Source organism: Acidovorax sp. NO-1, from assembly GCF_000238595.1.
Lineage (GTDB): Bacteria > Pseudomonadota > Gammaproteobacteria > Burkholderiales > Burkholderiaceae_C > Acidovorax.
This window is the reverse complement of sequence record NZ_AGTS01000029.1, coordinates 1-57,671: the sequence shown is the minus strand read 5'-3', so window position 1 is coordinate 57,671 and position 57,671 is coordinate 1. Positions and strand designations below refer to the sequence as shown.

Sequence of the window (57,671 nt, the reverse complement as noted above, 5' to 3'; positions counted from 1 at the left end):
CCTTGGCCCCCGCCTTGCTGCCCAGCGCGCGGATGGCGGCAGGGGGCGGGCCGATCCAGGTCAGGCCGGCATCGACGACGGCCTGGGCGAAGTCGGCGTTCTCGCTGAGGAAGCCGTAGCCGGGGTGTACGGCATCGGCGCCGGTGGCGCGCGCCGCGGCCAGGAGCTTGTCGGTGCGCAGGTAGGTGTCGGCACTGGCGGCGCCGCCCAGCGCCACGGCCTGCGTGGCTTCGCGCACATGCAGGGCGTTGGCATCGGGGTCGGAATAGACCGCGACCGTTGCGATGCCCATGCGGTGGGCGGTGTGGATGATGCGGCGGGCGATCTCTGATCGGTTTGCGATGAGTATCTTTTTCATACGCAGTGGCCCCGCGGCTCCATTGCCCGCCTGCATGCGCCACCTACCCGGCGCCCTTGATCTTGGGAAACCCGTTCGGGCTGAGCTTGTCGAAGCCTTGCGCGGTGCTTCGACAAGCTCAACGTGAACGGTTTCGAATGGGCTGTTACCCATCCCGCAACGACGATGAATCTTTTCATGTCTTCGCACTCCACGGCGGTGGTTTGCGCGCAGCAAACGCAGCCAGCCCTTGCGGCGCCTCCGACCCGCGCAGCGCCTGCGCAAAGGCGATGGCCGCGTCGTCGAGCAGCGCGGGCAGCGGCGTCTCCGCCTGGGCCAGCAACAAACGTTTGGTAGCGGCCACGGCCTGCGACGCTGTGGCGGCATGGCGTGCGATGGCTGCTTGCACAGCAGCCTCCATGTCGCCAGTCACCACCTCATCCACCAGCCCCGCGCGTTGCGCCGTCGCAGCATCCCAGCGCTCACCCGTCAGCAAACAACGCCGCGCAGCAGCGGGGCCGAGGTGTCGCACCACAAACGGCGCGATCTGCGCGGGCACGATGCCCAGCGTGACCTCGGGCGTGGCGAACTGCGCGCTGGTGTGGGCCAGCACACGGTCGGCGCAGCACACCAGGCCAAAGCCACCGCCCATCGCCGCGCCCTCCACCACCACGATGAGCCACTGAGGCAGCGCGCACAGGGCCTGCAGCAGCGTGCCGAATCGGCGGTTCAGGGGCACTAGGGGGTCGGCTTCGCCCGCATCCAGAGGCTGGCCGATGGTCTTGGCAAAGCCGCCCAGGCTGCCGCCTGCGCAGAAGTGCCCACCCGCCCCGCGCAGCACCACGCCGCGCAGGTTGGTATCCGCAGCTGCCCGCTCGCAAGCAGCAAGCAGGGCGTCCACCATCGCCACCGACAGCGCATTGCGGCTGACGGGGTCGTTCAGTGTCCAGGTCTCCACAAAGCCTCTGGCCAGCGGCGCGTGGTGAATCAACAGCGCCTCACTCATGGCGTCAGTGCACAGGCTGCTTGGCGATGCCCATCAGCTTGGACAGGATGCCGAGCATGACTTCATCGGCACCCCCACCAATCGACGCCAGCCGCCCGTCGCGGTACATGCGCGAGACCTTGTTCTCCAGCGTGAAGCCCATGCCGCCCCAGAACTGCAGGCACATGTCCGGCACCTCGCGGTTCAGCCGGCCGGCCTTGAGCTTGGCCATGCTGGCCAGCTCCAGCACGTCCTGCCCGTTCACATACAGGTCGCAGGCGCGGTAGGTGAGTGCGCGCAGCGCTTCCACCTCGGTCTTGAGTTCGGCCAGCTTGAACTGCACCCACTGCTGGTCGGCCAGCGTAGCGCCAAACAACTTGCGCTCCTGCGCGTAGTCGATGGTCCACTGGATGCAGTGGTTCAGCGATTCGAGCGTGCTGGCGGCGCACCACAGGCGCTCCTCCTGGAACTGCTGCATCTGGTAGATAAAGCCCTGCCCTTCGGCACCGATGCGGTAGCGCTGCGGCACGCGCACCTCGTCAAAGTAGATCAGGCCCGTGTCGCTGCTGTGCATGCCGATCTTGCGGATCTTTTGCGCCACCTCGATGCCCTTGGTGAGCTTGCCGCCCGGGCCATCCCGCATGGGCACCATCACCAGGCTCTTGTTCTTGTGCACAGGCCCTTCGCCCGTGTTCACCAGCATGCACATCCAGTCGGCCTGTAGGCTGTTGGTGATCCACATCTTCTGGCCGGTGATCACATAGTCGTCGCCGTCCTTGCGCGCCACGCTTTTGATGCCCGACACATCGCTGCCCGCCGCAGGCTCGCTCACACCAATGCAGCCCACCATGTCGCCCGCAATGGCGGGGGCGAGAAAGTTGCGCTTGAGTTCGTCACTGCCGTAGCGCGCCAGCGCCGGGGTGCACATATCGGTCTGCACGCCAATGGCCATGGGCACGCCGCCGCAGTGGATGTGGCCCAGCGCCTCGGCCATGGCCAGGCTGTACGAATAGTCCAGCCCCTGCCCGCCGTATTCCTCGGGCTTGCACAGGCCCAGCAGGCCCAGGTTGCCCATCTTCTTGAAGACCTCGTGCGCGGGGAAGATCTCGGCCGCCTCCCACTCGTCCACATGGGGGTTGATCTCTTCGTCGATGAAGCGTTTGAGGGTTTTCTGGATCTCGCGGTGCTCGTGTGTGAACTGCATGGTGCTTGTCTCCTGCTGTTGCGTTTGTATGTTTGTGTGCCTGCAAACCTCGATCACGAAAGCTGAAATTGCCCCAGCGGCTGTGGCCGCCCGTTGAGCACCAGCTCCACCTGGTGCGCGCCGGGGTAGTGGGTGCGTGTGGTCATCTGCTGCAGCGACAGCGTCTTGCCCACGGCCACGGTGGCGCCGGGCGGTATGTCCAGCGTTTGCAGCTTGAACACCTTGGGCGCCGCGCCGCCGTGGGCCTTGACGTAGTGCACCTTCAGGTCCGCCAACACGCGCTGGGGCTGGGGTGTGGGGTTGTGCAGTTCGACCTCGATGCGCACCTTGTCGCCGATGCGTGCGCGGGCGGGCAGCACGCGCGCGGCCCGCACGTCCAGCGCCACGGTATGGCCCACGCCCAGGGCATCGAGCGCGCCAGCGTCGCCGCGTTTGATGAGAAAACGCAGGCCGTGGCGCACCAGGGCTTCGCGCGGGGCGGGCGCGCCCTGCAGCCAGGTGCGCGCGGTGCCCACGGCGAGGTCGGGGTGGTCCTTGGCGATATCGCCCAGGTGGTTGGCGACGGAGCGACGCACGTAAGACGATGGGTCGTCCTTGAGCGCATCGAGCAACGGCAGGGCCAGCTGCGGGTTGGCCTGGAATGCAGGCAGGCGCGGCGCCCAAGGCAGGCGGGGCCGCATGCCTTCGCTCACCAGGCGGCGCACATGGGCGTTGTCATCCTGCGCCCAGTCACGCAGCCGCGCGAGCGTGGCCTGTTGGTGGTGCAGCAGATAGGGGCGTATGCAGAACTCGGCGGTAAACCGCTGGGTCAGCGCATGCTGCGCGGCCATGGCCGCCTCGAAATGCTGCAGGCCGTGTGTGCCGATATAGATGCTGTGCGGCAGGTACAAAAAGGCGCTGTAGGGGCGGTCACCCGCATCGGGCTCACCGGCGGCATCGAGGCCCATGGGTGGGTCCATCGAATCGACCAGCACGCCCAGCGCACGCGGCACGTCTTGCGGCAGGTGGGCCTGCAGGGCGTGCGCAATGCGCTGGCCGCGCGCCATCAGCTCCAGCGATTCGTAGCCGGGCTGTACTTGCTGCAGAAACGCGGTGGTATCGAACTTGCGCCACGCACGGCGCACCATGGCCGCAATGCGCGGCGGCACGGTGTCGTTGAGCAGGTATTTGAGAGGCTCGGCCATCGTAGGGATTGCGTGCGAAGCGCTTACATCCGCGCCACGCCAAAGCTCAGGGGCCGCAGCGTGCGGGCCTGGGCCTCGGCGCAGGTGTCCAGGCAAAACGCCAGCACGGCGCGCGTGTCGCGCGGGTCGATCACGCCGTCGTCCAGCAGCAGGCCGCTGGTGTAGAACGCATCGGCCTGGGCCTCGAACATGGCGACGATCTTGTCGAATTGGGCCTGCGATTCGGCCGGGTCGGGCGTGATGCCTTTGCGCGCCAGCGCCGCCTCGGTCACGATCTGCATGGTGCGTGCGGCCTGCTCGCCGCCCATCACCGCCGTCTTGGCACCGGGCCAGCTGAATAGGAAGCGCGGCGCATAGCCGCGCCCACACATGCCGTAGTTGCCCGCACCAAAACTGGCGCCGCACTGGATGGTGATCTGCGGCACGGTGGCGTTGGTCACGGCCTGGATCATCTTGCTGCCGTGCTTGATCATGCCGCCCTGCTCGCTGTCCTTGCCCACCATGTAGCCCGTGGTGTTCTGCAGGTAGATGATGGGGTGGCCCAGCTGGCACATCCACTGGATGAAGTGCGTGGCCTTGTTGGCGCCCGCCACGTCGATGGGGCCGTTGTTGCTGATGAAGCCCACGGCATGGCCCTGGATGTGGCCCTGGGCGCAGACGGTGGCCATGCCGTAGCGGGCCTTGAATTCGAGCAGTTCCGAGCCGTCCACCAGCCGCGCCATCACCTCGCGCATGTCCACGGGTTGGCGCAGGTCGGCAGACATCAGGGAGAGCAGATCGTCTGCGGGCAAGGTGGGCCCAGGTGCGCTGGGTCGCCGGGGCATGTTCCACCCCAGCTGCGCGACCACATCGCGTGCCAGGCCAATCGCTTCACGGTCGTCCTGCGCCAGGTATTCGCCTAGGCCCGAGACGGCGGTATGCATCTCGGCACCGCCCAGTTCTTCTTCCGTCGCAATCTCGCCCGTCGCAGCCATGAGCAGCGGCGGCCCGGCCAGGAAGGCGCGCGAGCGGCCCTGCACCATGATGACCACGTCCGACAGCCCCGGCATGTAGGCGCCGCCTGCGGTGCCCGAGCCGTGCTGCACAGTGATGACCGGAATGCCCGCCGCCGACAGCCGCGCGAGGTTGCGGAACAGCGTGCCGCCGTGCACGAAGCCCTCCACCCGGTAGCGCATGAGGTTGGCACCCGCGCTCTCCACCAGGTGGATGAACGGCAAGCGGTTTTGCAGCGCGATTTCCTGCACGCGCAAGATCTTTTCCAGGCCCATGGGCTGGATGGCGCCGGCTTCGATGCCTGAATCGCTGGCCACCACCATGCAGCGCACGCCGCTGACAAAGCCGATGCCCGCAACCATGCCGCCACCGGGCACGGACTTCTCGGGGTCTTTCACGTCCTGCAGGTAGCCCGCCAGCGTGCACAGCGGCAGCCAGGGCGCACCGGCATCCAGCAGCAGCGCCACGCGCTGGCGCGGCAGCAGCTGGCCGCGCTTTTCAAACTGGGGCAGCGACCGGGCCGAGGCGGCGGCGGCACGCTCTTCCAACGCGCGCAGGGCGTGAAGGCGGGCCTGCAGCGCCGCGCGGCGTTGGGTGGCCTCGGCGCTGCCTGGGTTGAATCGGGAAGTGAAGACGGCGGTCATGCGGCCTCGGTCTTGGGGGGTGTGGGAAGGGGCAAACACCTGCGGCACCTGCGCGCGGTGAAAGCCGCCAAATGGCCGCACGGCCGGGTGTGCAGCAGCGGTGGCACCGGGCGGGCGCTGCGGCCAACCCATGCGCACCTGGGGCCGTGCGCCGTCCACCCGCAACGTGGTGCCACTGATGAAGTTGGCTGCCGGGCTGAGCAAAAAGGTGATGGCTGCCGACACCTCGGCCTCGTTGCCAAAGCGGCCGAGCGGCACCGTGCCCGGCATGGCGCGCAGCATGTCGCCCGCCTCGGGCGGGTAGTTGTCCATGCCGCTTGAGGCGACGTAACCCGGCGCCACGGCGTTCACGCGCACACCGCTGTGCGCCCATTCCAGCGCCGCCGTTTCCGTCAAGCTGACCATGCCCGCGCGGGCAGCGCCACTGTGCCCCATGCCCGGCATGGAGCCCCACATGTCGGCCACGATGTTGACTACTGAGCCGCCGTGCTGCGCCATCCACTGTCGATAACACTCACGCGCCATCAGAAAGCCGCCGGTGAGGTTGGTGTTCAGCACCGCCTCCCAGCCCTTGGCACTGATGGATTCAAGCCGCGACATGAACTGCCCGCCCGCGTTGTTGACCAGCGCATCGATGCGCCCCTGCGCAGCGACGATCTGCTGCACCAACGCGACCACGCCTTCTTCGGAGCGGATGTCGCACACCTGGCAAGACACGCGGCCGCCATCGGCAGTGATCTCTTCGGCCACGGCGAGCAGCTTTTCAGGCTTGCGCCCCACCAGCACCACATGCGCGCCGAGGTGCGCCAGCTCGTGTGCCGTGCAACGGCCTATACCCGAGCCGCCGCCGGTGACCACCACCACCTGCCCCTGGAACAGGCCCGGAGCAAACACAGACTGGTAGGCGTTGCGCGCGGTGGGGTCCATGGTGACTCTGCCTTGATGGGGTGGTTTGTTATGAACGGGTGAACAAGGCCAGCGCCTCGTCGGTGAGCGCGTCAAGCGACTTGCCCTTCTTGGGCGAGAACCACTGCACCGCCCAGTTGAGCGCCCCGAAGATGAACAGCCGCGCCACACCGGGCTCGGCCTGCAGCGCGCCCTGCTGTGCCAGCGCTTCCAGCACGGGCATCCAGGTGGCCTCGTAGCTGTCCTTGATGCGGGCAATGCCCTTGCGCTGCGCAGGCGTGAGCGAACGCCACTCGTAAAGCATCACTGGGATGAAGCTACTGCGCGGCCCGAGCAGGATCTCAAAGTGGTGGCGAATGAGCGTGTGCAACTGCTCGCGCGGTGTGGCCGTGGTGGGCAACGCATCGAGTGCCTGCTGCTGGCTTTGCGTGGCCATGGTCATGCCCTCGCTCATCACGGCGTAGAGCAGCGCGCTTTTGCTTTCGAAGTGGTAGAACGGCGAGCCACTGTGCATGCCTGCGGCCGCAGCAATGTCGCGCGTGCTGGTGGCGGCGAAGCCCTGGGTGCGAAAGAGCTTGGCCGCGCCGTCCATGAGCTTGCGGCGGCGGTTGCCGTCGTCGAGTTCTTCGGCGGTTTTGCGCGGGCGGCCGCGGGGGCGTCGGGTGGGTTCTTCAATGGGGGATTGTGTTGTGGTTGCCGAGTTGGCGCTGAGGGGCGCTACGGCCTTGCTGCGAGGGCGGGCCGGGGGTTTCTTGGGAGCGGAGGCTCTGGCGTTGGGGCGCGGCACGGGTGAATCCATGCAGGCACGATAGCAAAACTGCTTATTTTTAGCAAGCAAGTGCTTTGTAAAAATAGATAGCTTGTTCGATCGTGATTGCTACGGGTGCTTTTTGAGGTTAAGCGCCAGTATTGACTACCTGATTTGCTATGTGTTTGTAATCAAGCGGCGTGATTGTGCGAAGGGCGGAGGCCGGGAGTCGCCCGGCGTGCGAGTAACTTTCTTTCGCGTCGCCGAAAGAAAGTCACCAAAGAAAGGGCGACCCTGCTGTCTGCGACCCCTTCGCTGCGCTGCGGGGCAACCTGGGGTGCTCGGTCACGGGGTGCACCGCAGAACTCGCTGCGCGCCTTTGGCGCTCCGCTCGGACAACTGCGGTGAGTCAGATCACGAAGCATGCGCGCTCCGACGCGCATGCCACCCCGCGCCCTGCGCGCCCCAGGCGCATCCAGAAGGGAACCCGCGAATCGGACATCCACACGGGCCTTTGCTTCGCTCGGCCCAGCTCTCGCAGCGCGTGGCGCGTGCGCCCGCGAGATGGGGCCGAGCGCAGCAAAGGCCCGTGCGGCTGCTTGGCTGTTCGGCTGTTGGATGTTTGACTGCCCAACCCCCTGCTGGCTGCGCCTGCGGCGGGGCGGTTGTGGGGTGAGCATGGGCGTCGGAGCGCCCATGCCTTGTGAACTGACTCGCCGTGGTTGTCCGAGCGGCGCGCCGCAGGCGCAAAGCGAGTTCCACGGCGCACCCCGCAACCGCCCCGCCGCAGGTTTGCCCCTTCGCAACGCGAAGGGGTCGCAGACTGGGGGTCGCCTTTTCTTTGGTGACTTTCTTTTGGCGAAGCAAAAGAAAGTTACTCGCACGCCGGGCGACTCCCGGCTCCCGCACTCCACACGGGCATGCAGTAGCCACCGCCAAAACAAGCTTCGGTAGGCTCAACCCGAAAGGATGGGGCGAGAACGAGCTATAAAAACAATAGCTGCCAGCGCTTTATATACAAGCGCCAGCAGCCCAAAATGCCTCAGAACTAGCGAATCAAACCGCGCTGAAATCAGGCTTTCTCTTCTCCATAAAAGCCGAGAACGCCTCCCGCGCCGCAGGCTCACGCAGCATGCGCCCAAAGCTCTCGCCCTCTTCGGCCATCACTTCCAGCACTTTCGACTGCTGCCCACCCTTCATCAACCGCTTGGTCTCGATGAGCGACGACAACGGCTTGGCCGCCAGCTTCTTGGCCTGCGCCTGTGCGACGCCATTGCACTCGGTGGGTGGCACCACGCGGTTGACCAGGCCGACTTCCAACGCGGCCTCTGCCATGAAAGGCTCGCCCAACAGCAAGGCTTCCGCAGCGCGGTGATACCCCAGCATCTGCGGCACCAGCAGGCTCGATGCGGCCTCGGGGCACAGGCCCAGATTGACGAACGGCATGGAGAACGCCGCGTTGTCGCCCGCGTAAACGAGGTCGCAGTGGAACAGCATCGTTGTGCCAATACCCACGGCCGGGCCGCAGACGGACGCAATCACGGGCTTGGGGAAGGCGGCGATGCCTCGCAGGAAGCGGAACACAGGCGAGTCCTGCGTGGCGGGCGGCTGCTGCAAAAAGTCGCCAATGTCATTGCCTGCGCTGAAGATGGCCACGTCGCCCTGGAATACGACCACACGCACGCTGGCATCGGCCTTGGCGGCATCGAGCGCATCCGCCATGGCGGCATACATGTCGCGCGTGATGGAGTTCTTCTTGTCCACACGGTTGAAGGTGATGGTGGTCACGCCTGCTTCGGAGTGAACGAGGATATCTTGGGTGGTTTCTGTCATGGTGGTGAGTGTTTGGTGTTTGGGGTCTGGGGATGGATGGACGGATAAATGCAGGAAAAAGACGCGCAGCAACGCCAGGCTCCCGCCTGCCGCGCTGAGGCTGGCTATTCCTTGTAGTACACGATCTGGTGGCTGGTGGCGAGCATGGTGCCCGCCTCGTTCCACAACTGCGCGGTCTGGTCGAAGAAACCATTGCGGAACTCCTGCCCGCGCGCCTGCCCGAGCAGGAAACCGGTGCCAGTGGCCCGCAACTGCTCCGCCGTGGCGTGAAAGTACACCGTGATCGACACCGTGCCCGCTGGCACATGGCGCGCGCGCCGCAGCCACACGCGGGGGAAGAACACATCGGCCAGTGCCGTCAGCGCAGCAAAGTCGAGCGGGCGCGGTGGTGTGTCGCGCATCCAGAGCTGCGTCAGGCTGTGGTCGCCGCTATCGTCCCAGGTGCGGGGAATCAGGCCGGCCACGGGGCGCATCTCGTAGCGGTTGACCCACTCCACCGCACCCGATGGGGCGACAAGGGGCTGTTGTTCTTCCGCGGCGGGCACCTTCGGCATGGGTACGTCGCCCACGCTCCAGGTCTCACGGCGCACGGCCGTGACCGCAGTGGCCGTGGTGGCAACCACCTGCGCGCCGTCGGCGCCGGCCTGCAGGATGGACAGTGTCCAGTGCTGGGTGGATCGGTTGGTGCGCACCGGTGTGGCCTGCACGGTGAACGCACCCGCCGTCAAAGCGCCCGCGTAGTTGACGGTGAGCGACAGCGGGTCGCCGAGCCGGTCGGGGTGCTTCAGAACGGCCTGCAGCAACGTGGCGGCGGTGATGCCGCCAAACGGGCCGACCATGTTCCAGTAGCTGGGGTGGGTGTGCCCTTCGTACTGGCCGGTCGCGATGGACGAAGCCGTCAGTTGCAGCGCCTCGTCCAGCGGATGCAGAGATGAAGACGAAGAAGTGGATGCAGAGGAAGTCATGCTGCGAGTGTGCCGCGAAACGACCGCTCAGACCGTCGTACCGGAGACTTCACCGCGGGGCATTCCGCCCCCGCCCAGGGCGGCCAGCGCAGCCGCAGCACGCGGCCACAGGCTCTGGCGGAACTGGTCGCGAAAGAACCCGAAATGGCCGATGCGCCGCACCTGCAGGTCAGCCGGGGTGATGCTCTCCACGCGGCGCTCGGTGTTGGCGTACAGGTTCACGAGGTTGTGTGTGCCGCGCAAGGTCATCAGCTCGTCGTCAGCCATCGACAGCGCCAGCACCGGGAACCGCACCGCACCGTAGCTCTGCGCCACCGCAGGCCCCTCGGCACCGACGCTGTAAGCGGGGTCCAGACACCAGCGCCGCCACTGCAGGATCACCCCCGCAGGCAGGTCGCCCACCTTCTTGAGCGTGCGCCCCGGAAAGTACCCGCACAGCCGCGTGGCCAGCGGCACCAGCACCCACCAGAAGTACGGAACGATGCGCTTGAGCTGCGGCGCGTTGTCACGCCAGTAGCCGCTGCCTGCGGCCACGCTGAGCAGGCCCGCCACCTGCTCGGGCTTTTTCAGCAAACCCGGTAACTGCGCGCCCAGGCTGTGGCCCAGCAAATACAGCGGCTGCGACGGGAGCGCGGCCTTGGCGGCAGAAATCACCGCCTCGTAGTCCTGCGCCCAATCAAACAGGTCCGCCTTCACATCGCGCATGGCGCCCTGCAGCGAATCGCCGTGGCCCCGATAGTCGAACGTGGTGACCCGAAACCCCTGCTGCGCCATCCACAGCGCAAAGGCCTCGTAATACGACTGCCGCACCCCCATCGCGCCGCCGATCACGACGCTGGCGCGCGGAGCGCCCTGGGGTTCGTAGACACGCAGTGCCAGCGACACCGCCCCATCCACCTGCAAGGTTTGCTTGTTCATGTCTGTCTCCTTGGTTCGAAACCGATCTTCGCCGGCTTGAAGAGAAAGAAACTATCGCTGAGGAACAGGCCCCGGCTTCGACAAGCTCAGCCCGAACGGTTGGGGGCATACGCCCCGGCTTCGACAGGCTCAGCCCGAACGGGCGGGGTCGGGTAAAGGTCGGGACAAGACCATCCAAATACCTGCCCCGGTTCCCCTGCCTTCACACCCCACCCTCCAGGGCGTACCGAGCGGGATCAGCTGCTAGGCGGACGGAGCACAGGAACCGGAACGTACTTGAAGTACGTGAGGATTCCGACGGCAAGGGGGTGGGGCCCCTTGCCTCCCCACTCGGCCCAACGACGCAGATGGCCCGCGCAGTAGCCAGCTAACTCACAAAGCTTCGATGATGCCGGCGGCGCCTTGGCCTGTTCCTACACACATCGTGACCATCCCGTACTTCAGCTTGTGCCGACGCAACGCATGCACCACCGTCGCCGCCCGAATCGCACCCGTAGCCCCCAGCGGGTGCCCCAGCGCAATCGCACCACCCATCGGGTTCACGTTCGCAGGGTTCAGCCCCAGCGTATTGATGACGGCCAGCGACTGCGCCGCAAACGCTTCGTTCAGCTCGTACCAGCCAATGTCATCGCTCTTGAGACCCGCATAACGCAGGGCCGCAGGAATGGCCTCGATGGGGCCAATGCCCATGATCTCCGGTGGCACGCCGCGCGCTGCATAGCTCACAAAACGCGCCAGGGGCGTCAGTCCAAACTGCTTCACGGCCTTTTCGCTGGCCACGATCAGTGCACCCGCGCCGTCGCTGGTCTGCGAGCTGTTGCCCGCCGTGACGCTGCCGCGTGCCGCAAACACGGGCTTGAGCTTGGCCAGGCCTTCCAGGGACGTGTCGGGGCGCGGGCCTTCGTCCAGGCTCACGGTGCGGCGCTTTTCCACCACTTCGCCGGTAGCGAGGTTGGGCGACCGCTCCACGATTTCGAAAGGTGTGATTTCGTCGGTGAACTCACCCGCCTTTTGTGCCTTGATGGCACGCAGGTGGGATTCGAGGGCGAAGGCATCCTGCGCCTCGCGGCTCACCTTCCACTGCTGGGCCACCTTCTCGGCCGTGAGGCCCATGCCGTAGGCAATGCCCACGTCTTCATCGCGGGCGAACACCTCGGGGTTGAACGACGGCTTGTTGCCACCCATGGGCACCAGACTCATGGACTCGGCGCCACCAGCGATCAGCACGTCGGCCTCGCCCACGCGGATGCGGTCGGCGGCCATCTGCAGCGCGGTGATGCCGGATGCGCAAAAGCGGTTCACGGTCACGCCGCCCACGGGGTGGTTGAACGCCAGGCCCACGGCAATGCGGGCCATGTTCATGCCCTGCTCACCTTCAGGGAAGGAGCAGCCAATGATGGCGTCTTCAATCGCCTTGGGGTCGAGCGTGGGCACCTGCAGCATGGCGCTCTTGATGGCGGCGACCAGCAGGTCGTCGGGTCGGGTGTTCTTGAAATAGCCGCGGCCCGAGCGCCCGATGGGCGTGCGCGTGGCAGCAACGATGTAGGCGTCCTGGACTTGTTTTTGAGCCATGGTGTTGACACTCCTTCAATTCTTGGGGGGGCGGCTGGAAGGAACCCAGGCCCACGTAAATACACATTCGACCGGCTCCACACCGGCTTCGTCGGTCACGGTGACTTTCACCTGAACCTCGCCCTTGTCGCTGGCCTGCATGGCAGCGCGCTGCTCGGCTGTGAGCGTGGCCACGGCCTTGAGGCCGCCCGTGGCGCGCTTCTTGAACGCCATGCTCAGCTCCTTGGCCAGCGGGATGCAGTCGTCGCGCACGTTCATGCCCACCACCATGCCCGTGGCTGTTTCGGCCAGCAGGTTCATGGCCGAGGCATGCACACCACCGATGTGGTTCTGCACGCGGTGCTCGTTGGCGAGGTGCACCTCGACCCGCTCGGGCGTGAGCGACACGAACTTCACCCCGGCCGTACCGGTAAAGGGCACGGCCCGGCGCAGGATGATGTTCTGCACGAAGCCGCGCATGAAGGCGGGGGCTTCGTCCAGACGCATCAGCGAGCGCTGGAGTTTGTTGGGGGCTTGGCCCGTCATGGTGATACCGGTCAATTGCGGACAGGCTTACCCGTGGAGAGCATTCCGAGAATGCGCTCGTGCGTCTTGGGCTGGGCGATCAGGTGGCAGAACACCTTGCGCTCCAGCGTGAGCAGGTATTCCTCGCTCACCAGGGCGCCCGCATCCACATCGCCACCACAGACCACCTCGGCGATCATGGCGCCGATCTTGAAGTCGTAGGCGCTGATGAACCCGCCGTCGCGCATGTTCACCAGCTGGGCCTTGATGGTGGCCAGGCCGCTGCGGCCCGCCACGGGGAACAATCGCTTGTGCGGTGCACGCCAGCCGCTCGCGGCCATGGACTTGGCTTCGTTGATGGCGACGAACAGCAGCTCGTCCTTGTGCGGCACGATGATGTCGCTGTCCAGTAAAAAGCCGAGCTTGCGCGACTCCAGAGCGCTGGTGCCCACCTTGGCCATGGCCGCGGCGGTGAAGCCTTCGGTCAGGAACGGAAGGATGTCCTTGCCCGTCGAGGCCGCCATGTTCTCGGCCGCACGGCGGGCGATGTAGGTCAGGCCACCGGCGCCGGGCACCAGGCCCACGCCCACTTCCACCAGGCCGATGTAGCTTTCCATGTGGGCCACGCGCTTGGCCGAATACACGGCCAGCTCGCACCCTCCCCCCAGCGCCATGCCGTGGATGGCAGCCACCACCGGCACCTGCGCGTAGCGGATGCGCATCATCAGGTTTTGCAGCTCCTGCTCGATGCTTTCCACAGCATCGGCACCGCCGACCATGAAAGCGGGCATGGTGGCTTCCAGGTCAGCACCCACGCTGAAAGGCGCGTCGCCGGACCAGATAACCATGCCCTGGTATTCGGCCTCGGCCAGTTCCAGGCCTTCCATCAGCGCTTCCATCACTTCGGGGCTGATGGCGTGCATCTTGTTCTTGATGCTGGCGATCAGCACCTGGCCATCCAACGTCCAGGTGCGCAGCGCCTTGGACTCGGCGATGGTCGTGCCTGCGGTGCGCCAGTCGGGCAGGTTGGACTCGCCCAGCAAGGCCTCGGGAAAGATCTGGCGCTCGTACACCGGCAACTGGCGGCGTGGCACAAACTTGTTCTGCGATGCACTCCACGAACCTTGTGCCGTGTGCACGCCACCGGCGTCGGCCACGGGGCCTTTGAACACCCATTCGGGCAGCGGCGCCTTGGAGAGCGCCTTGCCGGCGTCGATGTCTTCCTGAATCATTTTCGCCACGTCGAGCCAGCCCGCTTCCTGCCACAGCTCGAAGGGGCCCTGCTTCATGCCAAAGCCCCAGCGCATGGCCTGGTCCACGTCGCGGGCGTTGTCGGCAATGGTGCCCAGGTGCACGGCTGCGTAGTGAAAGCTGTTGCGCAGGATGGCCCAGAGGAACTGGCCGGGCGCGCCTTCGGCATTGCGCAGCAGGCGCAGGCGCTCGGCAGCGGGCTTCTTGAGCATGCGGGCGTACACCTCGTCGGCCTTCTGGCCGGCGGGCACGTACTCTTCGCTTTCCAGCTCGAAACGCATCACATCGCGGCCGACCTTCTTGAAGAAGCCTGCCTTGGTCTTCTGGCCCAGGTTGCCCAGCTCCAGCAGCTTTTTCAGCACGGCGGGCGTGCCAAAGCTTTCGTAGAACGGGTCCGTCTCAATACTCAGGTTGTCCTGCAGCGTCTTGATGACGTGGGCCATGGTGTCCAGGCCCACCACGTCGGCAGTGCGGAAGGTGCCGCTGGATGCACGGCCGAGCTTCTTGCCCGTGAGGTCGTCCACCACGTCGTAAGTCAGGCCGAAGTTCTCGACTTCCTTCATCGTGGACAGCATGCCGGCGATGCCCACGCGGTTGGCGACGAAGTTGGGCGTGTCGTGCGCGCGCACCACGCCCTTGCCCAGGCCACTGGTGACAAAGGCTTCGAGCTGGTCGAGCACTTCAGGCTGGGTGGTGGGCGTGTTGATCAGCTCCACCAGCGTCATATAGCGCGGTGGGTTGAAGAAGTGGATGCCGCAGAAACGCGGCTTGATGCTCTCGGGCAGCACTTCGGACAGCTTGGTGATCGACAGGCCCGAGGTGTTGGACGCCAGGATGGCGTGCTTGGCCACGTGGGGCGCTATTTTTGTGTACAGGTCAAGCTTCCAGTCCATGCGCTCGGCAATGGCCTCGATCACGAGGTCGCATTCCTTGAGCATGTGCATGTGCTCTTCGTAGTTGGCCTGCTGGATCAGCGCCGCGTCGTCGGCCACGCCCAGGGGCGAAGGCTTGAGCTTCTTCAGGCCTTCGACGGCCTTGGTGACGATGCCGTTTTTCGGGCCTTCCTTGGCAGGCAGGTCGAACAGCACCACGGGCACCTTCACGTTGACGAGGTGGGCGGCAATCTGCGCGCCCATCACGCCTGCGCCGAGCACGGCGACTTTTTTCACTTGAAATCTGGACATGGTTTGAATAGGTTCAATCAATCCGTTCGGGCTGAGCTTGTCGAAGCCGTGGCGAGGGGGTTGCATCCAGGCCCTTCGACAAGCTCAGGGCGAGCGGGGTTTTGTGAAAGACGAGCAGCGCTACTGCACGCGGATCCAGGTCTGCGTGCGACCGAAGGGGCCGATAGAGCCCCGCACTTCGAGCTTCTTGCCGCCCTCGATGGGGGTCATGCGCAGGGTGTAGTTGCGACCGTTCTCGGGGTCGAGAATCTTGCCGCCTTCCCACACATCCTTGCCCTCGGCCTTCTTGGCGGCGCGGATGATCTCCAGCCCCAGCAGCGGCTTGCCCTTGCGGTCGTCCGTGCACTCATTGCACACATCCTCGGGCTTGGCGTCTTTGGTCAGGCGCTTTTCCAGCGCCCCGTTCAGCACGCCGCCGCCGATGTCGCGGATGCGGATTTCGGCCTTGGCCTCACCGGTCTTGTCGTCGACGTTGCGCCACAGGCCTTCGGGCGTCATCTGCGCCCAGGCCGGCAAGGCACTTGCTACCAAAACAATAGCTGCTACCGCTTTATACATAAGCGCTCCGTGGCAAAAAGACTTGAAATCCGCACCCATGACTGATCAGGCCAGTGCCAGATCGGTGTCCATCAGCACCTTGCTGCCGGCACGCGCCGTGCGCATCAGCGTGGCGGTTTCGGGGAACAGCTTGGCGAAGTAGAAGCGGGCCGTCTGCAGCTTGGCGCCGTAGAAGGGGTCGGTGTTGCCAGCGGCGATCTCGCGCAGGGCGACCTGGGCCATGCGGGCAAACAGGTAGCCAAACACCAGGTGGCCGGCCACGCGCAGGTAGTCCACGGCGGCAGCGCCCACTTCGTCGGGGTTCTGCATGCCCTTGAAGCCGATCTCGGTGGTGAACTTGGTCATCTGGTCGCCCAGCATCGCAACCGGGTTAATGAACTCGGCCATCTTCTCGTTCACGCCTTCTTCTTCCACCAGCTGGCCGATCAGCTTGCCCAGCTTTTTCAGCGTGGCGCCCTGGTTGCCCAGCACCTTGCGGCCCAGCAGGTCCAGCGACTGGATGGTGTTGGTGCCTTCATAGATCATGTTGATGCGGTTGTCCCGCACGTACTGCTCCATGCCCCACTCCTTGATGAAGCCGTGGCCGCCGAAGACCTGCATGCACGAGTTGGTGGCAATGTGGCCGTTGTCGGTGATGAAGGCCTTCACGATGGGGGTGAGCAGGGCCACGAGTTCTTCGGAGTCCTTGCGCACCTTTTCATCGGGGTGGCTGTGCACCTTGTCCAGCAGCAGCGTGCAGAAGATCTGTAGCGCGCGGCCACCCTCGGCATACGCCTTGGCAGTGAGCAGCATCTTGCGCACATCGGGGTGCACGATGATCGGGTCGGCATCCTTGTCCTTGGCCTTGGTGCCGCTGAGCGAACGCATCTGGATACGGTCCTTGGCGTAGGCCAGCGCATTCTGGTAGGCCACCTCGGTCAGGCCCAGCGACTGGTTGCCCACGCCCAGGCGGGCGGCATTCATCATCACGAACATGGCGGCCAGGCCCTTGTTGGGCTGGCCCACCATGGTGCCAATGGCGCCGTCCAGCGCGATCTGCGCCGTGGCGTTACCGTGGATGCCCATCTTGTGTTCCAGGCCGGTACAGAAGATCGGGTTGCGCTCGCCCAGCGAGCCGTCTTCCTTGACATGGAACTTGGGCACGACAAACAGGCTGATGCCCTTGCTGCCCTTGGGCGCATCGGGCAGGCGGGCCAGCACCAGGTGCACGATGTTGGCGGCCATGTCGTGCTCGCCCGCGCTGATGAAGATCTTGTTGCCGGTGAGCTTGTAGGTGCCGTCGGCCTGGGGTTCGGCCTTGGTGCGCAGCAGGCCCAGGTCGGTACCGCAGTGGGGTTCGGTCAGGCACATGGTGCCGGTCCACTCGCCGCTGGTCAGCTTGGGCAGGTACAGCGCCTTCTGTGCGTCGGTGCCGTGGGCGTGCAGGGCTTCGTAGGCGCCGTGGCTCAGGCCGGGGTACATCGTCCAGGCCTGGTTGGCCGAGTTCATCATCTCGTAAAGGCACTGGTTCAGCACGAAGGGCAGACCCTGGCCACCGTAGGCCGGGTCGCAGCTCAGTGCCGCCCAGCCGCCTTCGACGTACTTGGCGTAGGCATCCTTGAAGCCCGTGGGGGTCTTCACTTCGTGGGTCGCCTTGTCGAGCACGCAGCCTTCGGTGTCGCCGCTGATGTTGAGCGGGAAGGCCACTTCGGCAGCAAACTTGCCGGCTTCCTCGATCACCGCGTTGATGGTGTCCACATCCACGTCAGCATGGGCAGGCAAGGCCTTGAATTCATCACTGACCTTGAACACTTCGTGCATGACGAATTGCATGTCGCGCAGGGGCGGCGTATAGGTAGGCATGGGTTTACTCCTTGGATGGGATGGTTTGGGTGGAAACTTTGCGGCGCCGGGAGCCAGCCGGGTCGGCCGGCGCGGCAGCAGCCTGCGCTCCGGCGCTGTAACGCGCCAGGATGTTGTGAAAGCCCTGCACGGCGCGGCCCATGGAGCCGGGGGTCTGCAGGAACCGTGCTTCATAGTGCAGCGCCAGGATGAGGCCGTGGATCTCGAACAGCATCTGCTCGGCGTTGGTGTCTGCACGCAGCTCACCCAGGCCTTTGCACTGCTCTATGGCACGCTGCATGGCGGCATGCCAGGTCAGTACCGAGCTGGCCAGTGCGTCGCGCACGGGGCCGGTACGGTCATCAAACTCGACCGCACCACTGATGTAGATGCAGCCCGAGTCGATTTCGATGGAGGTGCGCTTCATCCAGTTGTCGAACATGGCCGACAAGCGCGCCAGGCCGCGCGGGGCGGACATGGCGGGGTAGAACACCTCCTGCTCGAAGCGCGTGTGGTATTCGCGGATGACGGAGATCTGCAGCTCTTCGCGCGAGCCAAAGTGGGCAAACACGCCCGACTTGCTCATGCCCGTGACATCCGCCAGCGCCCCGATCGACAAGCCCTCCAGCCCGATGTGCGTGGCCAGCCCCAAGGCGGCCTCGACAATGGCGGCCTTGGTTTGCTGGCCTTTTTGCAGGGCACGGCCGGTCCCGCTGCGAGCGCGCGGGATGCGGGTGACCGGGCTGGGGGAAGAGGTGGGAGGCATGCAGGCAAATAAAAACGAACGTTCGTTCTATTTTGCAGCAAATTCCGCCCCCGCCAAAACCCCCGGGAAAAATAGGGAGCCCGCCCAAAATCCACCGTTGTTGCCACGCCACCCCGCCATGGGTCAGCCAGCAGCTGCCCGCGACAGGCCTGCCCGGCCGCCTGGCTACAGGATCAGCGCGAGGCTGGCGTCCAGGTGCTCAGTGGGCAGGCGCTTGAACCCCGAACGCGCATACCGCTGCAGGCGACCCACGGCAAACGCCGCCAGCACGCTGGCCGCCACCTGGGCATCGACCGTGGGGGTGGCAGAGCCCGCAGCCCCCGCACGCAGACACTGGCGCAGGGTGGACTCGATGCGGTCAAAAAACTGGTTCATGCGCTGCTGCAGGCGCTCGTGCTCGAACACCAGCGCATCCCCCACCATCACCCGCACCATGCCAGGGTTGCGCTCGCCAAACTGCAGCAGCAGCGCCACGATGCGTGCGGCCTGGCGCCTGCCGACTTCGGCGGGTTGGTCCGGGTCGGGCACGTCGCGGCCGGTGATCTGCTGGACCAGGGTGAACACGGTCTGCTCGATGAAGTCGATCAGCCCCTCGAACATCTGCGCCTTGCTGGCAAAGTGGCGGTACAGCGCCGCCTCGCTGACCGACAGGCGTGCAGCCAGCGCGGCCGTGGTGATGCGCTCTGCCCCCGGCTGCTCCAGCATGGCCGCCAGCGCTTGCAGGATCTGCTCCCGCCGCTCGCCGGGCTTGGGCCGCTTGCGTGCCGCGGGCGTTTCACCCACATCGTCGGTACTGGCTGGCTCTGGAAGGGGCAAAAGTTCAGACATGCAGGAACAGGGGCTGGGATGGGGCCATGCGGCCAGTGGCGCCCTGTGCCCGGCGTCACGCCACAGGGCATGCGCCGGTCTGCGGCAGGGCGTAAATCATGTGTGGAAATGATTCTCGCACAGGGTTCAAACAGTCCCCACGCTGGCTCGTGCCACACCGGCACGTCCCAAAGAACTGCTTTGTATCGGCTGCGCGCTGACCGCTACGTTGCAAACAGCACCGTTACGAGCAGCCCCCGACCATGCGCGCCAGCCCCCAACTTGAGGGATGCCCCGTGCACGCGCGCAATTTCGTCGGCAATGGCGAGCCCCAGACCTGTGCCCTCGCCCAGTGTGCCGGGCACCCGGTAAAAGCGTTGCATGACCCGGCCACGCTCGGCGTCGGGTACGCCGGGGCCGTCGTCCTCTACCGCCAGAAACACACGGGGCGTACCCGCGCGTTGGCGCATGCCGCAGCGTATGGTGACCACGCCCCCTGGCGGGGTGTATTTGATGGCGTTGTCCACCAGGTTGGAGAGCAGTTCGCGCAGCAGCCAGCCGTGGCCGGTGACGTGCACGGGCTCGACTTCCAGGCCCAAGTCCAGCCCCTTGCCCGTGGCGGGGTCGAGAAACGTTTCCAGCAGGGTTTCGCACAGGTCTTTCAGGTCTATGCGCTGGGGGGCCTGCGCGTCCAGGCTGCGCGCATCGGCGCGCGACAGCGCCAGCAACTGGTGCGCGAGCTGCGATGTGCGACGCGTGGCGTTGCGCAGCTTTTCAATTTGCTCAACTCCTAAAATAATAGCGCCTTGCGCTTTACTGTCATGCGCTGGAGGCACTTTTCTATCAGAATTGGGAATCGCAACCCGGGGCGGTGCCGCCGCCTTGGCCATCATGGCCCAGGCCTCGACCTGCGACTGCAGGCCGGCCAGCGGCGTGCGCAGCTGGTGGGCCGCATCGGCCACGAAACGGCGCTGCGCCTCGGCCTGGGCATTGACCAGCGCAAACAGGCGGTTGAGCGAATGCACGAGCGGGCGCACTTCGGCGGGGGACGAGGCCTCGTCGATGGGGCTCAGGTCGCGCGGCGATCGGTGCTCCACCGCCTCGGCCAAGTCCACCAGCGGCTTGAACGCACGCCCCACCGCCCAGTGGATGGCCAGCGCCGCCGCGGCCACCAGCACCAGATTGGGCAACAGCACCCGCAGCAACAGCTGCTGGGCCCATTGCTGGCGCGGGTCGGAACCGTCGGCCAGCGCCACCACCAGCTCCCCCGCCCCGGTTCGCCCGCGCTGCACCGCCACGCGGTAGGTCACGCCGCCGTATTCAGCGCTGTGGAACTCCGGCTCGTGTGTGCCCGGTACCGCGCTGTTGACCCAGGCATCGCCCAGCAGCAGGCGGCCCGAGGTGTCGCGCACGCTGTACGCAGCAAACCCGGCGTTCTGGCGCAGGAAGTCCTCGACCGGCGGTGCCAGCAACAACAGCGGGGGCTCGCTGTCACGGATCGAAGGCGCCAGCACCGAATCGGCCAGCGCCGGGAGCAAGCGCAGCAGGCGCTGGTCATGCCGCCCGGCGGCCTCGTCGGCCGAGCGGTAGTCCAGCCACACCCCCACCAAAGCCAAGGCAAACAGGGGCAGCACCAGCAACAGGAGCAACCGGTTGCGCAGATCGGAGGTCATCGCGCGCAACCCAGGCCGCTGGAAGGGGGTGGTGCGGTCCAGCTTCGTCATGCGCGTCACCGGGATGGAGGGCAGCCTGCCGGGCCCGGTTCAGGCAGCCGCCTGCAGCTCCAGCCGATAGCCAAAGCCGCGGATGGACCGCAGCGCCACGCCATGAGGCTCCAGCTTGCCGCGCAGGCGCGAGACATACACCTCGACCGCGTTGGGCGTGATCTCCTTGTCCCAGCCGGTGAGCGCCTGCAGCAGCTTGTCTTTGCTGGCAGGCTTGGGCGCGTTGATGAGCAGGTATTCGAGCACCGTCCACTCCCTTGGGCCCAGTTCGATGACCTGTTCACCCTCTGCGGTGCGCACGCTGGCACGGCGGCCTGCCGTGTCCAGCTCCAGCGGCCCGAAGTTCAGCACCGCCGTGGTGGCGGCCTGCGAGCGGCGCAGCAGGGCACGCAACCGCGCCAGCAGCTCGGGCAGCTCGAAAGGTTTCACCATGTAGTCATCAGCCCCCAGGTCCAGGCCCTGCACGCGGTCGTGCAGCGCGTCGCGCGCTGTGAGGATCAGCACCGGCATCGCCGGGCTCACCATGTCGGGGCGGCGCAGGCGGCGGGTCAGCTCCAGCCCGTCCATGGCAGGCAGGCCGATGTCGATGATCGCCGCGTCGAACGATTCAGCGCGCAACACCTCCTCCGCGCGCTCCCCGCTGCCCACCCAGTCCACGGCATAACCGGCGTCCGTGAGCCCCAGCTTGATGCCGCTGGCCACCATGATGTCGTCTTCGACCAAAAGCAGGCGCATGGTTCATCCTCTGCGTCTAATGAGTCGCATTGATGCGGCCCATGCAACAGGCACAGCGCTTGCATTGCACGCGACCCAAGCCAGCGACCGCCGCGCAAGGGCAGCCCCGCCGCGCTGGCGGTGTCCCCCCTCCGCGTTGCGCAGCAATGCAAGAGAGGGGGGAAGGCGCGCAGCGACTCAGGGGGGTGTTCATCAATGACTACGGATCATGGTGCCGTAGGCCTGATCGGTCAGGATTTCCAGCAGCATGGCATGCGGCACCCGGCCGTCGATGATGTGCACGGCATGCACCCCCGCCTTGGCAGCATCCAGCGCGCCCGCAATCTTGGGCAGCATGCCACCCGAAATGGTGCCGTCAGCAAAGAGGGCATCGATCTCGCGGGCAGTCAGGTCGGTGAGCAGATTGCCTGCCTTGTCCAGCACGCCCGGCGTGTTGGTCAGCAGCATGAGCTTTTCAGCCTGCAGCACCGTGGCGAGCTTGCTGGCCACCACGTCGGCGTTGATGTTGTAGCTCTCGTTGTTTTCGCCAAAACCGATGGGGCTGATCACCGGAATGAAGGCGTCATCCTGCAGCGCCTTCACCACGCTCGGGTCGATGGAAACAATGTCGCCCACCTGGCCTACGTCGTGTTCGATGGCGGGATTCTTGCTGTCCACCATCTTGAGCTTCTGCGCGCGGATCATGCCGCCATCGCGCCCGGTCAGGCCCACCGCCTTGCCACCGGCCTGGTTGATCAGGCCCACGATGTCCTGCTGGACCTCGCCGGCCAGCACCCATTCGACCACCTCCATGGTCTCGGCATCGGTCACGCGCATGCCCTGGATGAATTCGCCCTTCTTGCCCAGGCGGTTGAGCGCCGTCTCGATCTGCGGGCCGCCACCGTGCACCACCACGGGGTTCATGCCCACCAGCTTGAGCAGCACCACATCCTCGGCAAAATCGGCCTGCAGGGCCGGGTCGGTCATGGCGTTGCCGCCGTACTTGATGACCATGGTCTTGCCATGGAACTTGCGGATGTAGGGCAGCGCCTGGGCCAGGATTTCAGCCTTGTCGCGCGGGGCAATCGAAAGAAGGTCGGTCATGGAGGCGGGCCATCCGGAGAAAACTGTGAGGCGCAAATTGTGCCGCATTCGCCAGCGTCGCGAGCACAGCCAGCTTCAGTGGCGCAACCAGTGCGGAACCTTGAAGCGCACGATGGCGAAATACGCCATCACATAGCTGACCACAAACAGCCCGCAAAACGCCATCAGCAGCGGCGTATTGCTCCAGAACAGCACGGCCGGCACCACAGTCAGCAAGGTAAAGCCCCACAGATAGGGGGAGGTGCGGTTGTTGCGCATCAGCATGCGGCGGGACTCATCGTCGTGGAACACCCCGCGCACGATGCGCCGGTAGATCAGCTGATGAAAGTGCAGCGCATCTGCCACCCCGGGCGACACGCCCCGCACGGCTTTGCGATATATCGAGAACACCGTCTCCCACACCGGGTAGATCAGCAAAAGCATGGGAAACCACGGCGACACATCGGCGTTGCGCTGCACCAGGGAAATACTGGCCAGCGCGATCACCACGCCCCACACGTAAGCGCCCCCGTCACCTGCAAACAACATGCCACGCGGGTAGTTCCAGACCAGGAAACCGCCGGTGGCAGCGGCGGTGCAAACCAGCATCGCCGCCAGCGCGCGGTCTCCGACTTGCAAAGCCACATGGGCCAGTGCCAGACAGACGATGAGGGCCACCATTCCCGCAAGGCCGTTGTAGCCATCGATGATGTTGAAGGCATGGGGCAGGCCGGCCACTGCCAGCACCACAATCCCGATGCCGATCCAGGGAGCAGCGCCGAGCAGTGCGTCAGCCACTGGCCAGCCGAGGCGGGGCAGCGTCAGGTCCAGCAGCGTTACCGCCAAAATGCCCGACGCCCCGGTCAGTACCAGGCGATAGCGCACCGCCAACCGCTGTGTCATATCTTCCGCGATGCCGCCTAGTACCGAAGGTAGCAGCACCACGATCCACAGAAAAACCCAGTTTCCGAGCCGCAGGGAACCGGGGTCGCCCCGGCCGGTCTGCCACACGCCGAGCAACCAGCTGGCGACGACACCAGCCAGCAGTGCTACGCCGCCAAGACGCGGCACCTCACCGACATGAAAGCGTTGCGGCATGGCGTCACCGTACTCCACACCCCGCTCCCCGAGCCACCGAACGATGGCTGCAGAAACGAACAGGGTCAAAAGGAAACTAATAAAGGACAGCCAGATCATGGAGTGCGGATGTTACGCGCCGCGCCTGTATCAAAGTGCAAGCACCTCGAAGTATTGCGCCCCCACCTTGCTCCAGGTGTAGTCCTGACGCGCCATTTCGCGCATCCGCGCTCCCGCAGCTGCGGCTTCCAGACCGGGCAATACGGCAACAGCCTCAAGCAGCCCTTGTGCATCTGCGAAATAGATCGCATGGCCTTGGGTGGTGTAGCGGTTGAACACGCAATCAAATGCCGCCACAGGCACTCCGAAATGCATCATCTCCACCAACGAAGGATTGGTACCACCGGCCGAGTGGCCGTGGACATACAGGCTCGCGCCCTCTCTCAAAGTCTTGAGCGCTCCGGTATCGTATTCAGGGTCCACCAGCACCAGGTGCCCGAAAGCCTGGTAGCGTTCGCGCAGACGCTGGCCAAAGGGGCTGGCATTCCAGTTGCCTACAAAAACCAGCGGCAACTCTGATGTGCGCGAAAACGCGTCCAGAATCATTGCCACATTGTTTTCGGGTTCGATGCGGCAAATGGCCAACGCGTAGCGAGGCGGCAAAGCAGCGGGATAGGGGCGGTTGGCCACCTGTACGGCGTGGTCTCCGCCATAGGCGATCACGCTGCATGACTTCCCATAGTGATATGCCACGTGTTCCGCCACACCTTGATTGTCGGCCACGACCGTGTGCGAACAACGCACTGCCAACCACTCTGACAAACGCAAAAAATTTCGCGCCAGCCATCCCCATTTGGCTCTATGCCACTCGATACCGTCAATATTGGTCACCACCCGAGTCCGCCCGAAGCAGCGCACCAGGGGCAACGCTATCGCGCCCGATACGCCCAGCAGCAACACCACATCGGCGCACCTGTACACCGCCAGTGCAAGGGACCACGCATCGTAGGCAACACTTGCCATGCCGTTTGCCGGGAGCGGCACATAGGCAAGCTTCGCTCCTCGGAGCGCCGACGGTTTCACTCCCCCGGTCCGCCCACTGCAAACCACGGTCAGCTCCACCGGAATTCCCTGCTGCTCCCGGTACACCACCAAGTTCTCCGCCAGGGTCTCAAACCCGCCGTACGAAGCAGGGATGCCAGCGCTGCCCACAATGAAGATTCTTTTCATGCGTCAAACACCGCACGGCGGATCTCTGACTGAAACACGTCCGGCGACAGCGCCTCAGCACGCATACGGCACTGACGCGACAAGCTTTGGCACAGCGCCTCGTCACCCGCGAGCCGCTCCACGGCAGACCACAGGGCATCGGCGTTGCGTGAGTCGACCAGGTACCCATGCACGCCGTTCACTACGAGCTCGGCCGGCCCACCCACCGGTGGCGCTATCACAGGCACGCCGAATGCCATGGCCTCCAGCAGCGTGAGCCCAAACGTCTCCTCGCACCGGTCCACGCGCGAGAAGTTGACCACCAGGCTGGCCCGGGCATAGACCTGCGAGGTGTCCGCCACCGCGTGCCTCACGCACAGGTTGGCCGGCAGAGCCTCCCGTTCGGTCCAGTACCGCTGCGCGGCATCAGCGCTGTCGCTCACCACCAACTCAAACTCCACGTCAACACTGTCAGCAAAACGACGCGCCAGCTCCACGAACTCCGGCACGCCCTTGTAATCGCGCAGGGCACACAGCATGCAGACACGAAAGACGCCTGCGCGGCGAGATGTGTAAACACATCGCATCCCTGCGTCAAACATCGCAGCGTCAACGCTGTTGGCTACCACTCGCACATTCGGCAAATCTCCAAGCCCAAGCCTGCGACGCTGAAAGTCCGACACACAAATCACGCGGTACGCAGACCAGGTGGCAACCCGCAGTAAAAACCACTGCAGCATGCGTGGGCGCAGGGACACCTCGTGCAAATGGCACACCACCCGCCGCCCACTCAGCCGGCCATACAAAGAGGCGGCAAACGGCAGTAGCGTGTTCACATACAGCAGCGCGCCGCTATCAATGTCACGTGCCCGGCGCAAACCGCGCCACAGCTCCCACTGGCTGCGCAGATAGGCCCAGAGCGTAGCCCAGCGATTCGTGCCACGCCGGTAGGCATATCGCCTCGCCTGGGGCACCATTTCGCCCAGAAATCCGTCGCCCCCACTGCCTAGATAAAGCAGTTGCATGGGGTCCTGCACCGCCAGCGCCTGCATTGCATGACCCAGCACCCTGGGGCTGCCAGAGCGGTCATTGAGCAAATGAATGAAAACGATCATGAAACCTGAACAGCGCCTGTCAGCGAACCCACGATTATCACTGCCCGCCCCCCCGGCATAATTCCGGGATGACACAGAACATCGAGGATTTGCACGTCTACCTGCGCAGCATCCGCCCGGACGAGCGCACCTCCCTTTCCGTCCTGGCCAGCCTCGTCCACGACGGCGCCACCGTGCTCGACCTGGGCTGCGGCAGCGGCGCCCTGGGCCAGTACCTGCGCGAAACCCGGCAATGCAACAGCGACGGGCTCACCTGGAGCGAAGCCGAAGCGGCCCACGCCCGCCCCCACTACCGCCACGTGGTCGTGGCCGACCTGGAAACCTGCAACCTGCTGGCGACGTTTGCCGCGGGTCAGTACGACTACATCGTCTGCGCGGACGTGCTGGAGCACCTGCGGGCCCCCGAACGCGTGCTCGCCGCCTGTCGCGAGCTGCTCAAGCCCGGCACCGGCAGGCTGCTGGTGTCCGTACCCAACGCTGGCTATGCGGGTCTGGTGGCCGAGTTGCTGCAGGGCGAGTTCCGCTACCGCGAGGAGGGGCTGCTCGACCGCACGCACCTGCGTTTCTTCACGCGCCGCTCGTTGGCCCGTTTTCTGGGCGAGGAACGCTGGGCCGTGCAATCGCTCGAGACCATCCGACGCGAAATGCCCGAGTCCGAGTTCAAGGCCCAGTTTGACCAGCTTCCGCCCGCCGTGGCCCGCTACCTGCTGGCCATACCCGACGCGCTCACCTACCAGTTCATCGGCGTCGCCCAGCCCGTGCTGGCAGTGGTCGAACACGACCAGCAGGGCACGCCCGATCCGTTGGAAGCACATGCCCTTTTCACCGCCCGGCTCTATGTAGCCTGCGGCGGCAGCTACGAAGAAGATAGCAAACAGACCGCCACCGGCATCATGGGACAAACGCAGCAGACCCTGCGCTTCACACTACCCGAAGGCAGCGCCCCCCTCACCGCGGTGCGCCTGGACCCCGCAGACCGGCCCGGCTTCCTGCATCTGCACGCCCTGCGCCTGCTGGATGCGCAGGGCCAGCCCCTCTGGCAATGGAACGCCGCCCAGTCCACGGGCTCGCTGCTGGCGAACACACCGCACCAGCAGATCCTCTGGCAAGGCCCGCTGCCCGCCTCCAGCCCGGCCCTGCTGCTGCTCACCGGGGACGACCCCTGGTTCGAGCTGCCCGCCCCCGCAGCGCAACTCGCAGGCGCCACGCACCTGGAGGTGGACCTGGGCTGGCCCTTGTCCGCCGACTACCTGGCGCTGTCCGCCACCGTGCTCCCGCTGCAAGACCGTATTGCGGAGCAGCGCCGCGAACTGCAGCACATGCACACCCTTGCCCGCGCACTGGACGAAAGCCGCGCACAAAGTGCCAGCTTTCAAAATGAATCCGCACAATTCCAGCGCAACGCCACGCGCCTGCAATACGAGCTCGCCCGCCTGCAAGCCGAGCACAGCGAACTCACCGCCCACTTCAAGACTCTGGAAAACTCCCTCGTGTACCGCGCCACCCGCCCCCTGGCCACCGCCAAGCGGGGGCTGAACCAGCTTTTGGGCCGCACGCCCCCCCAGCCGCAGGCTGCGCAGCGGCCCGCGGCCCAACCCGTGCCGCCCACGCCCCACCCCGTGGACGTGATCGTCCCGGTCTATCGCGGCCTGGCCGACACGCGCCTGTGTATCGACTCCGTGCTCGCCAGTCCTGTGCGCGCCGCGTACCGCCTCATCGTCATTAATGACTGCAGCCCCGAGCCCGAAGTCACACAGTGGCTGCGCGAGCGCGCCGCACAGGACGAGCGCATCACTCTGCTGGAGAATCCCGAAAACCTCGGCTTTGTCGGCACCGTGAACCGGGGCATGGCCTTGTCTGACAGCAACGATGTGCTGCTGCTCAACAGCGATACCGAGGTGGCCAACGATTGGCTCGACCGCATCCGTGCCGCTGCCTACGGCGACGCCAAGGTCGCCAGCGTCACCCCGTTTTCCACCAACGCCACCATCTGCAGCTACCCGCGCTTTTGCGAAGACAACCCCCTGCCCGCCGGCTACGACACCGCCCGCATGGACGCCCTGTGCGCCCGTACCCACCCCGGCGCGGTGGTAGATGTGCCCACCGGCGTTGGCTTTTGCATGTACATCCGCCGCGACAGCCTGCAGGATGTGGGCCTGTTCGACACCGAAAACTTCGGCAAGGGCTACGGCGAAGAAAACGACTTCTGCCAGCGCGCCGCCCACAAGGGCTGGCGCAACCTGCATCTGCTGGACACCTTCGTGCTGCACACCGGTGGCGTGAGCTTTGGCGACAGCAAGAGCCCGCGCGAACGCGCCGCCATGGCCACCCTTGCCCGCCTGCACCCACGCTACGCGCGCGAAGTTCACGCCTTCGTGCAGGATGACCCCGCCGGCCCCTACCGCCTGGCGCTCGACGTAGCCCGCCTGCGCGATGCCGGACTGCCCACCGTGCTCGCCGTGCTGCACGACCGCGCAGGGGGCACCGTGCGCCATGTGCGCGAGCTCGCCGCACACCTTGCAGGCATGGCGCAGTTCCTCACCCTCACCCCCGGCTCCGATGACACCGTGCGCCTGCGCATGGCCGATCCGCGCGAAGGTTTCGAACTCGCCTTTCGCCTGCAGGACCAATGGGAAGACCTGCTGAACGTCCTGCGCCACCTCGGCGTGTGCCATGTGCACTACCACCACCTGCTCGGCCACGGCCAGGAAGTGCGCGACCTGCCGGCCCTGCTCGGCGTGCCCTACGATTTCACCGCGCACGACTTCTACAGCTACTGCACCCACATCACCCTCACTGGCACCAGCGACCGCTACGAAGGCGAGCCTGCCCCCGGCCAATGCGCCTGCTGCGCCCCCGGCGACCCCGCCCCCCTGGAAGGCGATGTGGCCCGTTGGCGCGGTGCCAACGCCCGCCTTCTCAGCGGCGCCCGCCATGTGTTTGCGCCCAGCCATGACACTGCGGACCGCATCCGGGCATTTGCCCCGGCTGCCCGCCTCCACACGGTTCCGCATACCGATGTGCTACCGGGCTCCCACCTGCCTTCACCCGCGCCCGAGCCACTGGCGCCCCCGGGCCGAAAACTCAAAATCGTCGTCATTGGCGCGCTCAGTGCCATCAAGGGCGCAGAGGTTCTGGAAGCTGCCGCGCTCGAAGCCGCCCGCAGCGGCGCTCCCATCGAATTTCACCTGCTGGGCTACAGTTACCGCGCCCTGCGTACGCAACCGCGCGCCGCGCTCACGGTGCATGGCGCATACCAAGATGAGGATCTGCCCGGCCTGCTCGCCTGGCTACAGCCCGATATCGCCTGGTTCCCTGCGCAATGGCCGGAAACCTACAGCTACACCCTGAGCGCCGCCCTGCAGGCAGGCCTGCCCGTGGCCGTGCCCGACATTGGCGCATTTGCCGAGCGCGTGGCGGATCGCCCCTGGAGCTGGGTCTGCCCCTGGGGCCAGGATGGCAGGGGATGGACACATTTTTTCTCCACCATTCGCACCCAACACTTTGCCCCGGCCGTCCCACCCGGTCTCCCAGCCGCCCAGCAGCACGTGCCTGACGCGCCGCACTGGAACTATCAGAGCAACTACCTCAAAGATCTACCACCCGCTCCGCCGACGGTGGATACCCCTCCCTTGACCGTCGCTGCCCTGGCCGCTTTCCAGGCGCAACCCACTGCCGCTGAAGGCGCGCGTTCGGGGACACTGAGCGCACTCGTTTACCTGCGGTCACTGCCCCTGTTGCGGGACGTCGCACGGGCTATTCCGGCACCCTGGCAACGGCGGGTGAAGATGTGGCTACGTGGCTAATTCTTTGATAGGTCTTCAGAAGTAATTAGAGTTTTTTCAACAAGGTCAACTATTGCGACGCTTGCGGCGGCTCACCAGTCGCTTCATAAAAATCAACGAAGACACCTCTAAACTCTCGCCCTGAGACCCACTTCAGGGCTCCGGCACACTGGCGGTTGACCATATCGAAATACAGCCGGTGCATCTGATGCTGAAACAGCACCACCTGCTCGCCAGGTGCCCACGGGTGTTGGCACAGCGTGCCGACGCCCTGCGGCACATCGTCCTGCGCGCCCACCGCTGTCAGAGCATAGGCCTTGCCCGCCTCGGCCATGAAACCACGCAGGTAATAGTTGAAGTAGATGGCATTGGGCGCCCATGTAGCCACAACTGTAGGCGTACCTTGCGCATTGTGGGCGATGTAGCGCGAAGCCTCGCGGTACTCCTCCTTCCAGGGCTTCTCATAAGACGCCAGCACCGCAGACAGGCTCACCATGCAACCCGCCAGCACCACCAAGCCCGTCAACAAGCGTTGGCGCCCGGCCAGTGAAAAAAGCACTGCGAACAGCGCCATGCCCACCGGCAACATGGCCGAAAAATACCGCTCGTGCCACACCCTTGCATGAAACGCGGTATAGATGCCATAGCCGAAGTGCACCGCCACCATGCCCGCAAACGCAACCGCCAGTAGCCAGCGCACACTCAGTTGCGGGACATGCTCCGCCTTCCAGCGCCCCCACACGGCGGCCACCACAGCAACCCCCAGCATCGCCCAAAGCGTATAGGCCCCAGGCATGAAATAGGCCGCAGCCTTTGGCAGCATCAAATCCCAGACATCTGGCCAGCCATAGTCGCGCCAACCAAAACGCCCTGTACCTGTCTCGGCCATCGAAAACCAGTTCAGGTACAGCCATGGCGCCAACAGCAATGGTACCCAGGCAAACCACCCAAACTCCCGCAAGGGCCTTCCCTGGCAGCACGCCACCACAAAGCGCAAGGCCACCAGCCCGCATGCCAGAACCAGCCCCGTGTAGTGCGTGTATGACAACAGCACATACAGCGCCACGTCCCATCCGAAGCTGGCGCCCTTATCTTGAGGGCCTGGCGCAGCCAGGGCGTAACGAACCACCCGAACCACCGCACATGTCGCCAACAACATCAGCAACCCGTACCCACGCGCCTCCTGCGCATAGGCGACCGCCGAAGGCGACAGTGCGAACAGCCACGCCGCGGCACCCGCCGCCCACGGGCCCAAGGGGCGTCTCAGCCCTACGAACAGGACCAACGGCGCCAGGCTCCCCGCCACCGCGCTCAAGGCACGCACGGCAAAATCGGACACACCGAACACCCTTGTCCACAGCCACAAAAGCGCTTCAAAAAGCGGAGGCGAGTTCTCGCCGGCCTTCCAGGTCAGCGCAGAATCCCCGATCCGCAAATCAGGGAAAAGCTTGGGTACATAGCTGTACCACGGCCTCCCATCCCCCACCTGGGTGATGATGGACACGGAAAACAGCTCATCGGACCATAGCCCCTGCGCACCCAGCGCATAAAAGCGCAACCCAGCAGACAGAACAGCCAAGACGCAGAGCATCGCTACACTCCGCCCAGTCCAGGCCCGTGCGGCCCCACCCATCATGTGCGATAGCCAGGCACTGTCCAGTAGCGCAACTGTTGCATCAACCTGCGCCGCCAGCGCTGTGCCAGCGACAGCGGCGGCTGGCGGAACACGCCCACCGTGTCGCCCCAAGGCGCGCTCTCAGGATCGGCATGGGGCTCCCAGTCGGTGCTCACCGCCAGCAGTTCCATGCTGGTGTACTTGGCCAGCGCGCGGTAAGCATCAGGATAAAACCGCCAGCAATCCTGCGGGTAACGGTGCTCTGGCCCGCGAGACGGCGCCAGCAAAAAGATGAGCCCACCCGGTTTGAGCACCCGCACCATCTCCATCCAGGTCAGCCAAAAGAACTCCACATGCTCAAAGGCCTGGCCCGACACGATGACATCCACCGAATGACTGGCAAAGGGCAGCCGGTAAGGCGACTGCAACACCACATCCACGTTCGGCCCGGCAGCCAGATCCACACCGGTGTACTGCCATGCAGGATGCAGGAAGAACTGCTTATAGCTGCCGTTGACGTCGTAGCTGCCAATGTCAATGATATTCAGCGGCGTGCTGGTGCTGGCAGATAGATATTTGTGTACCAACCCTTGCACGTGGGCCAGTGAACTCTTGTGCATTTTTTATCCTTGTTGGGCCACGAGACCTACGGTTTTTTCACTACGTACGCATCCTGGTGGTGCCAGAACTGGCGAGGCGCAAACTTGAGCAGCGTCGCACCGCGCAAATGGTCGGCGATATGCGCCCGCACATAGGCTTCAGATGTAAAGGTGGTGCCGTACTCCTGCCCATCTATCGCCTGCGACTCGCTCGAAGGCGCAAAGAAGTAGCCGTTTTCGTCCAGCACAACCCCCTGTTTGCGCACTGCTTCGGCGCCGTGCGTGGTGAACACCAGCACCCCACCGGGCGACACCATGCCATAAATCCGCTCAAGCCAGCGGGACCAGGTGGCATGGGGCAGATGGCTGAACAGGGACAGTACGAACACCAGATCGTGCTGCCGATCCCACTGCACCTGCTCCGGGACAGGAGCTGATACAAAACCCTGCACGCCAAACGTCTCGCGTGCAAAGCACACCGCATCCTCGACCACGTCTGACACCACCACACGGTCCACCCCCAAGGCCTTCACAAGATGCCGCGTGAACCGGCCATGTCCACTTGCGAACTCCAGCACGCTCTGGGCGCGCAGAAGGGGGTGGTCAACCTCTTCCAACAGCAGAACCAGTTCCGACATGGTTCGCCAGCCGTCCGCCAGGTAGTCACGCAGCGGGTTGTTGCTGAGCGGATGCGCTTCGAAGAATCGGTAAATGTCGTCCGCCTGCGCAATTTCGCACGGGCAGCCCATCCACTCGGCAAACGCCCCGGGCAGCGCGTTCCGTTCCATCAAGTTGTGCGCTACAAGACGCGACTCAGCCCACCCAAGCGCAGGGCGCAGCAATGCGGCGGCGCCCGCCTTGTCGCCCTTAGCAATCAGCGCCTGCGCTTGCGCCAACCAGTCCGGCGCAATGGGGGAGTCAGAAATCGTCATGGTGAACCCGCACTTCCATCATCAGAACATCAAAAATAATAGCTGCCAGCGCTTACTGCATAAGCGTCAAGTGCCAATTTGGCTTGAATTTCTATTGCCAATGGTGCGGCAACCGCACCAGGCCTGGCATCAGCGTGGGTGATACGAAGCTGAAATGCAGGTACTGCAGCCATTCGTCATACACCACCAACCCGCTCTCATCGAACAGGAACGCGCTCACCACATACTCACCGCTGTGCAATGGCAGATTGGGGAAGGTGAGCACCGACTGCCAGCTTCCATCCGGCAAGCGATGCGGGTGCGCGCCTTCTTCGTGCGTGGCCAACGACGTGATGCCCGAACCCCGCGACTGCTCGATCATGAAGCCGATATTCGGCCGCTCATCTCCGCGCCCCCGAACCACGATGGTGGCCACCAGGTCAGCACTTTCCAGCAGCGGTGGGCTGCCCTCGCCCAGGTTGGCGACCGTCAACGAGAGAATGCGTGCGGTGGACGGCTCGCCCACAACATCCGCAGCCACAGGCGTTGCCGAAGCCACCGCTTGCTGCGATGGGTGCGACACCGGCACTTCGGCAGACCCATCACGCTGCTGCTGGCGAAGCCGGGTGTGCATCTCGTAGGCCCCCAGCACCGGTTCGGTAGGCCCCAAAGCCCGCACACGCCCGCCCTCCAGCCAGACCGCCGTGTCGCACAGGTGGCGTATGTGATAGGGGCTGTGCGAGCAGAACAAAATGGTGCAGCCCTGCTCGCGGAACGCCATGATGCGCTCCACGCATTTCTTCTGGAAATGCTGGTCGCCCACCGCCAGGGCTTCGTCAATGATCAGCATGTCAGGCTGCACCGCCGTCACCAGCGCAAAGGCCAGCCGCACCGTCATGCCGGACGAATACGTTTTCACCGGACGCTCCAGCGCTGCGCCCAACTCAGAAAACTCGGCAATTCCGGGCTCTAACCGGGCCATCTCGTCATGGCTGATACCAATCAAGCTGCCGCCAAAATACAGGTTGTCGCGCCCACTGAACTCCGGGTGAAAACCGGCCCCCAGCTCCAGGATCGCCGTGACCCGGCCCACACGCTCCAGCGTGCCCTGACTGGGCTGCATGGTGCCGGCCAGTAGCTTGAGCAGCGAGCTCTTGCCGGCGCCGTTGTCGCCAATCACCCCAATGCATTGGCCCCGACGCAGCTCAAACGACACATCGCGCAGCGCCCAATGGCTGGTGTGCCGGGCCCGGCTGCTGAACAGCGCCTTGAAGCGCTCCCGCGGGCTGGCATACAGCCGGTATTCCTTGCCAAGGCCAGACACACGCAGCACCACCTCCGGCGCCAGCGGTGTGGGATTCTTGGCCTGCTGACGGCTGCTATCACTCATAGCCAATCCACCAGCTGGTCACGGCTACGCGCCACCACGCCATTGAGCACCAGCGCCAGCCCGGCCAGCCAGAGGCTCGCCACGCCCCACACTGCCAACGGCGGCCATGCCCCCTGCAACAGCACCGACTGCAAACCCACCACGACGGTGGTCATGGGGTTAAGCCACAACACCCACTGCCAACCCGCCGGGAACATGGACAACGGAAACAGAATGGGCGACAGATAAACGCCCACAGACAGCAGAAAACCCACCATCTGGACCACGTCACGCAACGCGGCCGCCAGAATGGCGAGCAGATAGGCCAGCAACCATACGATGGCGAGTTGCAGCAACAGAAGCGCTGGCACCGCCAGCACCGGCAGGCCAAACCGGTGCAATGGCGTATACGCCAGCACAATGAGTAACAACAGCGGCCCGAAGATGAGCGCGCTACCCAACACCGACCGGGTGACGAACAGCACCGGTGGCAGGGAGTTTTTCTGTAACAACCCACCGGCCTCCAGCAGGCTGTTCATCCCCCGCGAGACCGCATCACAGAACGCCATCCAGGGCAGCGCCCCCACGATGAGAAAGGTACCCACTGCGTGGGTGGGGGCGCCTGCTCCGAGGCGCATCGAGAAAACGATGTCAAACACCAAGTAGTAGGCCGCTACTGTCAGCAGTGGCTGCAGGTAGGGCCACACCACGCCGGCTGCGGTGCCCGCATGGCGGGCTGCCAGTTCACGGCGCACCAACACCGCCACCAGCTCACGCGCCCGCCACAGCGCAACCACATCGCGGGCCAGGGTGGGCTGCTGCATCGCTGAATCAGCGCGGCTCAACGGGCTTGAACTGCGACGAGAACGTGTTGATGGCAGCCTCGTTGGCCTGCCCTCCAGCAAGCAGTTTTTGAACCTCTTTGGCGCGTGCTTCCTTGATCAAGGCACCGCGGGCCTGCATGCGCAAACCTTCCCGTACTTCATCGAAGGGGCGCTTACCCGCGTCACGACGCTCCTCCAAACGGATGATGTGGTACCCATAAGGTGTTTCCACGACGTCGCTCAGATCGCCAGGGTTCTTGAGCACAGCCAGTGCACGCGCAAAGGAAGGGTCTCCGTCGCCTTCGGCAACGAATCCGATATCGCCGCCACGCCCTACGCTCCCCTGGTCTTCAGAATTTTCGCGGGCCAGCTGCGCAAAGTCAGAACCCGCTTTGGCCTTTGTCAACAGCTCGTTCATGCGCTCACGCGCATTGGGCGTTGCAGCCTTGACCAGTATGTGCCGCACACGGGCTCGCGCAGGGGCTTGTAGCGCTTTCTCATCCATGGTGCGATAGGTGCTTTGGGCATAGGCTTCGAGCGCTTCGTCACTGGGCTGGTGGCTCACATCAAAATCAGCCCAATACAAGTCGGCCAACGCCTTTTCCCGGGCCAGCTGCAACTGAGCTCGGGCCTCTGGGCTGCTGGCCAAGCCTTTGGCCTGCGCGAGCCCTGCCATCATGCGCTGCGCATACAGGTTGGAAGCCAATTGTTCTACGTTGGCTGGGCGCGAAAGCACGGTGGACCTTGCCAGGTCGGATATACGTGTTGCGGCATCGGCTTGCACATCCAGGGTAGACACCTGCCCCCCAGGGCCACCAAACAACACCGCCTGCGCCAAGGCTCCTGAGGCCAAGGCCGTGGCGCAAACTGCCACGCATGTGGCACGCAAAAGATATGGCACGGGAAAGAGTCGTTTTGCAGTCAACATAGTATCGAGTCAATTCAGCAGTTACTACCAGAATGGCGAATCATACCCACCACGAAAAAAGGCGGGAGCCAAGCCCCCGCCTTTTGAGTCTTGCCGCACAAGGCGGCAAGCAGCTCCCAATTAACGCGTGTAGCGGTGTTCTTGGGTGATGCTGTAGTTGGTGGACTTGCCGTCCACGGCGTTGCCGGTCATCTTCACGAAGGCGTGGCCGATCACAGGCAGACCCAGGCTGCTGTTGCCGGTGGTGGCAATGTTCATCCAGCCGCTGGCGAAGCCAGTCTGGATGTCCTTGGCAGCAATCGTAGCGCCCAGCGACGAAGTGCTGTTCACGGTCAACACGCTGGTTTCGCCACAGAACACCACCTTCTTGGCCGTGCCTGGCGACACCACGAAGTCGCTCGAAGCCGAGGTTTCTTCTTGGTCGTAAGCGGTCACGGTACTAGCACCTGCACCGGTTTCAACGCAAGCTTGGTAAGTGGGGTTACCCGAAGTACCGGCAGTACCCATCTTTGTATTCACACTGGTGAAATACTTGGAGATGTTGTCGACAACAGCCACGCCCGTACCACCCACACCAGACAGCGAATTGAACACGGCTGCAGGCTTCGTAGCTGCTGCGTAGTTCACACCCACTGCGTAGCGGCGGGTAGGCATGGAGAACACCCAGTCGGTCTGACCTTCGATCAGCGGGTTCGTGACGTATTCATTCATCACGTTCTTCACAGCCAAAGAAGCAGTCAGCAAGCGCGCTTGCACCAGCGGCTTGTCTTTATCAGCAGCTTGAGCAGCGCCAACGTTGTCGTCCGTCAGGTTAGCAGCCAGAACATAAGGCGTGGACATGTCGGGCAGGTCGTACTCGGCAGCAGCCACGATGCCGGACTCACCAGCAGCACCAGTGGGCGTGCGCAGCAGCGGGTCAGACGTCAGCAGGTTGATGACGTCGCCAGCCACGGTGGTGTCCATCTGGGGCGAGAAAACCACGCGGCCAGCAGACTTCGCAGTACCAGCACGGGCTTCCACAGCCACCATGTTGGCAGACCACGACACAAAGCCGGAGCTTTGGTTCAGGATCGTCCAGCTGCCCATCAGGCCGCTGGTAGGCGACCACAGACCCTTGTCCAAAACAGCCTTGTCGTCAGCGGCAGTAGCTGCGTTGTTCACTGCAGCAGCAGTGGCTGGGTTGGCTTGCAGAGCCAGAACAGCGGCAGGCAGCGAAACGCCGTCTGCGGTCGAGCCGCAGGGGTTCTTGCCAGCAACGTGCTTGATGGCGGTGTACAGCGGGTTAGCGAACGTGGTCGCTGCACCAACAACCACACCGCCTGCTGCCGTACCAGGCAGGGTAGGAGGAATGTCAGCCATGTTGAAGATTTCAACGTAGCCTTCCAGGGTTTGAACAGCCTTGGCAGCGTCGTCAGCACCAAACACGCGGTCGGTCTTGAACGACGTTGCATTCAGCGTGCTGCGGCGTGGCAGTGTGCAAGAGTTGTCAGGAGTGAAAATACGGGCCAGGCCGTCTTCACCCTTGTACACGTTGGCCGTCCACACGTCACCAGGCGACATCAGCACGGTAAAGTCGAACACGTCGTCGGAGTTGGCTGCACCGCGGAAGCGCACCTTCACGGCCTTGCCGCTCTTGGTGTCGGTGTTCACGATGCTCAGCAGCGTGCCGTTGCCGTTTTGCACGGAGTAGTAAGGCGTCAGCAGGTTGTGACCCACGCCGTCGGCGGACATCACCAGGCTGGTTGCAGCCGTAGGGTTAGGCATTACCGTAGCGGCTTCACCGACTTGCACGGACACACCAGCGGATGCAGCACCAGCAAAACCCAGGCCACCAATCATGGCAGCGATGCTCAGGGAGAGAACATTTTTTCTCATGAATACTCCAGTTAGAAAAAGTTGGTAAGCGCAACTACCAAGATTGATTACGCTCGAGGATGGTAGCACGCGCTAAAGAGGGAAAGCCTTCGAGATTTATGATTTGATCCGATGTGTTGATGAAATGCAACAGTTCAATTCATGGCGATACCAGTCCCTCCTTTGCGCAGAGAAGTCGGCCCGGCAAGCCGGCCCTTCAAAGCTTCTGATACAGCCACCATTTGCCGTCTTCCAGAAGCCACGTTTCATCTACACCCGTGATGATGTTACCCTTGAAGTTCATCACGCCAATGGGTTTTGATTCGATTCTGACTGATGCCGTGCATTTTTCTGCATTCTCACATCGCACCCGGGCAACCTCTACCTTGGCCCACGCGGCGCCACCGTTCAATTTCTCGTTGTAACGCTCGAACGAGGACACTGCCCGGTACGAAGGTGCCAGGTACCCATATGCGCGCTTGAAATCGTGCGCGACCATGGCCTTCCAGCGCGCCTCGGCACGGGCCTTGACGATTTCCTCGGGCGTACCGGTTTCCAAGCTGGCGCAGCCCGCCAGCAGGGTGACGGCGGCGATCACGCCGCACAGGGCGACGCGACGCCCGCTCAGGAATTTGTTGTTTGTGTTGTGCATGGGTAAATCAGTCTTTGCTGTCTTGAATGGTGAATAAACTTACGTAGCTCACTTAGTAAGTAACCACATCATTGTGGCTGGATTGGCTGAAGCAGCCCCGCAGGCGACTGGGGCACTGCCGTATCGCTGCGAGGCACCCCGGGCATGCCGCGCACTTCGATGAGGCGCAGACCCTGAAGACGGTCACGAAGTTCCTCGCCCACTTCACGGATTTCGAGGTCGGTGCGCACAACCTTGGGGGTGATGATCACCAGAAGCTCGGTGCGCCCGCTGTTGTTGGTGGTCGCGCCAAAAAGGCCGCCCACCACGGGCAGGTTGTGCAGCAGTGGCACGCCTGACTTGTTGGATGTGGCGCTGTCCTTGATCAGCCCGCCCAGCACCAGGGCCTCGCCAGAGCGCACGGCGACCTTGCTGGTGATCTGGCGCTGCAGGAAGGCGCGCTGGCCCGTGACGGCGTCTTCGTCCCCCACGTCGGTAACTGACTGGTCGATGTCCAGCGTCACCAGGTCGCCGGCGTTGACAGAGGGTTGCACGGACAATTGCACGCCCGTGTCTTTGTACTGGTACGTGGTGGTGCTGACGATGTTGCTGGTACCCGTGGTGGGGGTAGAGATTTCGCCTGACCGCACGGGCTGCTGGGTGCCTACGGCAATGGTGGCCGTTTGGTTGTCCAGCACCATAAGCGAAGGGCTGGAGATAACCTTGATAAGCGACTTGGCAGCCAGTGCATTGAGCGTGGCACGAAGACCCAAAGTGTCAGAGAGGGTGTAGGTAAAGCCGCCGCTGGAATTGGCAGGCAGCTGCCCCACGCTGCCAACGCCAAAAAGGCCGCTACGCTCTTTGTCGGTAAACGCCCACTTGAGGCCATACTTGAGGTCTTCGCCCAAGGTGACTTCAATGATGCTGGCCTCGATGAGCACCTGCGTTGGGGGAAGGTCTAGCCGCTTGAGGGTGGATTCGATCTTGTCGAACTCGGCTCGGGTGCCCCAGACCAGGATGGAGTTGTTCAACTCGTCGGCAACCACACGGATGTTGCCCAGGCTGGCAACCACGCTGCCCTGGCCGCCTGCCGCCGCACCTTGGTTGGCCTGGCTGAACCTGTTCTGGAAGCCGCTGCTGCCAAACCCGCCGCTCGCGCCCGTGCCGCCCAAGCCTGCGCTGCTGCCAGTGCGGTTGAACACACTGCCGGTGCTACCCCTGCCAATATTGCTGCCCACACCCTGTTGCTGTCCGAAGGTAGAGCCCACGCTAGTGGTCAAACCAGGTGCCACGCCGCTGTTGACGGGAGCGCCCGGCTGCGTACTGCCAAAGATGCCTGAGAGCACGCTGGCCAGATGCCGGGCATTACCGTTCTGCACGCGGTAGATGTAGAGCTGGGGCTCTGCGCCACCGTCATTGGGTTGATCGAGTTTTTCAATCCAGCGGCGGGCTTCCTCCAGATAGGCCGCGCGGGGTGTGACCACAAGGATGCTGTTGAGCCGCTCCACCGGCATGATGCGCAGCGCGCCGTAGAGCGGATTGCCTTCGCCCAGCATGGCCGCGGCGGAGCCCGCCTGGGATGCGGCTCCAGCACCCCCTGTGGCCCTGGCGGCCGCGCTAGCACCCTGCCCTGGCGCAGCTCCGGACGAGGTAGCAGGCGCAGCGCCACCACCGCTGACCAGACGCAGGGCTGCCTCCACCTCCTTGATATCGGCGTGCTTGAGGGGGAAGAGGCCCACAGACATACCCTTGAGAAGATTCACGTCGAAGGTATTGACAATGTCGAGCCAACCCTCCGCCTGCACGCGGTTACCGGCCAGCACGAGGATATTGCGCAGGCTGTCGACGCGCACCAGGGCGTCGGCGGGCATCATGGGTTTAAGGATCGTGGCCATTTCACCCGCGCCGATGTACTGCAGCGGCACGATGATGGCGCCCGAGCCTGGCTGCAGCACGGCCTTGCTGCCGGTGACTTGGCGGACTCCGGGGCTGATGTTCTTGAGGACTTCCGTCTTGCCTACGTGGTAGGAGCCTCGCGCGTCGCGCACCATAGCCAGACCATTGGCCTGCAGGGCGCTTTCCAGCAAAAAGATGGCATGGTCGGCCGGTATGGGGGTACGCGTGGCGAGGGTGATGGTGCCGGTGAGCGGCGGGTGAAGCACGTAGTTGACCTTGAGGATGTCACCCAGCATGGTGCGCACAACTTCTGCAATGGGCGCCTCCTCAAATCGAAAGGTACTGGCTGCACCCTCCAGTGCGGGTGTTGCCTGCGGAGGTGCGATGACGACGTCGTTGCCCTTGATGATGCGCGGCTCCTGCACAGCGGCGGACGGGACTGCGTCAGCGGGCAATGCCGGATCGGCGGCCCAGCCCATGCCGGGCACAGCCAGCATGATCAGGGCTTTGGTAAGTATCTGTCGGGAGAGTCGCATGGTGTGTATGGAAATACGGTGGATGTTCAGAGGCTGGGCAACGGTGGCAGGCCATTGGCGGCACGGGCGGCGTTCATCCGCTCCAGCCGGGCGCGAGTGCGCTCTTCCTGCTCTTGCTTTTGGCGCAGCACGGGGTCTGCGGTGGCCGAACCTTGTCCGGCAGGGGCCTGCCCGGCCGCTGGTGGGACGGCACCAGGGAGGGTGGGCGCGGCCGCGACGGCACCAAGCTTGGCGGGCACGAGGCGCACGACGCGCGCGTCTTCTCCCTTGGCAAAGGTGACGTTGAGGCCATCGATACCCCTGACAGTCCAGCCACCCAAGGCTGTGCCCACAGCGATGCGGCGGTCCTTGCCGTCGACGCGGGCAAAGATACCTCCACCTCCATCGTCGGTGGAGTAAACACCTTGGAGCTGAATATTGGCCAGCGGATCAGGCTCAGGTGGGGCATCGGCTTTGGTGGGCGCGGGGGGCGGGGGCGGACGCCGGTTGGGCGAGAACAGCGGGCGTTCGAGCACAGCCAGGAAGCGGCTGACGTCGGCCGCCTTGGGTGCCGCGATGCCAGAAGGCGGGGCGATCTCGGGCACGACGGCGGCCGGTGCCGTCCAGGCGGTGCCACGGACCTGCCCTTCCGGCGTGAACCAAAGAGCAGCCATACCCAACGCGAGGGCCGCATTGACCGCCAGAAGTACGGGCGTGGGGCGGATCATCATGGGCGGCCCCTCAGCACAAACAGGTCAAACTGCACGGCTAAACGCTGCGGCGCGTCGGCCCGGACGGAACCGACCGTCTGCACGTTCATGCCCCGCACCACGATGGCGGGCGTTTGGCCCGACAGGCCCACCAGTGCACCTTGCAGAGCCAGCAAGTCGCCTTCGGCGCGCACCGCCAAGGGCACGCGGTCGTAGTTCTTTTCAGCCTTGGCGGGCAGCACCTGGCTGCTGACGATTTGCAGCCCGGCAGTGGTGAACAGATTGCGTACGCGCTGCTGGGCGGCGCTGCCGATTTGGTTAGCGTCGCTTTCAGCAGGGTAGACGTACTGCGCCACCATGCCTTGTGCTTCGCTTTGGGCCTGCTGCAGCGCACTGACGCTGCTTTGCAGGCCTTGCAGGCGTGCGTGGCGGGGCTCCATCTCGGCCATGCGCCGGGCTGCCATCTGGTGTTTGTCGTGGATGTAGTAGCCAGCCCCCGCGAATGCGGCAAGCAGCACTCCCAAAACGAGTAGCAGGAGCACGCCCCCTGGGGACAGTGTGCGCATCTTCATGGCTTGGGGCTGGACGCATTGCGCTGCACTGGTGCAGCTATCGCGGCGGAAGCTGCAGATGCGGGCGATGACGCGGCAGTTGCAGGAGCTGACGCCGCGGCTACAGGCGGCTGCGTTGGAACCTTACCGGTTTCTGCGCTGTGGGTGGCATCTGCTGCGGTGGACCGTTGGAGTGCTGCGGGGTCTATCTGCGCCTCGATGGTGAAGGTGTCTTTGGTGGCGCCGGGCGGGCGGGTGGCGGCAGTGGGCGCGCGCACTTCGCGCAGCCCGGCTTCGTTGCCCAGGCGTTCCAGCAGTGCGGCGGAGTTGGCGGTCTGCCCTGTGAGGGTGACCTTGAGTCCAGAAATATTCACGGTGAGCAACGAGGAGTCGTCGGGCAGCGCGCGGGTGAGCAGGTCCATGACTTGCAGGGGGTCTGCCTGTTCGCCCAGGATTGTGCGCAGTTCAGCCAGTTGATCTTCGGAGCGCACCAGCGATTCGCGCTGAGCGAGCGCTGGCGCCGCCTGGCGGGCCAACCGCTCGTAGTCCTGCATGGCAGCCAGTGCCCGCGCGCGCAGCTGCAGGCTGGGGGTGATGGCAACTGCCGCCAGCAAAACCAAGGCAGTGGCCGCCAGCGCGAGGTTGAGGTTACGACCACGGCGCTGCACGCGCTGCCTGCGCGACTCGGCGAAGCCTGTGAGCACGATAGGCTCCGCAGCTTTTTCGGATAGGCACCAAGCTTCGCAGCTGTCCAACGCAGGCGCGCCGGGCTGGGTCGCCAAATGCTGCTGGATGAGGCGGCGCGAAGCCAGGACGATTTCCACATCCTGCCAGCCACGCCGCAGCGTGGAGGACGTGCTGCGCGCGCCCCAGACGAGCTCATCCGGAGGAAAGGGGCTGTGGGTGGTGGCGTCGAGAGCCATGGCCTGTGCAGCGGCTGCCGGGGCCAGGGCGGGAAGCGTGGTGTGGCGTCGCAGCACGATGGCGTCGGGCACCTCGATGGCGGCAAAGGGCGCGGCGCGGGCGGCGCCAGCCTTGTCCCGTACGAGGCGCCCGCCGCTGGCTAGCCAACGCTCTTCCGGGCCCTCGGCCCTGAACCAGCGCACGCGCGCCGCAGGCGTAAACCAGTCGAGGATGGGGCCGTCACGCAGTTCCGCCCAGGCCTGGGCGAAGGTATCTCGCAGTCTGTGCGTGTCCAGTCCGAAGAATCGGGGAGGTGAAGCGGTGGGCGACATTGAACAGGTTTTCAGGGGGCCGCGGTGTCTTCACGCAGGCGTTGCTCGAAACGATAAGTGTGCCATGGCATGCCGTCGCGCGCGGTAGATGTCAGGTTGACGCTGCGCGCCACAACGGCGGCAGCCCCATCGGCAAGCGGCACACGTGCGGTGAGCCGAAAGCGCTGCGTGGCGGTGTTGCTGTCGATGAACTCGCCAATAAGCCCGGTGGTGTCGATGCCCACGGCACCGGCGGCTCGCTGGACGCCTATGCTGGCGGCCTTGCCTGCGTCGCCCCCCGCCAGTACCAGCAAGACGGATTCAGGTGCGGCCAGGGGGTTGACACGGTCACCGCCCGTCTGGTCGGCGGTCAAAAGCGGCGCGATCTTAGCATAGAGGTCGTAGTCGATCCCGGGTACCTGGAGCAGGTCTTCGATGGCCTCGAAGTTCCTGGCGGCACCTTGCGGGTCGCGGGTGGAGCGCAGGTCCACGATGGCTTGGGCCATGTCCTGCGCTGCATTCTGGGGCAGGCCCGCGACGGCGAGCAGTTGCGCGAGCAGGGGAGCTCCGGCGCCGTTGATGTTGATGAGGCCGCTGATGGGAAGAATTTCGACCGCGATGTTCTGGCCGCCGTAGGTGACGGGCACGACTTCGAGGCTTTTTTGCGGCTGCCCTTGCTGTGTGCGGGCCAGCATTTCCTGCAACACGATGTGGATGGCCGCGTCACCCAGCCCTGCAGCCACGGCCATCTGCCGCGCCTGGCCGGCCAGGCGGGCTTCGCCACGCAGGTTGTGCACCAGCCCCATGACCATGATGCTGAGCGCGGCAACAAGCCAAAGCACGGCGATGAGTGCCATGCCGCCCTGTCGGCTGCTGCGAGGTAAACGGTTCCTCATCGGCGGCGCCCCCCGCCTACGGAGAAGTCGCCGCCGCTAGAGTCGGTGAGCGGCAGCTTGCGCAAGGGCACGACCAGCGTGGGCCAGTCGCCGGATGCCGTGGCAATGTCGATGGCAACGCGGCTGGGTAGCTGGGCCGGCTCGGCCCACTCGGTGCCCCAGGCCGGAGGTTCCTGGAGGTCGTTCTCGTAGCGCAGGGCGAGGGCCTGCACGTCGTCGGCCAGCACCCGGCTGTCGGCCGAGGCCCAGTCGGGGAAAGCCGTGGCTTCCGGCTGCCAGGGGGCGAAACGGAGCACGAGATGGCTCTGCGCGTCGATGTTCTCCAGCCCCAGCCGGAAGAAGTGCCGCCCGCCGCTGCCATAGCGCGCGGGCATGACGCCGACCCAGGCGACGGCGTCCGGGGCGGCGGCGAAGAGGTAGGGGCTGGCTTTTTCGTCCAGGCTGCGCGCCTGCCTGCGGGCGGAGATGCTGCCCAGGGTGTCGCGGATGAAGTCCACGGCCAGCCGGTAGTCGTCGATGCGGGTAAGTTTGTGGTCTACGCGCTCCTGGCTCTGCGCCACGGTGCGCAGCGCCGATGCCATGGCGAGCACCATGAGCGACAGCAGCGTCAGGACGACCAGGAGTTCCACCAGGGTAAAGCCCCGGCTTGCGGCGTGGCGCGTCATGGGGTGGCGCCCCCGGGCAGCGGCTTGCGCTCGGGGCGCAGGGTGCTTACGCTGAGGGTGCGCCCCGCGCCTGCGTCGGACCATTGGATTTCCACCACAACTTCATGCAAGGGCGGCACGTTGGGCTGGTTGACGCTGGTGGGGTAGGGGGCGCTGTTGATGCTCCAGGCGAACTCGGCAGTTTCGCCGGAGTCGGCCCACCCCGTTGCTGGCACGGCATCGCGAAGGGCCAGCAGGGACTGCGCCAGCGACGCTGCGCGCTGAGTGGATTCGATAGCGACCACCGACCGCAAGCTACCCCCGGTAGCCCGATAGAGCACACCCAAGGCCATGGCCATGATGGAGAAGGCCACCAGGATTTCGAGCAGAGATAGCCCCTTCTGGCGCCCCCTGCTCACGATTGCTTTCATGGGGCCAGAGGGGTTTGGGTAACCCTACCGGACAGCCAATCTACGCGTAGTTGCACCCCTGTTCCGCCCTTGCGCAAGACCTGCACACTGCCACCGGTGGCACCTCCGTCGGGCAGGAAGCGGATGGCCGCTACGCCGCTGCTCATTTCTCTGCCGGCTACCAGAGCGCGAAAACCAATGGCATCCGGCAGAGGACGCAAAGCCCCCCCCTCGACACCATAGCTGTGCTGCTCAAAATCAAGGACAAACCGCTTTTCCTGCCCCTGCAGCCGCGCTGCCTGGCGAGCTTGGCGCATGTCACTGACGATGCCACGTACCACATCGCGGTATTGAGCACCCTCCCGAGCACTGTCATACGCTGCGGGTACCACACTGATCAGCAGCGCCATGATGGCGAAGACCACCAAGAGTTCAACCAACGTAAAGCCACGCGCCGCTTTAAACATTATCCCCAGTTGAAGTTTAGAGCTCAACGAGTGTTGCGTAGATCCGCAGCCTCACCCTCACCACCGGGCGCTCCGTCCGAACCCAGGGAAAGTATCTCAATACCTCCACTGGGGCCGGGGTTGGAATACTTGTAGGGGTTGTTCCACGGGTCGGAGGGCACGCCGCCCTTGAGGTATGGCCCTGTCCAACCGTTTACAGAGCCAGGACGCTGCACTAGTGCCTGGAGCCCCTCTTCGGTGGTGGGATAACGGCCGACGTCAAGCTTGAAAAGCTCCAGAGATTTATCCAAGTCGGCAATCTGAACGGCAGCTGTTTTGGACTTTGCCCCGCCCAACTGACCCAACACCTTGGGACCGACGAGACCAGCCAGCATAGTGAGGATGGCCAGCACGACGAGCAATTCAATTAGCGTGAAGCCCCGGGCGATTTTTCGCAATGGCGCACCCTGGGCTCGCCGTATGGGGCTGCAATGTTGCATCATAAAAAGTGCGTCCTTGTTGTATTGCATTAAATGGTTATACGGCCAAATCGTTGACCGACAGGATGCCAAGCAGGATGGAGACAATGATGGCGGCAATCAACACCCCGAGCACGAGGATGAGCAGGGGCTCCAACATGGTCAATAGCCGCTTGATGCCGGTTTCGACCTCCCTGTTCAGAATGTGTGACAGCTCCAGCATGATGGGGCCGATGCGCCCCGTTTCTTCCCCCACACGGATTAAATTTATGGCCAGGGGCTCAAAAATGCCAGTGGCCAAGACGGCCTGCGCGATTCGCCCACCCTCTTTGACGATGGGTGCCACACGCGCTAAAGACTGGCGTAGGGTGACGTTGGCAACGGTGTCCGTAGCGATGTGAAGTGCAGTGAGCATAGGGACTCCATTACCCAGCAAAGTTCCCAATGATCTTGTAAAGAGTGTGAGCTCATATTTGAGCGCCAGCCGACCAACAACAGGCAGCTTCAGCAAGCCACCTTGCCACCAAGCGCGCCCCGATGGCGACTTAAGCCAACGCACCCCCAAAGACGCTGCCACGAACGTGCCGATGGCGATATAGAGACCGTATTGGGTGAATGCCTGACCAAGACCCATCACGAAGCGCGTCGGAGCCGGGAGTGCATCGCCCATGTCGGAAAAGAGTTTTTCAAACTGAGGCACGACAAAACCCAGCATGGCGATGAGCGAAAGCACCGCTACGCCCAAAAGGATGGCTGGGTAGATGGTGGCAGAAATGACGCTGTCCCGCAGCGCGCGTTGGCGCTCCATGTGCTCCACCAAGCGGTCAAGGACGGCCGACATCTGCCCACTAGCCTCCCCCGATCGGATCATGTTGACATAAAAGTCCGAAAACAGGTTGCGGTGCGCCAGCAAAGCCCGGCTAAGCGGCGCGCCTCCCTTCACGGCGTCGAGGACGCCCTGGACGAGGTTTCGGACACTGGTCTTATGGCTCATTTCGATGAGCACCCGCAGGCTGTTGTCCAGAGCGAGTCCTGCGCGCAGCATGATGGCTAGTTCCGAGGTGAGCGCCATGACGTCCGCCGAAGTGACCGGCCCCTTGTCCACGCGTACGCGGGATTGCGCAGGTAAGGCCGATGGTCGTGCGGAGGCGCTCGCGGCAGACGCGCCGTCTATTTGCAAAGGTGTCAGACCGCGCTCCTGGAGCTGGCGCATCACACCTGCAGCGCTAGGCGCGGCCATATGACCTTGTTCGACTTTTCCGGCAGCCGATATCGCTCGCCACGAAAAATCAGGCATCTGCTTGGTCCTGGGTGACGCGTGCCAATTCGTCGAGCGTGGTCACGCCGGTGGCGACCTTGCGCAGCCCGTCCTGGAAGAGGCTCAGCATGCCGCCGCGCGCGGCGATCTCGTTGAGCGTGTTGGCATCTCTGCCGTCGATGACCGCGCGCCGGATGGGCTCGTCCAGCATAAGCAGCTCGTGAATGCCCGTGCGACCGAGGTAGCCCGAGTCCCTGCACCTGGTGCACCCCACCGCGCGATAAATAGGACGGTCGGGCGGGCAAAATCTGGCAAGGCCCGTGCTTTCGCGCAGGCCCTGTTCGGGTTGGTAGGGCTGCTTGCAGTGACCGCACAGCGTGCGTACGAGCCGCTGCGCAAGGATGCCGTTGACGGCTGATGTGATGAGATAGCGCTCGACACCCATGTCCTGCATGCGGATGATGGCGCCCGCTGCAGTATTGGTGTGCAGCGTGGAGAGCACAAGATGGCCAGTCAGCGCGGACTGCACCGCGATCTGCGCGGTTTCTCCGTCGCGCATTTCGCCGATCATGATGATGTCAGGATCTTGCCGCAAGATGGAGCGCAGCGCGTTGGCGAAAGTGAGGTTGATCTGTGTATGGACCTGGATCTGGTTGATACCGTCGAGCTGATATTCCACCGGATCTTCTACCGTAATGATCTTCTGCTCGGATGCATCGATCTTAGCCAGCGCGGCATAAAGGGTCGTAGTCTTGCCGGAGCCGGTTGGGCCCGTGACCAGCAGGATGCCGTGTGGGCGGGCCAAAAGCTCGTTGAAACGGGCCAGCGTGTCGGTCTCGAAGCCCATGGTGTTCAGGTCGAGGCGGACGCTGGCGCGGTCGAGCACACGCATGACAACGCTTTCACCGTGCACCGTGGGCACAGTGGAGACGCGCAAGTCCAGCTCGCGACCCTTCACACGCGTCTTGATGCGTCCGTCCTGCGGCAAGCGGCGCTCGGCAATGTCCAGATGGGCCAGGAGCTTGACGCGGGAGTTGACGGCAGCGCTCATGCGTACGGGCACTACCTCGCCAGGGTGGATGACACCGTCGATGCGGTAACGGACGTGCAGGCCGTCGTCAAAGGGCTCCAGGTGGATATCCGACGCTCTCAGGTCAGTTACCTTGCCGATGATGGCGTTCACAAGGTGGATGACGGGCGCCTCGCTGGCCAAGTCCTTGAGATGTTCGACGAAGTCACCCCCGTCTCCCACGTCTTGCAAGCCGTCGGTATCCTCGGACGGGATAGGCTCAGCCAGTGCGGCCTCGATATCACTTTCGAGAGCCAGATAGGGTTGCACGTTGCACCCGGAGGCCAAGCGCAATGCCTTTGCGAGGTAAGCATCTTGGGGCATGACCAAGGCGGCATGCAGGACCCCATTTTCCAGGCGCAGTGGGCAAACCGCATGAGCCTTGAAAAAATCTAATGACAGGCCGGGCACTTCTGGGAGCACGGCTGGGAATTCGTCCTCCCGGATCAGGGGAATACCCAATTGCCTAGAGAGCGCCTGCGCTACGTCTGTCTCGGAAACGACTCCCAAGCGTACCAGCACGCGCCCCAGCAGCCCGCCCAGCTCCTGTTGCGCAGACAGCGCTCGCTCCAAATCGCGCGCGCCAAGCTTGCCCGACTGCACCAGCAATTCGCCAAGAAGGGGCCTCGAGGCCGCGCTGTCCTGCGCGAGGAACGCGGCTTCCGCAAGAGTTGTAATAGTATCGGTCATCGTTAATGTAAGGGAGTGGAGCGCCGCCCGGCTGTTTTTTGGCACATCCGATTCAGGGGGTCTTCCCCCGCGCCAACCCGCTCACATTTTGCCCTGCATGGAGAGGCCCGGATTTTACCGGGTCGCATCGCCCGAATTCTTTCCACAATGTCTGTTCATTCCTTTTCCAGGAATCTGCCCTGGATTCATTGGTTCGCTGCGGCCGGCGTCATTGCGGCGGGAATCTACGGAGCACAGCTGCTGGCGTCTTACGATCCCTCGTTTGGCGGCCTGCGCCGCTCTCCCATGCTGGTGGCCCCCATGGTGGGGATAAGCGATACCTGCATTAATATCCCTGACCAGGCAGCCAGCGAGCCGCTGGGCCTCAACTGCACGGGAGAACAGGGTTCTGCCGCAGCGTTGCTGGAGGCAACGCTGGCCCGGCTTGATGCCCCCTGGCTCAAGTCCTACGCGCTCGGGTATACCCTGCCAGTACCCTTGCTGCAGCTCTTTCGACAGGAAGGGGAAGCCTGGGCCATTGACCAGGAGCGCGTGCAAAGGGTGACGCGCACCATTCGCGATTCGAACCGGCCCCTCATCCTTTATCTGTTCTCCACCCATTTCTCCTCGCACTCACCACTGGAGAAGGTGCTGGCGCAAGATCCCGGCAATGTGGCACACACACCTAGCGGCGCCTTGCCCGAAGACTCCTACTATGGCGCACCCATCTACAACTGGTCGGTTGCCACGACGGACAATGGCATCTCCCACTATCGCACCCGGGCCATCCAAGCACTGGTCGAGGATATATGCCAGCTGCCTACGCGGGACGTTCGCAAGATCCGGGGCATTACGGTGCTGGGAGAACTGCACCAACTTTTCCCGTCTTTCGAGACGGGCATGGGCTTTGCCAGTGACTACGCCGTCACGGAATACAGTCCTCAGTCCGTGGCCGGGTTCCAGAATTTTCTACGCAGCCGTTTCGATCGGATAGAAAAGCTCAATCTCATACTGAAGACGCGGTATGGGACGTTCGACGAGGTGCGCCCGCCTTCCAAGGACATCCGCAAACAGGCCCTGAACCAGTACGAGGAGCACATCGATCCGTTTGCGCACGGCACTTTTCCGGTATCTGGCTGGCTCTTTGCGCCGAACAGTCCCAGCCCGCGCATCCATGTTTATGTGAATGGCCAGCGTGTGGGAACCACGGCGGCGGACTTGACGCGTCGAGACGTGCTGGAGGCCAAGCCCGCTTTTGGCCATGTCAATACAGGCTGGCGCCTAGATGTGGATTTCCGGGCGATGAAACCGGGGCTTCACGGTATTGATGTGTATGCCGAGTTGGTGCCACATCGCCTCACACACCTAGGACACCGGCAGGTTGCCGTCATGGACCGTGAACAGCGCACACCGGAACAGCAGCCCCAGCATCCGCTCCCCGCCAGCCATGCCGCGGGGCCGGGCGTCGAAGCGGCCCTCGATCAGCCGCAGGAGCATGTAGCGCTGTTTTACAACCCGCTCGTGCCGTTATGGCACGAGTTCAGGGGACAGCAGGTCGTGACGTATCTGAGCCATTTCGACCGGCTGCTGCAAAGCTCCTGCTTGGGCGCCCTGCCCCGCTATACGCACCAGTTGATTCCCTATGCCAATCCCAGCTGGGACGCTAACAAGTTCGCCGTCGATGCGTCGCTCGGCAATCTGCTGCCGTTGCGCGCGGGGATCAGCCTGTATGGGGAAGCAGCCTATGGCGATTCGCTACGGAGGTGGTTACGCCGTTCGCCGCACCCAAGTTACGGGATCACGGAGTTTCATCCACTCAAGCCCATGTCCTCCGATGAGCTGCGGCAGGTTTTCGCGGCCCACGCGGCACGGAATGCGGACTTTCTCACGTTCTTCCTGGAGCCCTACTGGGAGGGCCAGGCACTAGAGCGGACGCCCAACCTGTTCTCGTTCGACTCGCGCAATGGCGCTTTCGGTTCGGACGTGCTTTACGAAGCACTCCGCTCTCGGAGCGCGAGACCATGAGATCGACCTCGGGCCACCATTTTGTGGCGCTAGACCATCTTCGTGCGCTGGCCGCGTTGCTGGTCTTCAGTTGGCACTTCCTGCACTACAAGTCGGGCTACCCGGTTCCGTTCGCGCAGGCGCCCGCCCTGTTTCCGCTGGCGATTTTTGACGAAGGGCATGTGGGCGTGGCATTGTTCATGACGCTCAGCGGGTATTTATTTGCCAAGCTTCTGGCCGGCAAGAAAATCGCCTACGGACAGTTCCTCTGGAACCGGGTGTTGCGGCTGGCACCGCTGTTGGTGGCTGTGATACTCATTAACCTGGCCATGCTGCTAGCCCAGGGCGCGCCGGTCACGGAGTTCATGGTTTCTGTGCTGCGCGGTGCTATTTACCCTAGCCTGCCGAACGGCGGCTGGTCTATCACCATTGAGCTTCACTTCTACGTGCTGCTGCCGTTGCTGCTGGCTCTAATTACCCGGTCACCGTGGCATGCACTGGCTATCCTTGCACTGGCGACAACCTTGCGCGCCGCCATCTATCTCATGCAGGGCAGCGTGCAGCACGAAGCATATTTCACGCTGGCGGGGCGAATCGATCAGTTCACGCTCGGCATACTAGCCTATCGGATGGGGCTGGGCCAGCGGATGGGGAACAAGACAATTTTCGTCGTGGGAACTTGCTTTCTGCTGTTCTATGCTTGGTTCGACGCCCATGGCGGGTTCATGCGTTCGCCCGGCTACCCTTCGCCGCAACCGCTGTGGATTGTGATGAGCAGCATCGAAGGCGCCGCCTGCGCTTGCCTGATTGCTTGGTATGACGGCCGGCGATGGAGTTTTCTGGACGGCAGCGCGTCACAGTGGGTCGGGAAGGTGGGCGAATACTCCTATTCGGTCTATCTCCTGCACATGTTCGTGGTGTTCGACCTAGCGGCATTTGCGCATGAGCGGATCATGGACATCTCGAATTTCTACGTGGGGCTGGCTTGGGCGTTCATGTGCTTCGTGGCTTTTCTGCCAGTGGCGGCGGCCAGCTATCACTTCATTGAAAAACCATTCTTTGCCTGGAGACGGCCTTACACGGTTCAGTAAGGCTTGCTGCGGGCAAAGATCTTCCGGCTCAGGAAGAACATGAGGGGTGTGGTGACCGCGATAGCGCAGAAGGGTGCCAGAGCTGCCCAACCGCCCGCGGCAACCCACAGGTTGACGCAAGTCAGCCCGACGGCGTATTGAATTACGTAGGCCGACGCCACCCCAGCCATGCGCAGGGCACCGCCGCGGGCCTGATACACGAAGTGCCTGTACAAGACATAGGCCAGTGCAATCCCTGACAGATAGGCCAGGGTATAGGCCACCCCGTGCGAGAAGCTGCGTAGCAGCACCAAGTACAGCCCATACGAGGCCAGTGTGTTGCAACCTCCAGAGATCAGGAAGCGGCGCCAGCCACCTACTGGTAGGGCGTTGCGCACTTTCTCGCAGGTGTCCAAGAGGGTGCTCACGGTGACGTGGGACGGGTCACCGCCGCTTGGAGAAATTCATCGTAGTCGCGGATGTAGTCATGGGGCTCGTAGTGCTCCGAGGCCAGCACGAGGAGCACCGCGTCCGGTGAATACCGGTACTGCACGCCCCATGTCATGGGCGGTAGATACAGGCCTAGCGTGGGGCTGTCCAGCACGAACTCTTCGCGTCTGGCACCGTCGTCCGCCACTGCGTGCAGCCGTCCCTTGACGGCCACGAGGAACTGGGCGCAGCGGCGGTGCGCGTGTTCGCCTCGGATTTCCTCGCTGGGCACGTCGTACACCAAGAAGGAACGGCGCGCGGTGAAGGGAATGCCGTCCTCCATTTCCATGACGGTCAGACTGCCGCGCATATCGGCGACATTCTTCAGCTTGTGAAGGGTCACGCCACGCACGCCGGTGGCCCTTACAGACGGCTCTTGCTGGGACGATATCTGGGTCGCCGTGCCGCCCCCAACCTGGAAGGCTGCTTCAGCGTAGCCGACTATGCGCGCCGGATTGCCCACCACGATGGCGCGCGCAGGCACGTCACGCACCACGACGGCACCAGCGCCCACCATGGCCTTGGGGCCGACGATGATGCCGGGAAGTATGGTGGCGTTGGCACCGATCGACGCGCCTTTTTGGATGACAGTACGTGCGTATTGATCAGGTCGCTGCCTGCTCCGGGGAAAATTGTCATTGGCGAAAGTGGCATTTGGTCCGATGAACACGTCGTCTTCGACGCTGATGCCGTCCCAGAGCTGCACTCCGCATTTGATGGTGACCCGGTCCCCTACGGTCACCTGATTCTCGACGAACACATGGTCGCAGATGTTGCAGTCCGCACCGATGCGGGCCTCCGGCAGGATGTGGGCAAATGCCCATATGCGCGTGCGGGCGCCCACCGAAAGGCTTTCGCACAGGGCCTGGGGGTGGAAGTACACGCTGTCATTCATCTTTGAAGACCGTTCAAGTCGCGGCAGGCGGCATTGGCGCAAAGGATTGGGCGCACAGCACCACTGCCAAGGGGCGCTGCTTGGTGTTCTCGTACGCACGCCAAGCATATGATCCCACAATACCCAGGCCCAGCATGTTGAGCGCGCCCAGGAAGACAATAGTCAGCATGATCATGGTGTAGCCCGGTACCGTGATCGCTCCCATCAACCGCGCGGCAGCCACCACCGCGCCTACAAGGCAGGAAAAAAAGACCCCGAGCGCACCGCCCCGCATCAGCAGCTTGATAGGCAAGTCGGAAAATGAGAACAGACTGTCCGACAGGTAGTTGAGCTTGCGCCCGAACGTCCAGGCTGAGCGCCCGTGGCGCCGGGGAAGCCGCTGATAACCCACCTGGACGCGCCGGTAGCCCAGCCAGAAGATCTGCGCGACCAGGGAGCTGTGGCGCTCCTCCAGTTGCAGCAAGGCGTCGCGAAAAGCGCGGCTGCAACCGAACACGTCTACTCCGCCGGAGGGCATCTCGGTGACCACATAGCGCCGGTAGAGCGCCCAAAAAATCTGCGCGGGCCACCGCTGGTGCCAAGGGTCGTCCCGTGTCTCTCGCACGCCTACGACAACATCGGCTTCATCCGCAGCCAAGTGTTTTCGCATGCGCAAGACCATGTCTGGCGGCTCCTGCAGGTCGGCCGCCATCACCGCAAAATGGCGACCAACGCCGGCTTGCAAACCGACGCGTATTGCAGAGAACGAGCCAAAATTGCGGCTCAGCAGGATGAGCTGCGAGCGAAAGCGACATTGGGGTAACGCCTGGCGCAGTAGGTCGTAGCAGAGGTCAGGGCTGCCGTCGACCACCAGCACGGCTTCCATGTTGCCGCCCAGCGATTGGTTAAGCCCCTCCAGGGATTGAAGCAATTCTGGAATGGAGCCTTCGTTGCGATAAACCGGGACGATAAGGCTGAGCACCCGCGCTACCCGCCTTTCACGAAGAACCGGCGCACGGACTGGGCAACATGAGCCACGGCATCGTCGCTCATCCCCGGAAAGCAGGGCAGTGAGAGCACCTGTGCGCATGCCTGCTCCGTCACGGCGAGGTCCAAGGGCGTTGGGGTGCCGAGGTAGGCTGGTTGATGGTGGTCCGCGACGGGGTAGTGAACCTCTGCAGCAATGCCCACAGCTGCCAGGTGCGCACGCAGCGCGTCACGCGCTGGGGTCTGGACGACGTAAAGATGCGCCACATGCTCCGGCCCGCCCGTGCCAGGGAGCACGAGAGGCAAGTCTGCCAGCGTTTCGGCATAGCGCGCTGCGATGCGACTGCGCTCGGCATTGCAGGCGTCCAAGTACCGTAGCTTGGCGCGGAGCACAGCAGCCTGGATTTCATCCATGCGGCTGTTACAGCCATGGGGATGGACCACTGTGTACTTAGGCTCCCAACCGTATTGTCGAAGGGCGCGGACACCCAGTGCGAGGTCGGCGCGGCGGGTTACTACACACCCGCCGTCTCCCAGCGCGCCCAAGTTCTTGGTGGGATAGAAACTGAAGCACGACACGTCGCCCCAAGCTCCGGCCTTGTGTCCGCCGAGGCTGGCGCCATGGCTTTGCGCGCAATCCTCGACGAGCGGCACACATGCGGCACTGCACAGGTCCGCTATGGCACCCATGTTGGCCATCTGGCCGTAGAGGTGCGTAACGATCACGGCGGCCGGTCGCAGGCGCAGGGCCTCTTCTAGCGCTTGCACGGATAGAGTGAGCGTTGTCCGGTCCACGTCGACATACAAGGGCTCCGCGCCCAATGCGTGGATGGCGAAGCTGCCATAAAAACCAGCATTGGCCACGGTAACCACGGACTGGCCGCGGTTCACGCCCAACGCTCGCAGAGCCAGTTCCAGCGCGTCGCTGCCGCTGGCCACCGTGACGCAGTGCTCCACGCCGATGTAGGCGGCAAACTCGTCCTCGAACGCGCTGACTTCCCGACCCAGGATGAAATGGTTGCTGCGCACGACACGCCGGATTGCATCCTCGACGGACGCATTCGCATTAGCGTATTCAGTGGAGAAAAAAGGAACCAAGAGCATCTGCGACATCTTCAGTCAAACACTTCCGCCTGCGCCAGTGCCAGACCCTTATTATCCTTGGCCGACAGGCGCGGCTCGGAAGGCAGGCGCCAGTCGATCCCCAAATCGGCGTCATTCCACGCAATGCACCGCTCGTGCTCGGGCGCATAGTAATCCGTGGTCTTGTACAAGAATTCCGCCGCCTCGCTGAACACCACGAACCCGTGCGCGAAGCCGGGCGGCACCCACAACTGGCGATGATTGTCTGCACTTAGCTCCACGCCAACCCACTGGCCGAACGTGGACGAATTTTTGCGAATGTCCACCGCCACGTCGAACACCACGCCGCTGACCACGCGCACCAGTTTGCCCTGCGGCTGCTGGATCTGGTAATGCAGGCCGCGCAGCACGCCTTTGCTGCTGCAGCTGTGGTTGTCCTGCACGAACTGGTAGTCCGTACCCGTGGCCTGATTGAAGGCGCGCTGGTTGAAGCTTTCGTAAAAGAACCCGCGCGCGTCACCAAACACCTTGGGTTCGATCAGCACAACGTCGGGGATGGCGAGTCGGGTGGCTTGCATGCAGGTCTCAGTAAATGGTTTCTTGGGCAACGCGCAGCAGGTATTGCCCATAGCCGTTTTTGCTCAGGGGTTTGGCCAGGCGCTGGAGCTGCTCGGTGTTGATCCATTTGGCGCGCCAGGCTATCTCTTCAGGGCAGGCGATCTTCAGGCCCTGGCGGTGCTCCAGCGTAGCAATAAACTGCCCTGCTTCCAGCAGGCTTTCGTGAGTGCCCGTGTCCAACCAGGCATAGCCCCGGCCCATGATTTCGACGTTGAGCTCTCCCTGCTTCAGGTACAGACGGTTCAAGTCGGTGATTTCGAGCTCACCACGCGGGCTCGGTTTGAGGCCCTTGGCCAAGTCCACCACCTGAATGTCGTAGAAGTACAGACCGGTGACGGCGTAGTTGCTCTTGGGTGCCGGGGGCTTTTCTTCGAGCGACAGCACTTTGCCATGTGTGTCGAACTCGGCGACGCCATAGCGCTCGGGGTCTTGCACATGGTAGGCAAACACGGTGGCGCCCTCGGTGCGCTGGTTGGCATCGCCCAGCAGTTCGTGAAAGTCGTGGCCATAGAAGATGTTGTCACCCAACACCAGGGCGCTGGGGTGGTTGTCGAGGAACTTTTCACCAATGATGAACGCCTGCGCCAGTCCGTCCGGACTGGGCTGCACCGCATATTGCAGGTTGATACCCCACTGGCTGCCGTCGCCCAACAGCTGCTCGAAGCGCGGGGTATCCTGGGGCGTGCTGATGACCAGAATGTCGCGGATTCCCGCCAGCATCAAGGTGCTGAGCGGGTAGTAAATCATGGGCTTGTCGTACACCGGCAGCAGTTGCTTGCTGATGGCCAGCGTGGCCGGGTGCAGGCGGGTGCCAGAGCCTCCGGCAAGGATGATGCCTTTGCGGGTGGTGGCTGCGGTGGTTTCTGGTGCGGTCATGGTCTGCATCGCTGTTCAGAGAATTTCGGCGAGCATGCGTGCCACACCCTGCTGCCATTGGGGCAGCGTGATGCCGAAGGCGGCCCGCAGCTTGGTGGTGTCCAGACGCGAGTTGTGCGGGCGCCTGGCGGGTGTGGGGAAGGCGCTGGTGGGCACGGGTGCCACTTCGGTCGCTTTCAATTCAATAGCAGGTTGCGCTTGCTGCGCCTGGGCTAGAACGTATTTCGCGTACAAATGCCAGTTGGTGTCGCCACCGGCCACGCAGTGGTACAAGCCGCCGGCTTGGGGGTGCTGC

The 57,671-nt window shown here is 63.9% G+C and carries 51 protein-coding genes and 1 pseudogene (1 of these 52 running past the window's edge); 3 read left to right on the top strand and 49 right to left on the bottom strand.

Going from position 1 to position 57,671, the window contains the following annotated elements; genetic code table 11:
* The 23 genes and pseudogenes from KYG_RS02505 to KYG_RS02400 all read right to left on the bottom strand — a co-directional run.
* Positions 1-358, bottom strand: the beginning of a protein-coding gene (locus KYG_RS02505; RefSeq protein WP_008903246.1) for a biotin carboxylase N-terminal domain-containing protein. It extends 1,577 nt beyond the left edge of the window; only the first 358 of its 1,935 coding nucleotides appear in the window; it begins with the start codon at positions 356-358; its stop codon lies beyond the left edge, outside the window.
* 175 nt (positions 359-533) lie between these two features.
* Complete coding sequence (locus KYG_RS02500) at positions 534-1,343, bottom strand: enoyl-CoA hydratase/isomerase family protein (protein ID WP_008903245.1); 810 nt, start codon at positions 1,341-1,343, stop codon at positions 534-536.
* Between the two features lie 4 nt (positions 1,344-1,347).
* On the bottom strand, positions 1,348-2,526 hold the full coding sequence (locus KYG_RS02495) for an acyl-CoA dehydrogenase family protein (RefSeq protein WP_008903244.1): 1,179 nt from the start codon (positions 2,524-2,526) through the stop codon (positions 1,348-1,350).
* 53 nt (positions 2,527-2,579) lie between these two features.
* Positions 2,580-3,710 (bottom strand): DNA alkylation repair protein, encoded by a 1,131-nt coding sequence (locus KYG_RS02490; RefSeq protein WP_008903243.1) that lies wholly within the window; start codon positions 3,708-3,710, stop codon positions 2,580-2,582.
* 23 nt (positions 3,711-3,733) lie between these two features.
* A complete protein-coding gene (locus KYG_RS02485) occupies positions 3,734-5,347 on the bottom strand; it encodes an acyl-CoA carboxylase subunit beta (RefSeq protein WP_034692828.1) in 1,614 nt (537 codons plus the stop codon).
* Between the two features lie 33 nt (positions 5,348-5,380).
* Positions 5,381-6,274 (bottom strand): annotated as a pseudogene (locus tag KYG_RS23495) (SDR family oxidoreductase); the annotation flags it as partial.
* Positions 6,275-6,302: 28 nt separating this feature from the next.
* Entirely contained in the window at positions 6,303-7,052 is a 750-nt protein-coding gene (locus tag KYG_RS02480; protein WP_008903241.1) for a TetR/AcrR family transcriptional regulator, read from the bottom strand.
* A 1,005-nt stretch (positions 7,053-8,057) separates the two neighbouring features.
* Positions 8,058-8,834 (bottom strand): enoyl-CoA hydratase, encoded by a 777-nt coding sequence (locus KYG_RS02475; protein ID WP_008903240.1) that lies wholly within the window; start codon positions 8,832-8,834, stop codon positions 8,058-8,060.
* 104 nt (positions 8,835-8,938) lie between these two features.
* Positions 8,939-9,799: an acyl-CoA thioesterase II gene (locus tag KYG_RS02470; protein WP_085942477.1), complete on the bottom strand. Its 861-nt coding sequence runs from the start codon at positions 9,797-9,799 to the stop codon at positions 8,939-8,941.
* A gap of 27 nt (positions 9,800-9,826) precedes the next feature.
* Entirely contained in the window at positions 9,827-10,717 is an 891-nt protein-coding gene (locus KYG_RS02465) for an alpha/beta fold hydrolase (protein WP_008903238.1), read from the bottom strand.
* A gap of 372 nt (positions 10,718-11,089) precedes the next feature.
* Positions 11,090-12,289 (bottom strand): acetyl-CoA C-acyltransferase, encoded by a 1,200-nt coding sequence (locus KYG_RS02460; protein ID WP_008903237.1) that lies wholly within the window; start codon positions 12,287-12,289, stop codon positions 11,090-11,092.
* Between the two features lie 15 nt (positions 12,290-12,304).
* Entirely contained in the window at positions 12,305-12,814 is a 510-nt protein-coding gene (locus KYG_RS02455; protein ID WP_034692827.1) for a DUF4442 domain-containing protein, read from the bottom strand.
* An 11-nt stretch (positions 12,815-12,825) separates the two neighbouring features.
* Positions 12,826-15,228 (bottom strand): 3-hydroxyacyl-CoA dehydrogenase/enoyl-CoA hydratase family protein, encoded by a 2,403-nt coding sequence (locus KYG_RS02450; protein ID WP_008903235.1) that lies wholly within the window; start codon positions 15,226-15,228, stop codon positions 12,826-12,828.
* Positions 15,229-15,348: 120 nt separating this feature from the next.
* Entirely contained in the window at positions 15,349-15,786 is a 438-nt protein-coding gene (locus tag KYG_RS02445) for a DUF2147 domain-containing protein (RefSeq protein WP_034692800.1), read from the bottom strand.
* Between the two features lie 45 nt (positions 15,787-15,831).
* The gene (locus KYG_RS02440; RefSeq protein WP_008903233.1) at positions 15,832-17,628 is read right to left on the bottom strand and encodes an acyl-CoA dehydrogenase C-terminal domain-containing protein; all 1,797 of its coding nucleotides are present in this window, start codon (positions 17,626-17,628) and stop codon (positions 15,832-15,834) included.
* 4 nt (positions 17,629-17,632) lie between these two features.
* Positions 17,633-18,373, bottom strand: a complete 741-nt coding sequence (locus tag KYG_RS02435; protein WP_008903232.1) for a TetR/AcrR family transcriptional regulator — start codon at positions 18,371-18,373, stop codon at positions 17,633-17,635.
* Positions 18,374-18,538: 165 nt separating this feature from the next.
* Positions 18,539-19,201, bottom strand: a complete 663-nt coding sequence (gene slmA, locus KYG_RS02430) for a nucleoid occlusion factor SlmA (protein WP_034692798.1) — start codon at positions 19,199-19,201, stop codon at positions 18,539-18,541.
* 203 nt (positions 19,202-19,404) lie between these two features.
* Positions 19,405-20,853, bottom strand: coding sequence for a sensor histidine kinase (locus tag KYG_RS02425; RefSeq protein ID WP_034692796.1), 1,449 nt, complete (start codon positions 20,851-20,853; stop codon positions 19,405-19,407).
* Between the two features lie 90 nt (positions 20,854-20,943).
* Positions 20,944-21,639 carry a response regulator transcription factor gene (locus KYG_RS02420; RefSeq protein WP_008903229.1) on the bottom strand — a complete coding sequence of 232 codons (696 nt, stop codon included), beginning with the start codon at positions 21,637-21,639 and terminating at the stop codon, positions 20,944-20,946.
* A gap of 192 nt (positions 21,640-21,831) precedes the next feature.
* Positions 21,832-22,722 carry an acetylglutamate kinase gene (gene argB / locus KYG_RS02415; protein WP_008903228.1) on the bottom strand — a complete coding sequence of 297 codons (891 nt, stop codon included), beginning with the start codon at positions 22,720-22,722 and terminating at the stop codon, positions 21,832-21,834.
* 75 nt (positions 22,723-22,797) lie between these two features.
* Positions 22,798-23,898 (bottom strand): glycosyltransferase, encoded by a 1,101-nt coding sequence (locus KYG_RS02410; protein WP_008903227.1) that lies wholly within the window; start codon positions 23,896-23,898, stop codon positions 22,798-22,800.
* Positions 23,899-23,928: 30 nt separating this feature from the next.
* Positions 23,929-25,008, bottom strand: coding sequence for a DUF1972 domain-containing protein (locus KYG_RS02405; RefSeq protein WP_008903226.1), 1,080 nt, complete (start codon positions 25,006-25,008; stop codon positions 23,929-23,931).
* Positions 25,005-26,102 (bottom strand): glycosyltransferase family 4 protein, encoded by a 1,098-nt coding sequence (locus KYG_RS02400; protein ID WP_008903225.1) that lies wholly within the window; start codon positions 26,100-26,102, stop codon positions 25,005-25,007. The genes KYG_RS02405 and KYG_RS02400 overlap by 4 nt, the downstream gene beginning before the upstream one ends.
* A gap of 68 nt (positions 26,103-26,170) precedes the next feature.
* Here KYG_RS02400 and KYG_RS02395 point away from each other — a divergent pair, with 68 nt between their 5' ends.
* Positions 26,171-29,908, top strand: coding sequence for a methyltransferase domain-containing protein (locus tag KYG_RS02395; RefSeq protein ID WP_008903224.1), 3,738 nt, complete (start codon positions 26,171-26,173; stop codon positions 29,906-29,908).
* 49 nt (positions 29,909-29,957) lie between these two features.
* On the opposite strand, the gene KYG_RS02390 is transcribed toward KYG_RS02395, so the two are convergent.
* The 19 genes from KYG_RS02390 to KYG_RS02300 form a co-directional block, all read right to left on the bottom strand.
* Positions 29,958-31,391 (bottom strand): glycosyltransferase family 39 protein, encoded by a 1,434-nt coding sequence (locus tag KYG_RS02390; protein ID WP_237707188.1) that lies wholly within the window; start codon positions 31,389-31,391, stop codon positions 29,958-29,960.
* A gap of 128 nt (positions 31,392-31,519) precedes the next feature.
* Entirely contained in the window at positions 31,520-32,122 is a 603-nt protein-coding gene (locus KYG_RS02385) for a class I SAM-dependent methyltransferase (RefSeq protein ID WP_008903222.1), read from the bottom strand.
* Positions 32,123-32,148: 26 nt separating this feature from the next.
* Positions 32,149-33,033 carry a methyltransferase gene (locus KYG_RS02380; protein ID WP_008903221.1) on the bottom strand — a complete coding sequence of 295 codons (885 nt, stop codon included), beginning with the start codon at positions 33,031-33,033 and terminating at the stop codon, positions 32,149-32,151.
* 91 nt (positions 33,034-33,124) lie between these two features.
* On the bottom strand, positions 33,125-34,402 hold the full coding sequence (locus KYG_RS02375) for an ABC transporter ATP-binding protein (RefSeq protein ID WP_008903220.1): 1,278 nt from the start codon (positions 34,400-34,402) through the stop codon (positions 33,125-33,127).
* On the bottom strand, positions 34,399-35,205 hold the full coding sequence (locus tag KYG_RS02370; RefSeq protein ID WP_008903219.1) for an ABC transporter permease: 807 nt from the start codon (positions 35,203-35,205) through the stop codon (positions 34,399-34,401). The genes KYG_RS02375 and KYG_RS02370 overlap by 4 nt, the downstream gene beginning before the upstream one ends.
* Before the next feature lie 7 nt (positions 35,206-35,212).
* Positions 35,213-35,941: a peptidylprolyl isomerase gene (locus KYG_RS02365; protein ID WP_237707187.1), complete on the bottom strand. Its 729-nt coding sequence runs from the start codon at positions 35,939-35,941 to the stop codon at positions 35,213-35,215.
* 312 nt (positions 35,942-36,253) lie between these two features.
* Positions 36,254-38,008 (bottom strand): hypothetical protein, encoded by a 1,755-nt coding sequence (locus tag KYG_RS02360; RefSeq protein ID WP_034692791.1) that lies wholly within the window; start codon positions 38,006-38,008, stop codon positions 36,254-36,256.
* Between the two features lie 196 nt (positions 38,009-38,204).
* Entirely contained in the window at positions 38,205-38,639 is a 435-nt protein-coding gene (locus KYG_RS02355; RefSeq protein WP_008903216.1) for a hypothetical protein, read from the bottom strand.
* Between the two features lie 68 nt (positions 38,640-38,707).
* Positions 38,708-41,050 carry a type II secretion system secretin GspD gene (gspD, locus tag KYG_RS02350; RefSeq protein WP_139019273.1) on the bottom strand — a complete coding sequence of 781 codons (2,343 nt, stop codon included), beginning with the start codon at positions 41,048-41,050 and terminating at the stop codon, positions 38,708-38,710.
* A gap of 26 nt (positions 41,051-41,076) precedes the next feature.
* On the bottom strand, positions 41,077-41,760 hold the full coding sequence (locus KYG_RS23170) for a hypothetical protein (protein ID WP_008903214.1): 684 nt from the start codon (positions 41,758-41,760) through the stop codon (positions 41,077-41,079).
* Positions 41,757-42,311: a type II secretion system protein GspM gene (gene gspM / locus KYG_RS02340; RefSeq protein ID WP_008903213.1), complete on the bottom strand. Its 555-nt coding sequence runs from the start codon at positions 42,309-42,311 to the stop codon at positions 41,757-41,759. Before gspM ends, KYG_RS23170 begins: the two co-directional genes overlap by 4 nt.
* Complete coding sequence (locus tag KYG_RS02335; protein ID WP_008903212.1) at positions 42,308-43,525, bottom strand: PilN domain-containing protein; 1,218 nt, start codon at positions 43,523-43,525, stop codon at positions 42,308-42,310. Before KYG_RS02335 ends, gspM begins: the two co-directional genes overlap by 4 nt.
* 11 nt (positions 43,526-43,536) lie before the next feature.
* Positions 43,537-44,361: a general secretion pathway protein GspK gene (locus KYG_RS02330; protein ID WP_008903211.1), complete on the bottom strand. Its 825-nt coding sequence runs from the start codon at positions 44,359-44,361 to the stop codon at positions 43,537-43,539.
* A gap of 35 nt (positions 44,362-44,396) precedes the next feature.
* Positions 44,397-45,065 (bottom strand): prepilin-type N-terminal cleavage/methylation domain-containing protein, encoded by a 669-nt coding sequence (locus KYG_RS02325; RefSeq protein ID WP_008903210.1) that lies wholly within the window; start codon positions 45,063-45,065, stop codon positions 44,397-44,399.
* Positions 45,062-45,475 (bottom strand): prepilin-type N-terminal cleavage/methylation domain-containing protein, encoded by a 414-nt coding sequence (locus KYG_RS02320; RefSeq protein WP_034692788.1) that lies wholly within the window; start codon positions 45,473-45,475, stop codon positions 45,062-45,064. The genes KYG_RS02325 and KYG_RS02320 overlap by 4 nt, the downstream gene beginning before the upstream one ends.
* On the bottom strand, positions 45,472-45,948 hold the full coding sequence (locus KYG_RS02315) for a GspH/FimT family pseudopilin (RefSeq protein WP_237707186.1): 477 nt from the start codon (positions 45,946-45,948) through the stop codon (positions 45,472-45,474). The genes KYG_RS02320 and KYG_RS02315 overlap by 4 nt, the downstream gene beginning before the upstream one ends.
* A complete protein-coding gene (gene gspG / locus KYG_RS02310) occupies positions 45,945-46,400 on the bottom strand; it encodes a type II secretion system major pseudopilin GspG (RefSeq protein ID WP_034692813.1) in 456 nt (151 codons plus the stop codon). Before gspG ends, KYG_RS02315 begins: the two co-directional genes overlap by 4 nt.
* Positions 46,401-46,437: 37 nt before the next feature.
* A complete protein-coding gene (locus tag KYG_RS02305) occupies positions 46,438-47,676 on the bottom strand; it encodes a type II secretion system F family protein (RefSeq protein ID WP_034692785.1) in 1,239 nt (412 codons plus the stop codon).
* Positions 47,669-49,396, bottom strand: coding sequence for a GspE/PulE family protein (locus KYG_RS02300; protein ID WP_034692783.1), 1,728 nt, complete (start codon positions 49,394-49,396; stop codon positions 47,669-47,671). The genes KYG_RS02305 and KYG_RS02300 overlap by 8 nt, the downstream gene beginning before the upstream one ends.
* A 147-nt stretch (positions 49,397-49,543) precedes the next feature.
* Between KYG_RS02300 and KYG_RS02295 the strand changes: the two genes are divergently transcribed.
* Entirely contained in the window at positions 49,544-51,400 is a 1,857-nt protein-coding gene (locus KYG_RS02295) for a hypothetical protein (protein WP_034692781.1), read from the top strand.
* Positions 51,397-52,470, top strand: coding sequence for an acyltransferase (locus KYG_RS02290; protein ID WP_008903203.1), 1,074 nt, complete (start codon positions 51,397-51,399; stop codon positions 52,468-52,470). Before KYG_RS02295 ends, KYG_RS02290 begins: the two co-directional genes overlap by 4 nt.
* Here KYG_RS02290 and KYG_RS02285 read toward each other — a convergent pair.
* The 7 genes from KYG_RS02285 to KYG_RS02255 all read right to left on the bottom strand — a co-directional run.
* Positions 52,464-52,877 carry a GtrA family protein gene (locus tag KYG_RS02285; protein ID WP_008903202.1) on the bottom strand — a complete coding sequence of 138 codons (414 nt, stop codon included), beginning with the start codon at positions 52,875-52,877 and terminating at the stop codon, positions 52,464-52,466. The two genes, KYG_RS02290 and KYG_RS02285, sit on opposite strands and share 7 nt — an antisense overlap.
* Positions 52,874-53,833, bottom strand: a complete 960-nt coding sequence (locus tag KYG_RS02280; RefSeq protein ID WP_008903201.1) for a WxcM-like domain-containing protein — start codon at positions 53,831-53,833, stop codon at positions 52,874-52,876. Before KYG_RS02280 ends, KYG_RS02285 begins: the two co-directional genes overlap by 4 nt.
* Before the next feature lie 13 nt (positions 53,834-53,846).
* Complete coding sequence (locus KYG_RS02275; protein ID WP_034692779.1) at positions 53,847-54,794, bottom strand: glycosyltransferase family 2 protein; 948 nt, start codon at positions 54,792-54,794, stop codon at positions 53,847-53,849.
* Between the two features lie 5 nt (positions 54,795-54,799).
* Positions 54,800-55,903, bottom strand: a complete 1,104-nt coding sequence (locus KYG_RS02270; RefSeq protein ID WP_034692808.1) for a DegT/DnrJ/EryC1/StrS aminotransferase family protein — start codon at positions 55,901-55,903, stop codon at positions 54,800-54,802.
* Positions 55,904-55,914: 11 nt separating this feature from the next.
* Complete coding sequence (gene rfbC, locus KYG_RS02265; RefSeq protein ID WP_008903198.1) at positions 55,915-56,460, bottom strand: dTDP-4-dehydrorhamnose 3,5-epimerase; 546 nt, start codon at positions 56,458-56,460, stop codon at positions 55,915-55,917.
* Positions 56,461-56,467: 7 nt separating this feature from the next.
* Positions 56,468-57,376: a glucose-1-phosphate thymidylyltransferase RfbA gene (gene rfbA, locus KYG_RS02260; protein WP_034692807.1), complete on the bottom strand. Its 909-nt coding sequence runs from the start codon at positions 57,374-57,376 to the stop codon at positions 56,468-56,470.
* Positions 57,377-57,391: 15 nt separating this feature from the next.
* On the bottom strand, positions 57,392-57,671 hold a 280-nt coding region (locus tag KYG_RS02255), incomplete at its 5' end, for a sugar nucleotide-binding protein (protein ID WP_008903196.1).

Excerpts from the sequence above, each read along its gene's own strand:
- KYG_RS02500 (WP_008903245.1), bottom strand. The coding sequence starts at position 1,343 with ATGAGTGAGGCGCTGTTGATTCACCACGCGCCGCTGGCCAGAGGCTTT.
- KYG_RS02495 (WP_008903244.1), bottom strand. The coding sequence starts at position 2,526 with ATGCAGTTCACACACGAGCACCGCGAGATCCAGAAAACCCTCAAACGC.
- KYG_RS02490 (WP_008903243.1), bottom strand. The coding sequence starts at position 3,710 with ATGGCCGAGCCTCTCAAATACCTGCTCAACGACACCGTGCCGCCGCGC.
- KYG_RS02485 (WP_034692828.1), bottom strand. The coding sequence starts at position 5,347 with ATGACCGCCGTCTTCACTTCCCGATTCAACCCAGGCAGCGCCGAGGCC.
- KYG_RS02480 (WP_008903241.1), bottom strand. The coding sequence starts at position 7,052 with ATGGATTCACCCGTGCCGCGCCCCAACGCCAGAGCCTCCGCTCCCAAG.
- KYG_RS02475 (WP_008903240.1), bottom strand. The coding sequence starts at position 8,834 with ATGACAGAAACCACCCAAGATATCCTCGTTCACTCCGAAGCAGGCGTG.
- KYG_RS02470 (WP_085942477.1), bottom strand. The coding sequence starts at position 9,799 with ATGACTTCCTCTGCATCCACTTCTTCGTCTTCATCTCTGCATCCGCTG.
- KYG_RS02465 (WP_008903238.1), bottom strand. The coding sequence starts at position 10,717 with ATGAACAAGCAAACCTTGCAGGTGGATGGGGCGGTGTCGCTGGCACTG.
- KYG_RS02460 (WP_008903237.1), bottom strand. The coding sequence starts at position 12,289 with ATGGCTCAAAAACAAGTCCAGGACGCCTACATCGTTGCTGCCACGCGC.
- KYG_RS02455 (WP_034692827.1), bottom strand. The coding sequence starts at position 12,814 with ATGACGGGCCAAGCCCCCAACAAACTCCAGCGCTCGCTGATGCGTCTG.
- KYG_RS02450 (WP_008903235.1), bottom strand. The coding sequence starts at position 15,228 with ATGTCCAGATTTCAAGTGAAAAAAGTCGCCGTGCTCGGCGCAGGCGTG.
- KYG_RS02445 (WP_034692800.1), bottom strand. The coding sequence starts at position 15,786 with ATGTATAAAGCGGTAGCAGCTATTGTTTTGGTAGCAAGTGCCTTGCCG.
- KYG_RS02440 (WP_008903233.1), bottom strand. The coding sequence starts at position 17,628 with ATGCCTACCTATACGCCGCCCCTGCGCGACATGCAATTCGTCATGCAC.
- KYG_RS02435 (WP_008903232.1), bottom strand. The coding sequence starts at position 18,373 with ATGCCTCCCACCTCTTCCCCCAGCCCGGTCACCCGCATCCCGCGCGCT.
- slmA (WP_034692798.1), bottom strand. The coding sequence starts at position 19,201 with ATGTCTGAACTTTTGCCCCTTCCAGAGCCAGCCAGTACCGACGATGTG.
- KYG_RS02425 (WP_034692796.1), bottom strand. The coding sequence starts at position 20,853 with ATGACCTCCGATCTGCGCAACCGGTTGCTCCTGTTGCTGGTGCTGCCC.
- KYG_RS02420 (WP_008903229.1), bottom strand. The coding sequence starts at position 21,639 with ATGCGCCTGCTTTTGGTCGAAGACGACATCATGGTGGCCAGCGGCATC.
- argB (WP_008903228.1), bottom strand. The coding sequence starts at position 22,722 with ATGACCGACCTTCTTTCGATTGCCCCGCGCGACAAGGCTGAAATCCTG.
- KYG_RS02410 (WP_008903227.1), bottom strand. The coding sequence starts at position 23,898 with ATGATCTGGCTGTCCTTTATTAGTTTCCTTTTGACCCTGTTCGTTTCT.
- KYG_RS02405 (WP_008903226.1), bottom strand. The coding sequence starts at position 25,008 with ATGAAAAGAATCTTCATTGTGGGCAGCGCTGGCATCCCTGCTTCGTAC.
- KYG_RS02400 (WP_008903225.1), bottom strand. The coding sequence starts at position 26,102 with ATGATCGTTTTCATTCATTTGCTCAATGACCGCTCTGGCAGCCCCAGG.
- KYG_RS02395 (WP_008903224.1), top strand. The coding sequence starts at position 26,171 with ATGACACAGAACATCGAGGATTTGCACGTCTACCTGCGCAGCATCCGC.
- KYG_RS02385 (WP_008903222.1), bottom strand. The coding sequence starts at position 32,122 with ATGCACAAGAGTTCACTGGCCCACGTGCAAGGGTTGGTACACAAATAT.
- KYG_RS02380 (WP_008903221.1), bottom strand. The coding sequence starts at position 33,033 with ATGACGATTTCTGACTCCCCCATTGCGCCGGACTGGTTGGCGCAAGCG.
- KYG_RS02375 (WP_008903220.1), bottom strand. The coding sequence starts at position 34,402 with ATGAGTGATAGCAGCCGTCAGCAGGCCAAGAATCCCACACCGCTGGCG.
- KYG_RS02370 (WP_008903219.1), bottom strand. The coding sequence starts at position 35,205 with ATGCAGCAGCCCACCCTGGCCCGCGATGTGGTTGCGCTGTGGCGGGCG.
- KYG_RS02360 (WP_034692791.1), bottom strand. The coding sequence starts at position 38,008 with ATGAGAAAAAATGTTCTCTCCCTGAGCATCGCTGCCATGATTGGTGGC.
- KYG_RS02355 (WP_008903216.1), bottom strand. The coding sequence starts at position 38,639 with ATGCACAACACAAACAACAAATTCCTGAGCGGGCGTCGCGTCGCCCTG.
- gspD (WP_139019273.1), bottom strand. The coding sequence starts at position 41,050 with ATGCGACTCTCCCGACAGATACTTACCAAAGCCCTGATCATGCTGGCT.
- KYG_RS23170 (WP_008903214.1), bottom strand. The coding sequence starts at position 41,760 with ATGATGATCCGCCCCACGCCCGTACTTCTGGCGGTCAATGCGGCCCTC.
- gspM (WP_008903213.1), bottom strand. The coding sequence starts at position 42,311 with ATGAAGATGCGCACACTGTCCCCAGGGGGCGTGCTCCTGCTACTCGTT.
- KYG_RS02335 (WP_008903212.1), bottom strand. The coding sequence starts at position 43,525 with ATGTCGCCCACCGCTTCACCTCCCCGATTCTTCGGACTGGACACGCAC.
- KYG_RS02330 (WP_008903211.1), bottom strand. The coding sequence starts at position 44,361 with ATGGCACTCATCGCCGTGCTTTGGCTTGTTGCCGCGCTCAGCATCATG.
- KYG_RS02325 (WP_008903210.1), bottom strand. The coding sequence starts at position 45,065 with ATGACGCGCCACGCCGCAAGCCGGGGCTTTACCCTGGTGGAACTCCTG.
- KYG_RS02320 (WP_034692788.1), bottom strand. The coding sequence starts at position 45,475 with ATGAAAGCAATCGTGAGCAGGGGGCGCCAGAAGGGGCTATCTCTGCTC.
- gspG (WP_034692813.1), bottom strand. The coding sequence starts at position 46,400 with ATGCAACATTGCAGCCCCATACGGCGAGCCCAGGGTGCGCCATTGCGA.
- KYG_RS02305 (WP_034692785.1), bottom strand. The coding sequence starts at position 47,676 with ATGCCTGATTTTTCGTGGCGAGCGATATCGGCTGCCGGAAAAGTCGAA.
- KYG_RS02300 (WP_034692783.1), bottom strand. The coding sequence starts at position 49,396 with ATGACCGATACTATTACAACTCTTGCGGAAGCCGCGTTCCTCGCGCAG.
- KYG_RS02295 (WP_034692781.1), top strand. The coding sequence starts at position 49,544 with ATGTCTGTTCATTCCTTTTCCAGGAATCTGCCCTGGATTCATTGGTTC.
- KYG_RS02290 (WP_008903203.1), top strand. The coding sequence starts at position 51,397 with ATGAGATCGACCTCGGGCCACCATTTTGTGGCGCTAGACCATCTTCGT.
- KYG_RS02280 (WP_008903201.1), bottom strand. The coding sequence starts at position 53,833 with ATGAATGACAGCGTGTACTTCCACCCCCAGGCCCTGTGCGAAAGCCTT.
- KYG_RS02270 (WP_034692808.1), bottom strand. The coding sequence starts at position 55,903 with ATGCTCTTGGTTCCTTTTTTCTCCACTGAATACGCTAATGCGAATGCG.
- rfbC (WP_008903198.1), bottom strand. The coding sequence starts at position 56,460 with ATGCAAGCCACCCGACTCGCCATCCCCGACGTTGTGCTGATCGAACCC.
- rfbA (WP_034692807.1), bottom strand. The coding sequence starts at position 57,376 with ATGACCGCACCAGAAACCACCGCAGCCACCACCCGCAAAGGCATCATC.